Below are 57,671 nucleotides of genomic sequence, written 5' to 3' on the forward strand. Positions count from 1 at the left end.
GTTCGTCTTCAGCAAATCTTTCCAGGGAAAATCAGCGTTGCAGACTGCTTTGCCTATCCGACGATTGCGAGACTTTCCGGTTTTCTGGAGCAGCAAGGAGAAAAAGCATGGACGGATGCGGAACAGGAACGATATGAGCGTCAGGAGCAATACTGGCGTCTTTACTTGGCTGAATCGTTATCTTTTATTCCGTGGAATGAGGCGATGCGGACAGATGGAGGAGCCGAAGGGCAGGCTACGTTCACCTTCACCTTACCTGCGGACCTGCTGACCACGTTACAGAAAGCAGTTTGGAGTCAGGATTTTGCCCTAACAGACTTGTTACTAGCCGTTTATACGTATGTTTTGTCACAAATGACAGGTCAGTCCGAACTGGTATTGCTCATCGGTGAAGGACACCCATTACCACATAAACAGTTCATACACCATGGACAGTCCTCTTTCCTCGCATCACAACTGACAGGGGAGAGCTTGTATCCGCTACGTGTACGATTGACGGAAAATGATGATTTTAGCGTTCTGTGCCTAGAGGTTGCTGGTCATCGCCAAAAAGCGAAAGAGACCGACCTTTACCCGATCCCAGTTATGTTGCCAAATGGGACAGGAAACGCCAATCCGTCTGCTTTTCTCCCTTGTGTGTTTTTGAATCATACGCCGACGGAACATGAGGTGACCCGACAATTTGACTGGGTGCTTCATATGAATGTGCGCGCGGAGCAGGTACGGTTCCTATGCGAATATCAAGCTGGAAAACTGAGGAAGACTTGGGCGGAACAGATGATGAAGGCCTATGTCCACGTACTGCACAAGATTGCAGACCTACTATAAGGAGGATGGAACGATGAAAAAATTAGGATTTTTATTCCCGGGGCAAGGCTCTCAATATGTAGGCATGGGTCAAAGCTTATACGATGAATATTCAGTAGCAAGAGAAACCTTTGAAGAGGCCGAGGATGCGCTGGGGTTTGATCTAAAGATGCTTTGTTTCACAGGTTCCATGGATGAGCTGACTCTGACCGCTAATGCCCAGCCTGCCATTTTGACCGTGAGCATCGCAGCTTTTCGTGTACTGATGCAGGAATTGAAGCTTGCTCCATCTCTGGTAGCGGGTCACAGTCTGGGAGAATTCTCGGCATTGGTCAGTACAGGGGCGCTTGCTTTTTCGGATGCGGTGAAAATAGTACGTCAGCGGGGCATTCTGATGCAGGAAGCTGTTGCTCCAGGTACAGGGGCGATGCTGGCGGTAGTCGGGAGTCATGAGCGTGAGGTGGATGAGGTGTGCCAGCAAGCCTCGACAGCCGGCGTATCGGTCGGCATTGCGAATTATAATTCCTCTGAGCAGCTCGTCATTTCGGGTCATACTCCTGCACTGGAGAAGGCAGAAGAGGAACTGAATCGTAGAGGAATCAAGACGATTCGCCTCAAGGTGGGCTTTCCGTTCCATACGAATTTAATGCGGAGCGCTGCGGGCAAATTTCGGGAGGAGCTGGAGAGATATGATTATGGCCGTTTTCAATGGCCTGTGCTCTCTAATGTTACAGCGACACCCTATGCGGATCGTCGTTATATCCTATCTAACCTGACGTCCCAGATGGCACGGCCTGTGCAATGGCACAGAAGCGTTCAATACATGCTGAATCAGGGTGTGAATCATTTTATAGAAATCGGCCCCAAAACCGTATTAAGAAATTTAATGACAGGTATCACCTCTACGGCTCATTCCTTTGCTTTTGAGCATCCCTCCACTCTGGAATTGCTGCGGAATGCTGATATCGAGAGCAAACCAGATGGTTTGGGTCTGGTGACCTCCTGTATTGCGATTGCGGTTTCAACCCAGAACCGGAACTGGAATAACGATGAGTATGAGCAGGGTGTAGTCGTTCCATACAAAGAATTGCAAAACCTGCGCGAACAATTGATCACAACCGGAACAGAACCAACGTTGGAACAAATGCAGCAAGCTCTGGACAAGCTAAAGTCCATTTTTGCAACCAAATTAACACCAACGGAACTACGGGCTGAACGGTTTGAGCAGATTTTCAGCAATACGCATACACGCGAATTATTTCCCGCGTTTCAGGTCAGCTAATCGCAGCGAACACGAGGAACGGAAGGGAGTACGATGATGACAAAAACAGGATTCAATCTGGCGGCTCTTCAATTCAATGAACAGGATTTTCAGGACGCGGGTCCGATCGCGGTTAATGAGCTGCGAGATTCGGATATTGCAGTCATCGGGATTAGCTGTAAAATTGCCGAAAGTGAAAATGCGGCTCAGTTTTGGGATCTTCTGCGGGCGGGGCAGGACGCCATACGCCCTTTTCCTGCCCGACGAAAAAGGGAGCTGGAGAGCCTCTTCCAAGCCGGGCTGTTGAATGAACAAACGGCATTAAATGAAGGTGGATTTCTAGAAGAAATTGATAAGTTCGACTATCCCTTTTTTCAACTTTCTCCGGCTGAAGCGCGATTGATGGACCCAAACCAGCGACTGTTTTTGGAGTCTGCCTGGGCGGCGGTTGAAGATGCGGGGTACGGTGGTAAAAAGCTTTCTGGTAGTCGGACAGGAGTCTATGTCGGCTACAGCAGTGATTTTGGTGAGGAGTACAAGCGGTTTATAGCAGAAATGGCTCCTTCATCAGCTTCTTCAGCGATTCCAGGTAATATTCATTCCATGATTGCCAGTCGGATCGCCTATCTGCTGGATTTAAAAGGGCCCAGTCTGTTGGTGGATACCGCATGTTCTTCATCTTTGGTGGCCATTCACCTGGCCTGCCGGGATTTGCGGCACGGCGATTGCGATACGGCGATTGCCGGCGGGGTGAAGGTCACACTCGTACCTATAAAAGAGGGAAAGGGCGGGGGGCTGGGTGTAGGCTCCTCGGATGACCGGACGAGAACGTTCGATAGCGTTTCGGATGGCACAGGTGGAGGAGAAGGTGTAGCCGCTGTTCTGCTCAAACCCTTGAAGCGGGCCATTCAGGATCAGGACCATATTTATGCTGTCATTAAAGGCAGTGCTGTGAACAATGACGGGACTTCAGCCGGGATTACGGCTCCCAATTCGCTGGCAGGAGAGGATGTTATTGTACGGGCCTGGAAGGATGCTGGGATTGACCCGGATACCATTACATATATTGAAGCTCATGGGACAGGCACCAAGCTGGGTGATCCAGTGGAGATTGATGGTATACGGAGAGCCTTTCGGCAGTATACCGACCGGAATCAATTTTGTGCCATAGGCTCGATCAAAACCAATGTAGGTCACCTGGATAACAGTGCGGGAATCACGGGCTTTTTAAAGGCAGTGCTCGCTTTGGAGCATGCAGAAATTCCGGCGAGCCTACATTTTACCTACCCGAACCCGGATATTAGCTTTATTGATTCGCCTGTATATGTGAATGACAAGCTGCAGCCTTGGCCCAAGGAGGATTTTCCGCGACGCTGCGGAGTCAGTTCCTTCGGGCTCAGCGGTACGAACTGCCATGTCGTTCTGGAAGAGGCCCCGGTGTGGGCTGAAACGCAGGACGGGGGGCAATTGGAGCAGGAAACCCCGGAAACGGTTCAGCTTTTTACGTTATCCGCCAAAAATGAAACAGTGCTAGCAGCCTATGTGAAGCAATATCAGCAATACGTTACGCAACCTAAAGCCTACCCGTTGCGCGATCTTTGTTATACCGCTAATACCGGACGGGGGCAATATAGCTATCGTTTGGCGATTCTGTGCCGGGATTGGGATGATCTAGGAGCAAAGCTGACTCAAATTCAGACCTCAGGCTTCAGCGGACAAGCGCAACAAAAAGAGTTCATACCGGGTGTGTATTTTGGACGTCATAAGGTTGTATCTGCACAGAAGGAAAAAGAAGCAGGAGAACTTACGCTGGAGGAGTCCAGAAGACTGACAGCATCAGCCAAAGAGAAACTGACCCAGCTTTCATTCGAGTTCGATACGCTGGATTCCCTGTGCCGTATGTATGTTGAGGGAGCAGATGTGGAATGGGGGAGCTTGTATGAAGGCAAAGCGTGCCGCAGACGAAGCATTCCCACCTATCCTTTTGAGCCTAAGCGATGCTGGATAGAGGTAGAGGAGAAGGTAGAAGTCGTTTCTCAGGCTTCCCAAGTTCGAGATTTCACAGAGATGGAAACAACACATCCGCTTTTGGACTATTGTTTGGCAGAAACCGAGGATCAGGATATTTACCTGACCCGTTTCTCTGTTGGGCGTCATTGGGTACTAAGCGAGCATAAGATTATGGAAAACTGTATTGTACCAGGAACCACTTATCTGGAAATGGTTAGGGCAGGATTGGAAAAATACAAGCGTCCAGGCAAGGTGCTGGAGCTATATGATATCCAGTTTATTTCTCCACTCATCGTGGATGAAGGAGAAGATAGAGAAGTACACACCATTTTGCAACGGGAGGGTGAGACGTTTTCGTTTAAGGTATTAAGCCGGACGGGGGGACCCTCAGTTCAGCCGTGGGAGCAGAATTGGGTAAGGCATGCACAGGGGTGCGCGGTGTTTGTAAAGGCTGCCCATCCTGTTATGAGTCTGGGCGATATTCGGGCTGAATGCAACGATCAGGAAGTAGTAGTCGGTGAGAATCATGCCGAAGCTGCTGCTGCATTTTCATTCGGGCCGCGGTGGGAGACGCTACGGACGATTGCAATTGGAACAGATCAAGTGTTGGCTAAGCTGGAGCTGCCCGCAGCCTATCATATGGATGTAAGTCAATACGTGCTGCATCCCGCTTTGTTGGATGTGGCAGTTGGGGTAGCAAGCCAGAGTTTAGGAAATGGCCTGTTCCTGCCATTTTCATATCACAAGCTGCGCATTTACGACGCCCTTCCACGGCTTTGCTACAGCTATCTGCGCAAAAAAAGCAAGGTCAGGGAAAGTGGGGAAATTTTAACGGTAGATGTGCTCATTCTGGGTGCCGAAGGTCAGGTACTGGTAGAAATTGAAGATTATGCAGTCAAACGTGTACACGAGGCGGATCTTAAACGAACCCGCTATACAGAACATCATAAATATCATCAGATTGTATGGAAAAAGCAAGAACAAGCACCCTCCGAGTATGAAGAAGATGCAGTAACCCGGTCCGCAAATGATTCAGTGTTATCCACACCGCTGGAAACGATTTTATTATTCACAGATAACCGTCCGATCGGTGTAACGCTGCGTGGACAGTTGGTGCACGAAGGGTATGATGTGGTTGAAGTGAAGCGGGGAGTCACCTTTGCTAAAATGTCAGACCATGCTTACTTCTCTACTGGTTCCGAGGAAGATCATAGACGCTTGTTGACAGAGATGCGATGTCAGAATGCTAAGAAACTGATATACCTCTGGAACGGGCAGTCTATGGTTCAGCTATTTCATCTGGCTAAGGCAATCGCAGAGACCAAGTCAGCTGTTAAGGAACTGACAGTGATCGCTGAGCAGGCTTATAAAGTGAATGAATTGGAAAATGAATTAAAACCAGAACATGCGGGCTTGTTTGGGCTGGCCCGGGTCATCGGTCAGGAATACCCTGATTTGAGCTGCCGTTGCCTCGATATAGATACAAGCACCCAGCCTTCAGAACTCATTCATTCCCTACGGCACGATGATGATACATTTCTGGTCGCTTGGCGTAACGGCGAACGTTATGTAGAGCAGATTGAACCTGTGGATCTGACGGAAAGCGAAGCTGACCCGATTACGATCAGACCGCAGGGAACCTATGTCATAACTGGTGGTACTGGCGGGCTGGGATTGGCAATTGGTAAATGGCTTGCTTCTAAAGGTCAGGTCAGACTGGGATTGATAGGTCGCAAGCCCTTGCCACCCAAGGAGCAATGGGAGGCCATTGCAAACGCTGATTCGAACGGAAGCCGTGACGTAAGACAGAACTTAAAGCCAGATATGAATACAAGGATGCTGAATACGGTTACCGCCTTGCTGGAATTGGAGCAGCAGGGAGCGCAGGTAGAATATTATGCTATCGATGTAGCTGACGAGACCGCTATGAAGCAAGCCTTGAATGAACTTCGCCACAAGTATGGGGCTATTCACGGTATCATCCATGCTGCGGGTGTGGCTGGAGACGGTTTTATAGCTCTCAAGAGCCAGGACCGCTTTACCGAGGTACTGGCTCCGAAGGTAACAGGCACACATGTGCTTGACCGAATCACCGCTGCGGATACACTGGACTTTTTTATTCTTTTTTCATCTGTGACTTCACTGATGGGTGGACCAGGCCAAAGCGACTACACGGCGGCCAACGCCTATCTGGATGCCTTTGCCGAGTGGCGGAATCACTCCGGCCGACGTACGCTTGCCATCAACTGGGCTCCTTGGCAGGAAGTTGGGATGGCTTTTGAGCATGAGGTTGATTTCCAGGAGAGCTTATTTCAGGCTCTGTCCACACAAGAGGGACTGGCCGCTCTTGAACAATTATTGCTTCATCCCGTTCCGCGTGTCATTGTGGGTGGCTTGAATTACGCTCAGGTGGCCGCGCTGGATTCCGCTGCCATCCCTTTCGGATTTTCTCATGAAATGCGGACTATTCTGGACCGTCATCGTCGGCTTCTGCATGACCATACGGTCACGTCATCCGCTGCTGTGCGACGTCCTGTACAGCTGCGTGGTCGAACGGCAGGAGAATATAGCTCATCGGAAAAGGTAATCGCAAGCATATGGGCGGAAGTGTTGGGGCTTGATGAGCTGAACATCTATGACAGTTTTTATGAGTTGGGAGGAGACTCCCTGATTGCTAGTAAAATGGTGGGGCAGATGAATCAAAGCTTGTCCAAAAAAGTGGATATGAGCGATATCTTCAACTATATTACGGTCAGCGAATTAGCCCTGTATACGGATGGAGAAGCGAAGCAGCCTCTTAAGACGGAAACGGAGCTGCCTGCACCCCAATCAGCTGACAAAAATCTGATCATTCATCCGGTGGAACAACGTGAGGTGTACCCAGCTTCCTCGACGCAGCGTCGATTTTATATGATGCGTCAAATGGCAGGACATAGCACCTTGAATAATCTATGCAGTGCGATGACCATCACCGGTAATCTGGATCATCATCGGTTGGAGGAAGCCATATATGCGGTGATTCGTCGTCATAGCTCCTTGCGCACCGCTTTTGAGTTGCGGGATAACGAACTGGTACAGAGAGTGTACCCGGAGGTAGATTTTTCGCTGGAATATAGCGAAGGGGACGGGCGCGAGCTGGAAGCGTATGTGGATGAATTTATCCGTCCCTTTGACCTGAATCGTGCGCCGCTGTTAAAGGCGAAGCTGATCCGGCTGAAGGATGATTCCCACCTCTTTCTGTGCGATGTTGACCATATTGCAGCCGATGGAGCCTCAATTGGTATTTTATTAAGTGAAATGATACAGGGCTATTCTGGACAGGATCTACCGGAACTGCCTATGCAATATGCCGATTTTACATTGTGGCAAAATCAGCGTCTGGACAGTGCCGAAATGAAAAAGCAGGAGGCATACTGGCTGGACGTATTTAAGGGGACGCTACCTGTACTTGATTTGCCTACAGATGAGCCGCGGGCAGCACAAATGAGCAATGCCGGGGATGTCTATACATTTGATCTGAATGAGGAATTAACAGCTTTGGCTAAAAAAACAGCGGTACAGCATGGGGTTACGCTCTTTATGCTTCTGTACGCTGTCTATAGTACTTTATTGGCCAAATATGCGAATCAGGAAGATATCATTATTGGCATTCCAAGCGCAGGTCGTCAGTCGGAAGAGGTCCAGCGCATGATTGGGTTGTTCATCAATACGCTGGCCCTACGAACAGCGCCAGCTGAAGATAAGCCTTTCGCAGCATATTTGCAGGAGGTTAAGAAGCACGCGCTTGAAGCCTATAAGCATGAGGATTATCCCTTTGAAATGCTGCTGAATCAGCTTGACGTACCGAGAGACCGGAGCCGGAACCCACTTTTTGATGTTCAGTTTATTTCCCAGAACTTTAGGGGGGAGCCGATGAGCATCAATGGGCTTCGCTTTACTCCGTTGGAAGCTAAGATGGAGGCTGTCCAAGTCGATCTGACAGTCATATGGGTTGAAAATGAAGGCAAGCTGCGTTTTCACTTTGAGTATGCGACCCAACTATTTAAGGGAGAGACCATACGTCGACTTGCGAGTTATTACAAGAATCTTTTACAAGAAGTTTGTGCGGATGCTTCGCGGCCGATTGGCCTTATTTCCATGAATCAGGCGGAAGAACAGCAGCGAACCCTGTATGAGTGGAACGAAACCCGGGTGAATTACCCACAGGAAAAGCTGGTTCACCAGTGGTTTGAAGAGCAGGCCGAACAGCATCCTGAGCGGATTGCTGCCGTCTACGGAGAGCATTCGCTGACTTACAGCCAATTGAATATCAGAGCTAATCAGCTTGCCCGGCACTTGCTAACTTATCATTTGGTACCGGACCAAGCTGTCGGCATCCTGGTTCCCCGTTCGCTGGATATGCTGACCAGCATGCTTGCCGTACTCAAAGCAGGAGCAGCCTATGTCCCTATGGACCCTGAACATCCGACGGAGCGGGTGGCCTACATGTTGGAGGACAGCGGCGTGTCTCTGCTCCTAACATCTGCGGGTACCGTCAGCATTGACACGCTTCGCTTTACAGGGTCTGTCATGGATGTAAGTGATCCGGCTTTGTACAGCGGAGATGCTGATCATGTAGCTTTTGCACTTGCGGGCAAGGAGCCTCTGGCACCTCACCATTTGGCTTATATTTTGTACACGTCAGGATCATCCGGTAAGCCCAAAGGAGTCATGGTTGAGCATAGAAATGTAACGAATTACATCACGGCTTTCCAGCATGAGTTCCATCTAACGGCTGAGGACGTAGTGCTCCAGCAGGCAGCCATTACCTTTGATGCTTCCGTAGAGGAAATCTACCCTACATTGGCAGCAGGGGGAACGCTGGCTATGGTTTCACGGGATGATCTGAAGGACATCCAATTGCTGAACCAATTCATTCGCCAGCAACAAGTGACCGTGGTTAGCGCCTCGCCGTATATTTTAAATGAGCTGAATCAACTGCCCCCTTTCCCGCATATTCGCACTTATATTAGCGGGGGGGATGTGTTGAAAAGTGAATATGTCACCCAGTTGTTGCGCTCGGCAAAGGTCTACAATACGTACGGACCGACAGAAGCGACCGTCTGTGCTACCTATTATTGTGTGCCGGATATTCCAGCTGTTCATCCATTGCCTGTCGGACGACCTGTAGCCAATGCTGAGGTATACATCATGAATCGCAGTGGTACGGATGTTATGCCTATCGGGGTACCCGGTGAAATATGCATTTCAGGCTGGGGCGTTGCACGCGGCTATATGAACCGCCCCGAACTGACGCAGCAGCAGTTTGTAGCAAATCCGTGGATACCGGGTGAGCGGATGTACAAAACGGGTGATCTGGGCAGATACCTCGAAGATGGGCAAATTCAATTTTTAGGAAGAGTCGATCAGCAGGTTAAAGTGCGGGGTTACCGCATCGAGCCGGGCGAGATTGAAAAATCGTTGCTCCAGCACCCACATATACAGGATGGAGTTGTGTTGGTTCAGGAAGTCCAGCCTGGTATGCATGAGCTATGCGCCTATATCGTTACAGATCAGGAATTGTCGGTGGCAGAACTGAAGACCCATCTATCGGTAACCTTACCTGAATATATGATTCCGTCTTACTTTGTTCGAGTCGATGTGATCCCGTTAACACATCACGGAAAAATCGACCGTCATGCTTTACCGCAGGTTAATGAAAGTATCAAGGTCGGTACGGCCTATGTGCAGCCAGCTTCACCCCTGGAAGAGCGCCTGGTTGAGCTTTGGTCGGAAATTCTGCATCGGGAGCAGATTGGCACACAGGATGACTTCTTCCTGCTAGGTGGACAATCCTTGCTGGCAACCAAGCTGGTCTACCTTATTAACAAGGAATGGAATGTAAATCTGACATTACGCGACTTCTTCCGGGCAGGTACGGTTCAAGGGTTAGCGACATGGATAGAAGAAATTCAATCGGGCCGTGAACGTGGTGTATTAGTGGAACAGGGCGGATTAATCAAGCCCTTTAATCTCCGGCAAAAGCCATTGTTCCGCGTTCAGGTTATTCATCAGCCTGCCAACCGTCATTTGCTGTTCATTGATATGCATCATATTATTACGGACGGTCTTTCCCAAGAGATAATCGTCGAGGAATTTGCTCGTTTATACGGGGGCATGAACTTACCGGAATTGACGATCCAGTATAAAGACTATGCCGTGTGGCAGCGTGAGTTTTTGAACAGTGTGGAATTCCGTCAGCAGGAGCAGTTTTGGCTGGAGCTTTTTCAAGGGGAAATTGCAGAGCTGGAATTGCCTACGGATTATTCACGCCCCGATGTGAGAAGAGGTGAAGGGCAAGCTGTTCATTTTGAGCTGGATCGGGAATGGACGTGGAAGTTAAAACGCTTTGCCCTGCAACAAAATGTCACGGTATTTATGGTTCTATTGGCGGCCTATAACCTATTGCTGGCCAAAGCCAGTGGGCAGGAAGATATTATCGTCGGCATTCCGGTATCCGGCAGAACTCATGCGAGCCTGAGTCCTCTTGTCGGCATGTTCGTCAATACGTTGGCCCTTCGCAACACGCCGAAGAAGGACATAACAGTGCACGAATTTTTAATGCAGGTAAAGGAACGCTCTCTCCAGGCTTTTGAGCATCAGGACTATCCGTTTGAGCAACTGGTTGAGAAGTTGAATTTGGCTGGCAAAACAAGCCGCAATCCGCTGTTCGATACCATGTTTGCATTATTGAACGAGTCTTCCCGTACCATCGTAGAATTACCCGGCCTGAAACTGACTCCATGTGATGAAGCGGAGTATACAGGAGCACAATTCGATTTAACATTTACCGCAGCCATGACCGACGAGCATATCGAATGTATCTTTCAATACGATGTAGATCTCTTTACCGGGGAGACGGTGGAACGCTTGGGCCGGGAATTCCTTCAAATCTTACAAACTGTCCTTGTCAATCCACAGCAAAAGATTGGAGAGCTTCGGATAGAAGAGGTGGCTGTTGACCCGAATCAGCGGGTCAGAGGGGAAGTACTTGAGTCAGCAAGCGTCCATAAGGAAGAGGACTGGGTGAGTGAGCTTGCCGTAGCAGCTTCGGAATCGGTGAACGAGGCGGAATGGAAGACACTCGTCCATGATTTCAATCAGACAGACATGGATTCGGGGTCCGTAAAGCTGTTACATCAATATTTCGAGGATCAAGCAAGCCGAAACCCTGAGCAGATCGCTCTCATTTCCGGTCAACAGGAGATCAGCTACGGAGAAGTGAATCGACGGGCGAATCTGGTCGCACATAGCCTACTGGACTCCGGTACCCGGCCGGAGCAAGTAGTAGCTATTGTCATGGGACGCTCACTGGAAATGATTGTTGCTTTATTGGGCGTGTTAAAAGCAGGGGCGGCGTACCTCCCCATTCATCCAGCCGATCCAAAGGAACGGATTCGCTACATCCTGGCAGACGCTGAGGCCGATTGGATACTGACCCATCAGCAATGCCATGCCAACTGGATAGATGAAGGAATCCAGCAGGTCATCGACGTTGATTTACTGTGTCAGGATCAGCAAGAACGAGGCAATCCAGAGCTTGTCATCCAGCCTGATCATCTGGCTTATGTCATCTTCACCTCCGGCTCAACCGGGCAGCCCAAAGGGGTGATGGTGGAGCATCACGCCTTTAGTGCGCGAGTGGTATGGCTGGCACAACAGCTTGGTTTAAGGGAGCAGGACACGGTGCTGCAAAAAGCATCCTATACCTTTGATGGTTCCATCGTCGAGCTTTTCAGCTGGTTCATGGGCGGAGGAAGATTGGTGTTATTGGAGGCAGGTGCAGAAACGGATACCCGTCAAATGCTGGATACCATTCACAGGCATCAGGTTACAGTGGCTTTCTTCATTCCTACCGTGCTGCAAATGTTTTTGTCAGAGCTTTCAGTCGAGGATACGATCCAAGCAGCCACTTTGCGTTGGGTCATGTCGGGTGGCGAACAGATAGGCCAGGAGCAGGTGCGAAGTTTTAATCTGAAGTTCCCGGAAGCGAGATTACTTAATCTGTATGGGCCTACGGAAGCCAGTGTGTTTGCAACAGCCTATACGTGTACGTCTGTATCTTCCGAAGGTCCGATTCCGATCGGGCGGCCTGTGGGCAACACCCGGGCGTATATTTTAAATCAGGAGCTGGCGTTGGTTGGTTTGGGGCAGGTAGGAGAGCTTTGTCTGGGAGGGTGCCATCTGGCACGCGGGTATGTACATCTGGATGGACTTACGGCAGAGCGTTTTATCCCCAATCCTTTTGTACCAGGTGAACGAATCTATCGGACAGGCGATCTTGCCCGGATGCTGCCTAGCGGCGAGATTGTTTACTTGGGACGGTCGGATCAAATGGTGAAAATCGGGGGCTACCGGATTGAGACGGGTGAAATTGAAACAGCTCTCTTGCAAAATAACGACATTCAGCAGGCGGCTGTACTTGATTTGACAGATGAGCAGGGCAATAAGTATTTGTGCGCTTATCTGGTTGTGCAAACCGACTGTACAGTTCGAGAACTGCGGGCATTTTTGCTGGAACAATTGCCGGAATATATGATTCCTTTACGTTTTGTGAAGGTTGAGACGATGCCTCTAGGTTCAAGCGGAAAGCTGGACCGTAAGGCGTTAAATACCTTGGGGGTAGAGTTGCCTTCCGGCAAAGAACATACACCGCCCCGCAACGAAATGGAACAGCAACTGCTCCTGTTGTGGGCGGACATTTTCAAAACAGGCGCAGTAGGTATAGATGATCATTTCTTTGAGTTTGGCGGAGATTCATTGCTCGCTTACCAGTTCATTTTGCGTGTGCGTCAAATGTTGGCCATCGAGATTACTTTAAAGGAACTTTTTGCAGCTCCGACTATTCGACAACTTTCAGATCACATAAGCTCCAGAAGAGTTGAGTGTCATCACGAGGATGAAGCGACAGTCCGTTCCTTGATCCCTGCTGCGACTCCAAACGCCCATTATCCGGCCTCGTCTGCTCAAATGCGTCTATTTATGATGCACGAGCTGAATCCAGAGGATCTAAGCTACAATCTGCCGGGTGCCATGATGCTGGAAGGAGAACTGGACATGGCCAGACTTGAGGGAGCCTTCCAAGCGCTTATTCAGCGTCACGAAGCTTTTAGGACCACATTTGATGTGATCAACGGCGAGATTGTTCAGCTTATTCATGAATCTGTTCCGTTTGCCATTGAGTTTTTCAGAACAGAGGAAACCGAGATTAGCAACATACTTCGGGGCGATGGAAAGCTTATGAGAGAAGTCATCCCAGTTCAGCAGCATGCACTGTCATCAGTAAAAGTAGAGAAAAAAGAACGCCGACGGAGGGAGATTTAGCATCATGCATTATGAAGGATATGAAACATCTTCGGCGCAAAAACGGCTATATCTGATTCATGATCTTCTCGGACCTAACATCATCTATAACATGCCCAGCATTCGAATCATCAAAGGAGCGCTGGAGCCGGAGCGGCTGTATAGAGCATGGTGTAGACTGACAGAACGTCATGAGGGCTTGCGAACGTCCTTTACTCAAAAGGACGGTGAGGTTTTACAACTCGTTCATGAATCAATCGACGTATCGATTCCCTATAGAGAACGTTCGGATCAGAGTACGGATAAGCTTGTTAACGAGTTTATCCGTCCATTCAATCTGAACGAAGCCCCTCTATGGCGGGCTGAGCTTGTACCTTTGGTTGATGGGGAAATTCTGTTCCTGTTTGATATCCACCATATCATCGCGGATGCGGTGACCATCAACATTATATTTGAAGAGCTGATGGCTCTATATCAGGGGCAGGAGCTTGCTCCATTAGAGTTTCAGTATGTCGATTATACGATCTGGCAAAACGATCAATTAAGCGACATTCATATTCAGAAGCAAGGTGAATTTTGGCTGAACCAATTTACAGAGGATGTTCCTCTGCTGTCGCTGCCTACAGATGGAAAAGGCTTAAGGTCCGATTACAGCGGTGGGATCGTATCGTACTCGATTGAAGCTAACACGGCTCACTCCTTGCGTGCATTATGCTTGCAGCACAATGTTACGTTGTATATGGTTCTACTCGCCGCGTACAGCATCCTTCTGTCCAAATATGCCGGACAGGAGGATCTGGTCATCGGAACACCTGTCGCAGGAAGGACTCATTCCGAGTTTGAAGGGATTGTAGGCATGTTCGTGAACACGCTCGCCTTGCGCCAAAAACCGCAGAGAACCAAGCGGTTCTCTGATTTTCTGGAAGAAGTGGCAGACCGAACTTTTGCTGCGTTTGAGCATCAGGACTACCCCTTTGATATGCTGGTGGAGCAGGTCAATCCTGAACGAATCAGTGGTCGTAATCCCTTATTTGATGCTTGCTTTGTATTGGAAAATGTACCGCAGCCTGTCGTGCAGGCATCAGAGGTCACGTTTTCTCCTTATACTTTTGAACATAAAATCGCTAAATTTGATATCACCTTGTATGCATACGAGATGCATAAGGGTATTGGGCTGGAATTAGAATATCGCAAAGCGTTGTTTACGGAGGAAAGCGCCCGCCGTATGCTACGGCATTTTGCCAGAATTGTCGAAATCATTGGCGAACAACCCGATATTCGGATCGAAGACATTGATATGGTTACAGAAGAAGAGCGCACCGTTTTACTTCATACTTTCAATCAGACCCACAGCAAAAATGCACACGAAAAAAATTCGCATGGAGTAACCATCCATCGACTGTTCGAACAGCAAGTGATACGGACGCCTGACCATCCAGCCGTGAGGTGGAAAGAAAAGCAACTGACGTATAATGAATTAAATGAGCGTGCCAATCAATTGGCGCGGGTTTTACGGCAAAAGGGAGTTCAGGCAGAAGATGTCGTCGGTATTTTAGCTACGCCTGCGTTGGAGATGATTGTTGGTATTTTAGCTATTTTGAAGGCCGGGGCCGCTTATTTGCCGATTGATCCGCTCTACCCGGATGAACGGGTTCAATATCTTTTACAGGATAGTCAGGCGAAAATATGCCTTCTACCGACTGCCAGCACTAGGCGCTTCCCTGGGGTGGACATGTTATTGCTCACAGACCAGAGTCTCTATATGGGAGAACCCCGTAATCTGGAGGACAGCAATCAGGCGCACAATGTGATGTACATTATTTATACTTCAGGGTCTACAGGACAACCGAAGGGTGTAATGATTGAGCATCAATCCTTTGCCCGCCTAGTGTTAGAGCCGGGGCCGTTGGCTATTACGCAAGAGGATCGAATATTGCAGACGTGTTCCCTGGCCTTTGATGTGTCGGTTTTTGAACTGTGGGGAACGCTGCTGAGTGGGGCAACCTTGTATCTCATTGAAAAAGAAGAGCTTTTATCTGCCGACATACTCGGCAAGAGGATGGCACAGTATGAAATCACGATGGCATGGTTCACGGCTCCTTTGCTAAATCAGCTGATTGATGAGAAACCTTCCATCTTTACTGGACTTCGATTGATCATGACCGGGGGAGACGCCTTGTCTCCGCAGCATATGAAGCTCCTTCGCGCCGCCCAGCCGAATTTAACGATTGTCAATGCCTACGGTCCTTCGGAAAATACAATTTTTACGTCGTTCCATACGATTCAGGAGGACTATGACCATAACGTACCGATTGGCAAGCCTGTCGCCAATACACAGGTCTATATCCTGAGCGCGTCCAATCAACTTCAGCCCATTGGAGTGCCGGGTGAGCTGTGCATTGGAGGTGAAGGATTGGCGCGTGGCTATTTGGCTCGGGAGGAATTAACGGCAGCCAAATTTGTTTCTCATCCCTGGCTCCCAGAAGAGCGTATGTACCGTTCTGGAGATTGTGCCCGATGGCTGGCTGACGGAACGCTTGAATTTTTGGGTCGCATGGATCACCAGGTCAAAATTCGGGGCTTCCGTATTGAAACCGGCGAGATTGAGGCTCGGCTTGCACATATAGAGGGGATTCAGGAAGCAGTCGTTCTTGTTCGCCAACACAGCGACGGGATCAAATACCTCTGTGCTTACTTTGTTTCCGACGTAGAAATGTCACAGGCAGAAGTCCGGCTGGAGCTGGCTACGTATTTGCCGGATTATATGATTCCTGCCTGTCTGATCCGACTTCTGCGTTTGCCACTGAACGTGAATGGCAAAGTCGATCGGAACGCGTTGCCGGAGCCTGATCTTGAAGCACTGCGGGAGAATGAATATGTTCCTCCTTGCAATGAACTGGAACAGGAGCTGGTTCGCATCTGGTCGATGGTTCTGCCCACGAACCTGCCGACGGATCGCATTGGCGTAACGGACAATTTTTTCACCCTGGGAGGAAGCTCGCTCAAGGCTACCAAGCTGGTTTCGCTAGTTTTGCGTGAGTTGGGGATAGACCTACCGCTCACCAAATTATTTACTTTTCCTACCATCCGCCAACTGGCAAGTGCATTGCAGGGAAAGGAAAGAAGTGTGTTTCCAGCCAGAGCAGACACGCTTGTCCTCTTAAAGCCCGGCACATCGCAGGATAAGCACCTTTTTTTCATCCATGATGGAAGCTTGGATGTCAGTTGCTACATGGAATTGGTCAACGGACTTACAGCGACTTGGAATTATTGGGGCATAAAAATGGATGCTTCGATTCTTGCTGAACATAAAACAGCCGGGATGAAGGAAGCGGCACACCGATATGTGAATCAATTGAAAAGTATTCAGGAATCAGGTCCGTATTATGTTGCGGGGTGGAGTATGGGTGGAACGCTTGCTTTCGAAATAACCCGTCAATTGGAAGAACAAGAAGAACGTGTCGAACTTTTGGCCATTCTGGACACACTGCCACCTTTGAAGTATGGCAAGGAAGATCACTGGGACCACCATATTCGGGAACTGGAGAGGATAGAAGAAACGTTGGATTTATCGCTGTGGAAGCGAGCATTTCCAGCCAGTGTACTCCCCTTGCTACCTGAATTTAATGAGTTGGGACGGAGTGAATTATTAGAACGCTTTAAAAGTGTGAATCATTGGGTGAAAATGCAGCATGTCTACCAGCCCGATCGAGCGGTAAAGGCCCCTGTATGTTTGTTTATTTCAGAACATACCTGGGAATTAGGATATAAAGGATGGGAATTGTATTGTAAGGGGGAAATGTTCACGCATAAAGTGCCTGGCGATCATTTCTCTATCGTAAAAGGAGCCCAAGCCGTGTCTGTAAGTTTGGTGCTGAATACATTTTTGAGGTAAGATTATGCTCCTGCTTGGAGGTTGAAGACCCCGAGCAGGAGCATTTATTTGATATGATCGTGTAAGTTGGTTTGTAATATTAATTGACATGATGTATAAAAACATATCGTAATGTATGAAAAACCCCCTTGTCTGCTTCCAGATTTTATAGTAAAGTATCCAATAATCAACTTTGTTTGAGTATAATATTCACTGTTTGTGAGTATATATCACACTTTCACCACGACCTAACATACTCCTCTTTCTATTTATTACATCACATCTATTCATTACCCTATATCATCTCTTACACCACTAGATTATGAACACTTCTGTGCCAGTATTTTTCAATCAAAGCCTGTCCATAGAACCTCTATACCTTCCCTACTACACCTATTTGATGGACTCGGAACCTGGGACCACAGCTTGAGGACAAGCTTGTCATGTCAATTCAAAGAATTGGCATTCATCCGGTATCAACGAATTAACAATATATAAGGTGTGAAAGGGGTTTGCTGCATGAGCAAAAAGTATGCAAAACACAAAATCTGGACCGTTCTGCTGGTGCTTGCGCTAGGAGCTGTTTTGGCGCTTTCCGGTTGTGGGGGATCAGGTGAAGGAGCAAAGCCAGAGGCAGGGAAAACACCAAGCGGAGCAGGAGAGGGCGTGCAGGACACGCTTATTTATGGACGCGGCGGAGATTCCGTGGCGCTAGATCCTGCCATTGTGACTGAAAGCGAGTCGCTAAAAATCGGAATGCAAGTGTTCGACACACTGCTGGAATATAAGGAAAATACAACGGAGATCCAACCGGGGCTCGCAGAGAGCTGGGAAGTATCACCGGATGGACTGGTCTATACGTTCAAGCTGCGTCAGGGTGTAAAATTCCATGACGGAAGTGACTTTAACGCAGAAGCGGTTGTGTTTAACTTTGACCGCTGGGCTGATCCGAAAAGTCCATACAAATTTGAAGGTGACTCGTTTGACTATTATGATTCTATGTTCGGTCCTGAAGGAAGTAGGGTGATTAAGGAGGTTAAAGCGGTAGATGCGAACAGCGTCCAGTTTACACTAAACAAGCCGCAGGCGCCGTTTTTACAAAATATCGCTATGCCATCCTTTAGTATTTCAAGTCCCAAGGCTATTCAGGAGAAAAAGGCTGATTTCAAGAGTAATCCGGTCGGCACGGGTCCTTTTGTATTTAAGGAATGGAAACGGAATGATACCATCACGCTGGAGAAGAATCCAAACTATTGGAAAGAGGGGCAGCCGAAGCTGGCAAAGATCATTGTTCGTTCCATACCCGACAATACCGCGAGATTTAATGCTCTGCAAAACGGGGAAATTGACCTGATGGAGGATTTGAACCCGGATGATGCAAAGCAGTTAGACGGTAATAGCGAATTGGTGAAAATTGAACGTCCCTCCTTTAATGTGGCGTACATTGGCTTTAATTTAAAGAAAAAAACCTTCAATAATCCCAAGGTGCGGCAGGCACTGAATCACGCAGTGAACAAGCAGGCCATTATTGATGCATTGTTTGCAGGGCAGGCTAAGCCTGCGGTCAATCCGATGCCACCTACGCTATGGGGGTACAACGATAGTATTCAGGACTACGCCTATGATCTGGATAAGGCTAAATCTTTGCTGGCAGAAGCGGGCTTTCCTAACGGGCTTCCCGAGCCGTTAACCTTCTATGCAATGCCCGTATCTCGTCCTTATATGCCTGACGGCAAAAAGGTGGCAGAGGCCATTCAAGCCGATTTTGAAAAAATAGGCGTCAAAGTAAACATCCAATCCCCGGAATGGGCTACGTATCTGGATGATGTTAAGGCGGGGGAAAAGGATGATCTGTATATGCTGGGATGGAACGGGGACAATGGTGACCCGGATAATTTCCTTTATACATTGCTGGACAAGGATACGATTCCAGGCAATAACCGCAGTTTTTATGTGAATGAGGAACTTCATAAAATATTGGTGAAGGCTCAGGTTGAGGTCGATCAGAACAAGCGCGCGGAACTGTATAAACAAGCACAAGTGATTATTAAACAGGATGCGCCGTGGATTCCATTGGTTCACAGCACACCGCTGATGGCAGGTAAAGCGAACCTCAAGGGTTTTGTACCTTCTCCGGCAGGTATTGAAGCGTACGGAAATATTTATTTTGAATAGCCCAAACGCAAGCAGGCGGTGAATAGGATATGAACTCATATATTGTAAAAAGACTGGCTATATTGATTCCTGTATTACTGGGCATGACGCTCATCGTTTTTTCCATTATTCATGCCATTCCGGGAGATCCGGCGGAAACCATACTGGGAGATAAGGCTACGGAACAGTCCAAGCAGGCGCTACGTGAGCAATTGGGGCTGAATAAGCCGTGGTTACAGCAATATGGGACCTATTTAGGTGAGCTGGCACAAGGGGACTTGGGCGATTCCATTCGCACCAGGCAGCCGATTGCCCGGGAAATGGTCCCTTATCTGGCGGCTACGCTGGAGTTGACAGTAGCAAGCATGTTTTTTGCCGTTGTAGTCGGAATGAACGCCGGCATCGTGAGTGCCTGGAAGCGAAATTCCTGGTTTGACTATGTCAGCATGGTCATTGCCCTGGTCGGAGTATCGATGCCGATTTTTTGGCTAGGCTTGATGGAACAGTGGATCTTTGCAAATAAACTGCATTGGCTTCCTTCCATCGGACGCATGAATTCCCGTGATCCGGTGGAAGCTGTGACACATTTAGCCGTGATTGATGCGTTCATAGGTGGACGTATGGATCAGGTGTGGACCGTCATCAAGCATTTGATCCTGCCCAGTATCGCACTTGGAACGATTCCAATGGCGGTCATTGCGCGCATTACCCGTTCCAGCATGCTGGAGGTTATGGATGCGGACTATATCCGTACGGCTCGGGCGAAGGGGCTGGCATCTTTTCAAGTCGTGTACAAACATGCGCTTAAAAATGCTGCGATCCCCGTACTTACTGTCATCGGTCTTCAGACTGGCTCACTACTGGGAGGCGCGGTACTGACAGAAACCATTTTTGCCTGGCCTGGCATCGGACGGTACATTTTTGAAGCGATCAGCTCGCGTGACTATCCGGTTATTCAAAGCGGAATTCTGATCATAGCGTTCCTGTTCGTCATCATTAATCTGATTGTCGATTTGCTGTACGCGGTTCTCGACCGGCGTATCCGTTATCAGTAATCAAGTCGTCAATTGTTCAAGGGGGAGCTTGTCCGATGTCACAATTTTCAATGGAACCCAACAACATACCGACGACACGCAGCACATTGGCGCATTTGCCTGTCGTGACTGGCCCTTGGAGAGACGCATGGAGGGCTTTCCGTCACAATAAAATGGCGTTCGTCGGCCTGAGCATTATTATCTTCTTTGTTATCATTGCTTTGATCGCGCCGTGGATTGCTCCTTTTGACTATAAAGAGCAAAATTTGGTGAGCCGTTTGCAGCCTCCTTCTGCGGAGCATTGGTTCGGTACGGATGATCTCGGTCGAGATTTACTGACTCGCACGCTGTATGGAGCCAGAATTTCGTTGTGGGTCGGTTTCTTGTCCGTTATTGGTTCAATGATTGTAGGAACAGCCTTAGGTTTAATCGCAGGATTTTACGGAAAATGGGCAGATATGGTCATCTCACGGCTATTCGACATTTTACTGGCATTTCCGGGGATTTTACTGGCCATTGCTATTGTGGCCATTCTAGGACCTTCATTGGAAAATGCGTTGTATGCCATTGCCATTGTCAATGTGCCAACATATGGACGGTTGGTTCGCTCTAAGGTGCTGAGTGTCAAAACGGAGGAGTATATCACTTCTGCCAGAGCGCTTGGAGCCAACAATACACGAATCATCCTCCGTTATATTTTGCCTAACAGCCTGACACCGATCATCGTACAGGGAACGTTGGGGATCGGAACGGCCATCATTGAAGCGGCAGCGCTTGGATTTCTGGGCTTGGGTGCACAACCTCCTGAGCCAGAGTGGGGTAAAATGTTGTCCGATTCGCGGCAATATATCCAGAACGCGCCGTGGACAGTTATTTTTCCGGGGGTATCTATTATGCTGACCGTATTGGGCTTTAATCTGATGGGTGATGGGTTGCGGGATGTATTGGACCCGAGGGCGAAGCGTTAGAGCAAAAGTGGTGAGGTATATAAAGTTGAGTAAAGAGGTGTTTTCTGGCCTGAATCAAATGGCTGGTGAATACCTTTTTTATATGACATTAAGAGCTTTCCGTAGGATAGCTCACTTCGGAAGCACCATCCGACTGCGCAGTGACGCTAAAAGTAACTTTTACAGTTGAAAGTCATGTGAGCTTTCCTGAGGCGCAAAAAAAATGTATAATCACTCCAATTGAGTACGTAGGGAGTGGGCTTTATGACATGGCAGGACAAGAGAGAGCATCGGCAGTTTGCGGAACAGACACGAAGCGACGCTTCACGGGCCGCATATGAACGGGACTACTCCCGTTTGATCCATTCACCGACTTTCCGTCGGTTGCAGGGTAAATCACAGGTATTTGGCGCAGGCACGGGCGATTATTACCGTACACGACTGACGCATTCTTTGGAGGTAGCGCAAATTGCGCGTGAAGCATCACGAAGCTTGCTGCGCCGCCATCCCGAAGTAGAGCTGGAACAGGCAGATAACGCAGGACTGATCATTGACCCTGAGGTGGTGGAATGTGCGTCCATTGCACATGACTTTGGGCATCCGCCGTTCGGACACAAGGGAGAAGAGGTGCTGGACGGGATTTTGGATCAACTGATTGAAACAAAGGTAGAAAAGATATCCTCTGCCGGAGGCTTCACACCGGAGTCTAAGCGTGGACTGGAGGCCTATGCGCGCGAGCGGCGAATTTATGAGCATTTTGAAGGGAACGCACACAATTTCCGGCTGATTATGTTTTTGGAGAAGCGTGAGAACGTGGATGGTTTGAATTTGTCGGACGCTGTGTTACTGGGCATTAACAAATACCCGTACCCGGGGATTCTGAACAAAAAAGGGTTGTACCTGCATGAGTGGGAATACATACGTTCTATCCGCGAGGATTGGGGTATCCCTGATGGCAAAAAAACGTTGGAAGCCCAGCTTATGGACCTGTGCGACGATATTGCTTATTCTGCGCATGATCTGGAGGATGGGATTAAGGCTGGGAAAATCGAGGTACACGAACACTTCTTATATGATCCGTATTTAATTCGTCTGATTACGGAGAAAATCACCACGTTGGAGGATAGCTTTTGGCAAGGCTGGCAACTGGCTCAGATTGAGCAGAAGGTAGCGGCTGTGCTGAGCGAATTTTTGAAGGTGTGGAACGGCAAGATGCCGATGTGTGAACACGATTATTCCCGTACCCGCCGTGAAGTGAAGGCATACTGGGTCAGCCTGTTTGTCAGCAGCTTGGGTGTAATTGATGATGGAAATTGGAAAAAGGTGACCTTCGTACGGGATGGAAGCGAAGATTTGGATATGCTGCGCACTGTGAGTGTGTTGAAAAGTTTTGCTTGGGTTACGATGATCCGCGATCTGCGCGTACAGCGACTGCAAAAACGGAGTGAGTGGATGCTCAGACGGCTGTGGTTAGCTTTTCTAGACCCGGAAACGTCCAAATCTATTATTCCAAGCGACTGGCTTCAGCGCTATGAGCGCGACCAAGCCAAGGCGAAACCGATCTGGACATGGGAGCATATGGTCATAGACTATATTGCAGGCATGACCGATGCTTTTGCTGAAAAAATCTATAATGAGTTATACGGCCTGAAGGTGGGTTCCATTTATGATCTGGATTGACCTTTAAATTACCCCTATATAGTAGAAGGAACTGGTTTGTAATGGATAGCAGGAGGGAGGAATGTATCTATGCAATCTCAGTCTTTATCTATAAAAAGGTTGAATCTCGGTGTGCTCGATATGGTGCCGTTGCTGCCCGGTAACCGTCCGGAGCAGGCGGTTCAACGAGCTGGTGAACTAGCGAGACAGGCAGAAGCATGGGGATATACACGCTACTGGACCTCGGAGCACCATGATATGGAGGGGCTGGCTTCCTCCAGCCCGGAAGTGCTGCTGTCTCATATCGGAGCGGTGACGAAGACAATCAAACTGGGTGCGGGTGCTATTTTGCTCCCGCATTATAGTCCAGTCAAGGTCGCGGAATGGTTTCATTTGCTGGCCACTCTATATCCTGGCAGAGTCGAATTGGGCCTGGGGAGAGCACCTGGTGGGGGACCTCATGCTTCGATGGCACTGAGCGGTAATTTTCTTCAACATGTGACGGAGCTGCCGCAGACGATGGAAGCTCTATTGGCTTTGCTGGAAGGTACATACGAATATGAACAGGTGCCTGTGTTTGCCCGGCCGATGCCTGAACAGCCACCAGCAGTGTGGATGCTGGGTACAAACCGAAAAAGTGCCGAATATGCCGCCCAGTATTCAACGGGCTATGTATTCGGTCAGTTTATGAGTGAACAGCAAACGGAAGAAATGCTAAGCATTTACCGCTCCAGCTTTCAGCCATCCAACCGGATGGACAAGCCACGTACCATGGTTGCTGTAGGAGCAGTATGTGCCTTGACGGATGAGCTGGCGCAGCAATGGACTGGTCAGATTTCATTGGGCGACCCGGCAATGCGAGCCAGCTGGCTGGTGGGAACGCCGTCGGATATTGCCGAACGGTTACGCTGCTTGCAGATTAAATATGATAATGATGAGTTTCTGTTGGTCGCACCGATTCCCGATTATGAGCAGCGGCTTCACTCCTACCGTCTAGTAGCGGAGGCCGTAAATTCTAGCCTTGATTCCAAATGAAAAGAGATCTGACATGAATAAACAGAAAACGAATATCGATGAAATGAAACCAAGCTACGTCTATACCTATGCGTGTCATGAAACAGAGCGTGAGTTGTGTCTTTTGGAATTAAAATGCTTGTTCGGTCAGTCGCCCGTGCAGGACTCCATCCTATTGTCCCATCGGCGTCTGGAGCCGGGGACAAGCCCGTTTATTCATCTTCGGCTGGATGTAATGACAGATGCGGGAACGCTTGAAGAGCTATGCGAAGCAGCTTCTATGTTACAACTTGAGGAAGGAAAGACTTTCAAGGTGTTGTGCCTTAAAGAAGGTGACCATGAGGCTGACTATGACGAGCGGCGCGGGATCGAACGCCGAATGGGTGCACGCATTCAGGGGCAGGCGCAAATGAAGACACCGGATATCACCCTTGGTGTAATTCGAATAGGAGAACGTTGGCTACTGGGCACGTGTCAGTATAGCGACAGATCGTGGCAGGAGCGTCGTCAGAAGCCGCAAAACTATTCTACTGGACTACCCGTTCTGGTAGCCAGAGCGCTTGTGAATTTGGCAGCAACTGATCTAAGAGCAGCAAAGGGAGAGCCAGGCTCATTGAAACTGCTAGACCCGTGTTGTGGTATGGGCAATGTAATGATTGAGGCATTGAGTATGGGCAAGGATATTCGCGGTTGTGATATCAACCCGTTGGCGGTGCGTGGGGCACGAGTGAATTTGCGTCATTTTGGATATGGAGAAGATCTAGTGAAGCTCGGGGATATGAATATGCTCGAAGGCACATACGATGCAGCCATATTGGATATGCCCTATAACCTGTGCTCCGTGCTCCCGGCTGATGAACAAAAGAAGATGCTGCGCAGTCTGAGACGCTTGGCCGCGCGGGCAGTGGTCGTGAGCACGGAGCCGATGGAAACATTGTTATCCGACTCAGGTTGGACCCTTACGGAGCAATGCCGCATACATAAGCCAGGTATGAGTCGGGAAATCTGGATCTGTAAGTAGTGTGTTAATACTGAGTTTTGTAGTTAACCATATTCAGCGGTAGCTCCTGATCAGCGGCATAGGCATTCAAATTAGTAAGAAAAATATCTACCGCCCGTTCGGCATATCGGTCCGTATCGCCTGCAATATGCGGTGTGATCAAGACATGGTCCAGACTCCATAGCGGATGTGAAGCAGGTAGCGGTTCTTCCTCGAATACATCCAGTCCGGCAAAGGCAATATGCTCTTGCTCCAAAGAGCGTACAAGCGCATCCGTATGAACGGTGCCACCGCGGCCTACATTAATGAAGAAGGCTCCCTTACGCATAGCTGCAAATGCTTTTTCGTCAAAGAAGTGATGGGTTTCCTCGGTGAATGGCAATATATTTACCACGATATCCGCTGCTCCCAATGCTTCGTGTAGTTGTTCGTTAGTATACATGTGCTCTACATGGGGAGCTTCCTTGCCAGAACGACGGACTCCGATCACCCGCATGCCAAAAGCTTCTGCAATCCGCGCTGTTTCACGGCCAATTTCGCCAACGCCTGTAATTAACAGCGTTTTGCCACGTAATTCCGTCAGTTGGCCTTTCGGTGGCTGCCATGTTTTCTGACGTTGCAAGATAGCTGCTTGCTGTAAATAACGTGTATGCGATAGCAGCATTCCAAAAATCTGCTCTGTAATTGGAATTGCATGCACACCACTTGTATTCGTTAGTAAAATGCTACGCTTCTCTAATTCGGTAAGCGGTAGCTTATCAATCCCAGCCGACCAGGTTTGTATCCACTTCAGCCTGCTGTCTGGATGTAAGGCCTCCTCGGCAATATGCTTGGACCAGCCTAGAATAACCTCGGCCTCCCGGATTTGTTTAGACTCTAATTCTTGAGCTTTGCCAATAATCAACTCGTAGTCCGGAGCCGTTGCACGAACTTGTTTTTTTTGCTCTTCCGTAAGTTGATGTAAGCTTAAAATGTTTCCCATAGTTCATAGCCTCCTCGATTTTTGATTCCTTGGAGTTTCCAATATATTCTGGCGAACCATCCTTTCAAGAATAACAGATTGCCGAAAAAATTGCATAAGATGGGTAAAAACAAGCTCGCAGTGTCACTATATATAACAACAAATGGCTTTACCCTGATCAGGGACAATCCAAACAGCTACTTTTTGATAATATCCACAAATATCTATAGGAAAGGAGGTAAAAGTTGATGAAAGATGAATCGCAAAGACTTTTTACAGCTATTGCTCTCCCGAATGAGCATAAGAAGAAGTTACGTGATTGGGTGGAGCAGGATTTGAATGACCTGTCTTTTCGCAAATGGAGTGATTTCAGAGATTATCACGTGACACTTCAGTTTTTGGGTGATGTGGAGACTGCGGCTATACCAAAACTTGAGCAGGTTTTAGTTCAAGCTGCAGCTGAGCATAGCCCGTTCACGCTCGGCATTGGAGAAGCGGGCTTTTTTGGCCGTGAAGAATTTCCGCGTGTATTGTGGAGGGGAGTGACCGGGCAGCGTGAGTCACTGGATCAACTGTACCACTCCATAATCCAGGCTACCGAACCGCTGGGTTTTAAACCCGAGGAACGACCTTATCGACCTCATATCACCCTAGCACGTTCGTACACAGGAGAACAGCCTATTCCACCGTCTATTTGGCAGCCAAATGACCGATGCGACGAGCCGTGGGAAGTGGGAGAATTTGTTTTATATGCAACCCGAATGGGGCAAAAACCAATGTACCAAATAATTCAAACATTCCCATTAATGAGGTGAAACCCTTGATCTATCAGCGAATTTAGTGATATAGTGTTTCAGCGTTATTCAAAAGGCGCATTTTGGGTTACATATCTGAGGAATGTGCTTAAAGTTAACGGGAGGAACATTATGGAAATCGTTAAAGAACATCGTTGGTTTGCACCTCTTTTGAGTGTGCTGCTTGTTTGTATATTGGGGATAGGCCTCTACGCTGAGGTTCAGCAAACACAGAACAATCATAAAAATGCACCTATGCAATCTCTGAGCTGGTCAGGGAACTCTTCGGCTCCTTCATATGGCGACAGGATGGGGACCCATAACGGGTCAAACAGGACAAGCCCCATCTTTGTCGCTGCTCATGGGCAGCCAAGCTGGAAAGAAATCATGCCGACTCCGTTACCCGCTTCCCAGATGAAGCAGGCGGAACAAGCTCGGAATAACGTTGCTACAGGCAAGAAAAAGCCTGAGGTCCAGCATAGCAAGTCCGCAATCCTAACCCCTCCTACAACCATCTACTTTACGAAGACAAAAATGCTCACTCAGGATGACAAGGCGTTGTCTACCTGGAGCTATCCTGTCTCCGCTAAAGAACTGCTCCTGCTGCAAAAAATAGTGATGGCAGAAGCAGAAGGCGAACCGTACGAAGGCAAAGTGGCAGTTGCCAACGTTGTCTTAAACCGGCTGCGGTCAGCCCCATTTCCCGATACGATTCAGGCAGTGATTTATCAAAAAGCGCAATTTAGTCCGGTCGCGAACGGGCGTCTTCGTCGTGTTCAGCCCAACCAGGACAGCATCCGTGCGGTTACTGCTGCTTTGAACGGCCATAAAGCCGTGCCTGATAACACCTGTTTTTTCCTGTCGCTTACGTTGGCCCAGGACCTTACGGTTCATCATTCGCGTACCAAGGTGAAAACTATCGGTCATCATACCTTTTATAAATAAAGGCAGCCTTCTACAAATAACAGCCCTTTCTAAACAATAGGGTTCAGCTTTGTGAACGGATTTTGTGGTACAGGTGAAGCCAGTATGCAAAAGAGGTATAATGGGTAAAGGAAAGTAACCAAAGTAATGAAAGTGACAAAGGAGGCGTAGATGATATGAAAATCACATATTATGGACATTCAGTTGTACTGGTAGAGGCAGAGGGGAAACGGATTATTATTGATCCTTTTTTGACGGGAAATCCTAAAGCAACCGTACAGGCCGAGGATATTCAGGTGGATGCCGTACTGTTGACACACGGTCATGCCGATCATTTTGGAGATGCTGTTGAAATTGCCAAGCGCAATGATTGTCCAGTAATCGCGGTCGCGGAACTGGCCGAATATTGTTCATCCTTGGGGGCCAAAGCTCACGGTATGAATCTGGGTGGGGGTCACCACTTTGACGGTTTCCATGTGAAATTCACACTTGCGTTCCACAGCTCATCTTTGACGGTGGACGGAAAACCCATTTACATGGGAGAGCCTGCGGGGATTTTATTGACCATGGGAGGCCAAACCTTTTTTCATGCAGGGGATACTGGCCTGTTTGGCGACATGCGTCTCATTGGGGAAACTAACTCCATTGATGCTGCGGTATTGCCGATCGGAGATGGTTATACGATGGGACCGGAGGATGCACTGCTGGCAGCAAAATGGCTGCGTGCAAGCCGCGTAATACCGGTGCATTACAATACGTTCCCGGGTATTGAGCAGGACGGAGACGGCTTCTGTGATCGTCTGCACAAAGAAGGCATTGAAGGGAAAGCATTGAAGCCCGGCGAAAGTCTCGAATTTTAATACGGATATCTGATTTGCGGGTATGCACTTGATGGTCTATAAACTCATCAAATCTCCTTTGTCAGCCTTTTCTGTTCCTTAGAGGAATAGGGAAGGCTGTTTTTTTAAAAAGTGAATATTTATACATAAAAATGAGATATTTTTGCATTGATACGTTGAAGCTGTAATGTAAAAGATTTATTATCACAATCATAAAAACTTTGAATTGCTAACATGATAGGTCAATGATAAAATGATAGAACTAATTAGATTCATCAGTGGAATCGACGTATTTTTCAAGTCAAGCCATTGCATAATTATTGAAAAACATACGCATTCAGCGGACCGTACCGCCTTGAATACGTCACATGTTTTGTCCCCCATTCCTCGTAGTTGTTCTTTGAGTTACCTCTTGTTGCCACTGTCTTCTATTCGGCCGCCTGTATTTCAGGCCAGCATGACTTTATAACAGAAAGGTTGCGTTCCATGAGACAGACAGGTTTACCACCCAAACAGGGTCTATATGATCCCCAATTCGAAAAAGACGCCTGCGGCATGGGCTTTGTTGCCCACATCAAGGGAAAACCATCGCACGATATTGTAAGTCAGGCTTTGACCATGCTCGTGAATATGGAGCATCGGGGCGGTCAGGGAAGTGAACCAAACTCCGGTGACGGAGCAGGGATTATGATTCAGGTCCCTCATCTGTTTTTTCAAGAGGAAGCGGAGCGACTGGGTTTCAAATTGCCAAAGGCCGGACATTATGGCGTTGGTATGCTTTTTGTATCCAATGATCCCAAAGTTCGTGAGGTGCATGAGCAGAAGCTAAGAGATATCATCGTGGACGAAGGTCAAAATTGTTTGGGTTTTCGCGATGTTCCAACTTATGACGAAATGCTGGGGAAATCGGCAAAAGCAGCTAAACCGGGCGTGCGTCAGGTATTCATCGGTCGCAGTAGCGATCTGAAGGAAGAGCTGGACTTCGAACGGAAACTGTATGTCATTCGCAAACGTGCAGAGCTTGCTATTCGCTATAACCAAGAGGATGAGAACGGCGAGTCGTTCTATATTCCAAGTTTGTCATGTCGCAAGGTTGTATACAAAGGTATGCTGACAACCGAGCAGGTAGGCAAATTTTATCTGGATTTGCAGGATGAGCGGGTGACATCGGCGATCGCGCTGGTCCATTCCCGTTTTAGTACGAATACGTTCCCGAGCTGGGACCGTGCGCATCCTTATCGTTTTATGATTCACAACGGTGAAATTAATACTATGCGCGGCAACGTGAACTGGATGCATGCTCGCCAGGCGCAGTTTGAAAGCGAAGCGTTTGGTGGAGATATCAAGAAGGTAAAACCAGTTATTAACCCAGATGGCTCCGATACAGCCATGTTTGATAATACGCTGGAGTTTCTGTATCTGAGCGGACGTTCCCTTCCTCATGTAGCCATGATGATGGTGCCGGAGCCTTGGAACAAGCATGAAACCATGGACCCGAAGAAGCGAGCATTTTATGAATATCACAGCACCATGATGGAACCGTGGGACGGACCTGCTGCAATGGCGTTTACAGACGGTATCCAGATTGGGGCAATTCTCGACCGCAACGGTCTGCGTCCTGCACGTTATTATGTGACCAAGGACGATCTGATCGCACTGTCTTCAGAGGCGGGTGTATTGGATATTGCTCCTGAAAATGTGCTCTATAAGGATCGTCTCCGTCCGGGTCGTATGCTGTTGGTTGATACCCAAGAAGGCCGTATCGTTTCTGACGAAGAGTTAAAGGAACGTATCGCTTCCGAGGAACCTTATCAGCAATGGCTGGATGAGCACTTGGTTGATCTGGATGAGCTGCCGGAAGCACTAGAACAGCCAGAGCCTAAACATGAAAATGTAAATCAGCTTCAGCTCGCTTTTGGATATACGTTTGAAGAACTGCGCAAAATTCTGGAGCCGATGGCACTTACAGGTGCAGAACCGATTGGCTCAATGGGCTACGACGCACCATTGGCGGTGCTGTCTGATCGTCCGCAACGTTTGTACAATTACTTTAAACAAATGTTCGCCCAAGTCACGAACCCGCCGATTGACGCCATTCGTGAAGAGATTGTAACGTCAACCGCAACTACGATTGGGCCAGAGCGCAATTTACTGCATCCAGAACCGGAAAGCTGTCGTCAAATTCGTTTGGATTCACCGGTGTTGTCGAATGAGGAGTTTGCCAAAATTCGCCACGTACACCGTCCTGGCTTCAAATCAATGACAATTCCGATCTTCTTTGAAGCGAAGGAAGGTGCTGAGGGTTTACGCAAGGCGCTGGAAGGATTGTTTGAGGCGGCTGACCGTGTCATTGACAAAGGTCATAACATCCTGATTTTGTCCGACCGTGGAGTGGATGCGGAAAATGCAGCCATTCCGGCGTTGCTAGCTGTTTCCAGCCTGCATCACCATCTGATTAAGCAGGGTACACGTACACGTGTGAGCATTTTGCTGGAGTCCGGGGAGCCAAGGGATATTCACCATTATGCGGTGCTGCTTGGCTACGGTGTGAGCGCGGTTAATCCGTATCTGGCTTTTGAAACGCTGGATGTCATGATTCAGCAGGGCTTGCTGCGCGGCATCTCGCACGAAAAGGCAGTTAAAAATTATATTAAAGCGGCAACAAAGGGTGTCGTTAAAATATTGTCCAAAATGGGTATTTCCACGATTCAGTCGTACCGTGGAGCACAAATTTTTGAGGCCGTAGGTCTGAAGCAGGATTTTGTCGACCGTTATTTCACCTGGACACCTTCCCGCATTGGCGGTATCGGTCTGGAGGAAGTGACTACGGAAGCGCTGGTTCATCATAACCGTGCTTTCACCGACAAGGACGGCAACGACAAAGTGCTGGATTCGGGCGGCGACTATCAATGGCGTAACGACGGGGAAGAGCATTTGTTTAACCCGCAAACGGTGCATTTGCTCCAGCAGTCGGTTCGCTCTGGAGACTACAAGTTATACAAGAAATACGCCAAGCTGGTGCAGGGCGAAACGGAACAGCATTTAACGATCCGCTCCATGCTTCAGTTGAAGCCTACGGGTGAGCCTGTGCCGCTGGAAGAAGTGGAATCGGCTGCATCCATTATGCGTCGCTTCAAGACAGGAGCCATGTCCTTTGGCTCGATCAGTCAGGAAGCGCATGAAGATATGGCGATTGCAATGAATCGGATCGGTGGCAAGAGCAATACGGGTGAAGGTGGGGAGAACCCTGCACGTTTCATACCGGATGCCAATGGCGATTCTCGTCGCAGTTCGATTAAGCAGGTAGCGTCGGGCAGATTCGGTGTAACATCGAATTACTTGGTGAATGCCGACGAAATTCAGATCAAAATGGCGCAAGGCGCGAAGCCGGGCGAAGGTGGACAGCTGCCAGGGCGTAAGGTATACCCTTGGGTCGCTGAGGTACGTGGTTCTACGCCAGGAGTAGGTTTGATTTCACCACCGCCGCATCACGATATTTATTCTATCGAGGATTTGGCAGAGCTCATCTATGATCTCAAAAACGCTAATCCACGTGCTGACATTAACGTAAAACTGGTGTCAGAGGTAGGCGTAGGCACGATTGCTACAGGGGTAGCAAAAGGCCGTGCTGACATCATTCTGGTCAGCGGTTACGACGGTGGTACAGGCGCCTCCCCGCAAGGCTCCATCCGCCATGCGGGTATGCCTTGGGAGCTGGGTCTGGCGGAGACGCATCAGACGCTGATGTTAAACAACCTGCGCGACCGCGTGGTATTGGAGACAGACGGCAAGATGCTGTCTGGCCGCGATTTGGTAGTAGCTGCCCTGTTGGGCGCGGAAGAATATGGCTTCTCTACAGCGCCGCTCGTGGCGTTGGGCTGTATTATGATGCGGGTATGCCAAATGGATACATGTCCAGTTGGTGTGGCTACGCAGAATCCGGAGCTGCGCAAAAATTATATGGGCGATCCTGCCCATGTGGTGAATTTTATGCGTTTCATCGCAGAAGATGTCCGCGAAATTATGGCGGAATTGGGCTTCCGTACGATTCAGGAAATGATTGGACGTACGGATTGTCTGGATACCGTGAACGCCGATTCACACTGGAAGAAGAAGGGCGTAGATCTGAGCTTGCTGTTGCATGTTCCTGAGTTGGAAGAAGGTAGTGTACGTTACCGCGTACAACGCCAAAATCACGGTCTGGAAGAAACACTCGACATGCAGCAGCTCGTACCGATGGCTGCGGAAGCGCTGGAGAACGGAACGCCTGTTGAGGGTACCTTACCTATTACAAACGTGAATCGGGCGGTAGGAACGATTCTGGGCAGCGAGGTCACCCGTAAGTATGGAGCGGCGGGTCTGCCTGAGGATACGATTCGCTTTAACTTTATTGGATCGGCAGGTCAAAGCTTCGGGGCATTTATTCCGAAAGGCATCACGCTGAGTGTGGAAGGCGATAGCAATGACTATGTTGGTAAAGGGTTATCTGGCGGTAAGGTTATTGTGAAAAAGTCTCACAAAGCGACCTTTAAGGCAGAAGAGAACATTATTATCGGAAATACAGCCTTGTATGGAGCGACCAGCGGTGAAGCTTACATTAGCGGAATCGCAGGCGAGCGCTTTGCCGTTCGGAACTCCGGCGCACGAATTGTAGTTGAGGGCGTTGGGGATCATGGTTGCGAATATATGACGGGCGGACGTGTAGCGGTATTGGGTGGAACCGGACGGAATTTTGGAGCCGGAATGTCCGGAGGTATTGCATATGTCTATGACCCTGAGGGGACGTTCCTGAGCCGTTGTAATCTGGAAATGGTGTTGCTGGAAGGTGTGGAAGAACCTGCAGAAGCAGCGGATTTGCGCGGCTTGATTCAACGCCATGTTACTTACACGGGTAGTGAAGCGGGACAACGTATTTTGGATGATTGGCAGACTGCGATTCAGCAGTTTGTACGGGTGATTCCAAAGGATTACAAGCGTATGGTTGAACAGATCCAAAAAGAAGAGGCAACTGGTTTGAGCGGAGATGAAGCTCTGTTGGCAGCATTTGAAGCCAATATGCGTGAATTGGCGCGTGCCGGGGGCTAAAATGTAGACTACCAAATTTACTAAAAAAGGACTCGCTGAATACCGCTGTTATAATCACGGTGGTACCAGCAAGTCTTTTTTAAATTACTAAAAATGTGATTCATTTCCTTGACAAACGTCATAAATTCTGACATTACCCCCAAAATGTTTTCCTGAAACGGTAAATATGTTATAAAAAGTACCAAATTTTTTGGAATGTAACCGTTTACGTAAGAGTTTATGTCTTGTTATTTATTTTTGGATTGGTTATGATTTTTTTAGAGTACACAAACAAACCTAATATGCCCATCGTCCCTTCAAAACACAGAATAGGGTGACAGGATGAAGTTGAGGAAGTCAGCAGAAGACAAAATGATTTTTTTATACCGTTATGTATCACTATCTTTAACGTCACTTGTTTTTCTGTTCGAATCATCTAGGTTAATCGTGTGGCAGAAGCTATTACTGATTGGTTTTCTATTTTTATCCGTTACAGCATTTACTTGGATTTACCGTAAATACAGACTTCATGATATGGTATTGAAATGCAGCATTGCACTAGAAACAGCAGGGATCATTTTGTTGTTATTCCCAACCGGAGGGATGGATAGCCCGTTCAAATGGTATGTGATTACCCCCATGCTGGTGGCTTGTGCTCATCTGTCTATGAGATACAGTTGGACACTCCTCCTTTCTTATATCGGCTTGGTGCTTACATTTTGTTATATCTTTTTTACACCAGGTCAATATTTTTTGTGGGATCTTATATTGCAGAATATCAATTTGTTTCTGGTACTGATCGTAACTACGATGGCAATGCAGGTTATCGGCGTCATGAAGGACGAACTGAAGGTGGCTAAAGAACAAGCCAATGAGACGATGGATCATATCAAGTCGATTTACCACATCATGGAGACGACCAGCCACAATGAGGCTTTAAATCTCGGCCAGGTCATCTCAGACTATACTGTCAAGCTAACAAAGCAGAGCCGTGCATTTTTCTGGCTGGATAGTCAGGAGGAGGATGCACCGGAAAGCAGCCAGACAGGCTGGACGGTAGAGGAGGAGGAGCAGCTATTTGAGGAGCTGGGGAATTATCGGGAGGAATTCAGGGAAGAGCGTGAACCATTTTTCAGACATCTGCCAGAATGGGGCGATTTCCTCATGATCACAGTACCGATGACGACCCGTTTTGTAGCGACGATTGGCCTCAAGCTGGGCCCGGATCAAAGTCTGACAGGAAGACGCTGGCTCGTGCAACAACTGATATTCTTGGCTGAGCTGAGCGCTGTGTTCTTGGAGCGCTATGAGCTGGAGCGTATTGAAAATCAGCTGATTGTGACGAATGAGCAGAACCGGATTGCAAATGAAATGCATGACAATGTTTCTCAAAGTCTTTTTGGTATTGTGTACGCAACGCATTCTCTCCGGCAAACCTGGTGTCATCAGCCAAAGGAGCAGGTGGAGGAGCAAATTGATCTAATTCAGCAATCTGCCAACCAAGCGGTTAGAGAGCTGAAAGGGGCGATTCATAGTCTAAGCTCGAAAAAAAGCGGAGGCTCAACTTGGTTAGGGACGGTGAAAAGTCATCTGCATACACTCTCCAAGCTGAACCATGTACAAATTGATTTTGACATTCATGGTGATCATTATTCACTTCCGTATTTGTACCAAAAGGCTTTGTTCCGCATCATTTCCGAAGCGGCGGGGAACGCAATCCGTCATGGATTGGCCAAGCGAATTGATGTGAAGTTAAAATTGACGCCCCAAGTGATTAGACTGTCTATTCATGACGACGGAGTAGGGTTTGAGACGGCGAGAATGGTAGCAGGAGGTGAGGCGGTCAGTGCAGGCGGGGGCCTGGGCATGATGAATATGGAATATTTAGCTCAATCGATGGGAGGCGAATTTGATATTTCAAGTCGAATCGGAGAGGGAACACAGATCCGATTGTCCATTCCGGTAAATGCTTATGAATGAGGATTTTGCAAAATCCTCGAATAAAATGTGTGAACATTCTGCAATACAAAATCTGCGGTAACAATCGGATACATAGGGATTATGCAAATCCTGAACTGTAGACAGGAGGCCGAATCATGAAAATTGTCATTGTCGATGATCATCCTTTAGTACGGAAAGGACTCGCTGCGGTTATATCCATGCAGCCCAATGTTCAGTTTGCGGGAGAGGCCCAGAATCAACAGGAAGCACTTGTGGTGATCGAGGAAACGGATCCGGATTTGGTGCTGCTGGATTTGAAACTAGCTGATGAATCGGGGCTGGATATTATCAAGATAGCGCGCGGACGCGGTTTCAGAAGCAAATTTATTTTGCTGACCTCTTCTGCAACACGTGAAGATTTTCTGAAAGCAGAGGAAGCTTCCGTGGACGGTTATGTGCTTAAGGAAGCATTGCCTGAGGAATTAATTTACGCGATTCATCTTGTCAACAAAGGACGCAAATATTATGATCCGGCTATTCTCGAAAACAAGCTGCGTGAAGATGCGGGCAATCTGACCGACGACCTGACACCAAAGGAAAAGGAAGTGCTGGTCGAGCTGGGACAAGGAGCTTGCAATCGTGAAATTGCATCCCGGTTATTTATCAGTGAGTTCACAGTCAAAAAGCATGTCAGTCAGATCTTGGCCAAGCTGCGGCTGGCGGATCGTACGCAGGCAGCATTGTATGCCAATGCTATCGGTCTGGCAAAGTACGAGCCAACAAACATGGTATGATGCGCTGACTCTATAAGCTACGCTGCACTTTCATATGCGAGTGGAAAGAAAAGCCTCAAAATCACCAAGCTTTGTGATTTTGAGGCTTTTTTCGATTTCTTTTTCCATAATCGACAAAGCATGGTACAAAAGTATACCATGCCGTATCCGAAAGTATACATTTCCCTCCCCCCGTAGTGAGGGAGAAAGTGCCATTCGGTTCCATGTCGTTCACGCAACGGATTGTTACAATTAGATCATACTTAAAATAAGAAGAGAAAATGTGTAGGAGGGAGGATTTTTGTGGAGAAAACCATTTTGGATTATCTAGTCCTGATCAAAAGAAGATTGTGGCTGATCGCAATTTTTGTCATTCTCTCATGTGTAACAACATACTTTGTGAGCGACAATGTTGTGAAGCCAGTCTATTCCGCTTCAAGCCAACTGCTGGTTAATCATATTTCCGCCAAGCAGGGGAGCAACAATCTGAACGACGTCAACACAAGTCTTAATTTGGTGGAAAGCTACAAGCAAATTCTCACTTCACCTAAAATTATGGACGCTGTTGTAGCGGCTCATCCCGAGTTCGGTTTGACGCAGCAGAAGTTGGCAGAGAAGCTGCAGATTAAATCCTCGGATAAAAGTCAGGTTATCGGTTTGACGTTTGAGGCAGGGAGCTATCCACAGGCCGCAGCGGTTGTAAACGCGGTAACCCAGAAATTCGTACAGACAGTTCCGGGATTGATGGAATTGAATAATGTGAAAATTTTAAATGAAGCGGACCCTCAGGCCAATCCTGACCCGATTAATGGGAACCCGCTCATGAATATTGCGATTAGTTTTCTCGTATCGCTGATGATTGCATTGGGCACGATTGTGTTCCTGGAAAGCATTAACGGCACGCTGCGCTCGGAGAAAGAAGCGGACGCGGACATCGGCATTCCGGTAATCGCATCGATTCCAGTCATTCGCAAGAAGGACGTCGATGGAGCAGCCGGTAATTCCAAAGAACGGGTAGGGGAGCGTAAATATGCTGCGATTGAATGACATGTTGATTACAGAAAGTAATCCATCATCGTATATCTCGGAATCATTTCGATCCCTCCGTACATACATCCGGCAGCAGGTGATTGGGCAAAAGGACCGTGGCACGGTTCTATTGTTGACCTCGCCGGAAAGCGGAGCGGGTAAAACTACATTGCTCGCCAACATCGGAGTTTCCTTTGCACAAGAAGGCAAGAAGGTGGCTCTGGTAGATTGCAATCTGCATAAACCAGCGCTGCACGAGATATTCGGAATGGAGAATACCGGAGGTCTATCGGCTTATTTGCGCGGTGGGGCTTCTTCCAAGTCTATCGTTAGGCATGGTGGGCTGGAGCTATCGGTTGTTCCCGGTGGAGACACCCTGTACAACGCAGCAGATATGCTCGGTAGCGAACGTATGGCTGAGCTGCTGGAAGAGCTCAAACGTGAATATGACATCATTTTACTCGATTCGGCTCCGGCGCTGAATTATACGGATGCTCGCCTGATTGCAGGCTTGACGGATGGTGTGATTCTCGTTGCTAGACATGGTCGTACCAAACGGGAAGATCTACGCAAAACAAAGCAACTCATGGAGCAGGCCAGTGCGACGCTGGTTGGAATTGTGATGAATCAGGTGAAGTAAGCAACACCAAAATTCGATGAAGCAAGGAGAATGAGTGCGATGACGAAAAGAGTGAAAAAGGCCATTATTCCAGCAGCAGGGTTAGGTACGCGCTTCCTCCCTGCCACAAAAGCGATGCCTAAGGAAATGCTTCCGATTATCAACAAGCCTACGATTCAATATATCGTGGAAGAAGCGATTGCTTCGGGTATTGAGGACATTATTATCGTTACGGGTAAAGGCAAACGTGCCATTGAGGACCACTTTGACAACGCATTTGAGCTGGAATCCAAACTGCTCGAGGACGGTAAGCTGAAGCTTCTGGAGGAAGTACAGCGCTCTTCGGGAGTGGAAATCCACTACATTCGCCAAAAAGAACCCAAAGGTCTTGGACATGCGGTATGGTGCGCAAGACGCTTTATCGGGGACGAGCCGTTTGGTGTGCTGCTGGGCGATGATATCGTAACAGGTCAGAAACCTTGCCTGCGCCAGCTGATGGATCAGTATGAGGAAACTCAAAATTCGGTTATCGGTGTGCAGCGGGTACCGCAGGAATTTACGAACCGGTACGGCATCATTGAACCGGATCAGCAGGACGGACGCTTGTACCGAGTGAATAATTTTATAGAAAAACCGGCTCCAGGCACAGCGCCATCCGATTTGGCTATTATGGGTCGCTACGTGTTCTCGCCGAAAATTTTCAAATATCTTGATCTTCAGGAAAAAGGAGCTGGCGGCGAAATTCAGTTGACGGATGCGATCCAAAAGCTGAATCAGAGTGAGCGTGTGTACGCCTATGATTTTGAAGGCACACGTTATGACGTAGGTGAGCGTCTTGGATATATTTTAACCACACTTGAATTTGCACTTGCCAGCGATGATTTGAAGTATCCGGTTATAGAGGCCATGAATGAATGGTTGAAAAAGACCGAGAAAGCAACCACGGCAGGTTGAGAGGGGGTACGTCAGCATGAGCATGGAAAATTTACCGGAGGACGGCGAGGCTGTCATGTCAGGTAAAGCGTTTTACATGCCATACGGAAATACACAAATTCAGGATAAAACGTCCTACCTGGTCACAAAACGCCTCCTTGATATGCTGCTGTCGTTCGTGGGCTTGATCGTCTTGCTTCCGCTTTTTATAGTGGTAGGCGTTTTGATTAAGCTCGAAGACCCAAAGGGAAGTGTGTTTTTCAAGCAAACTCGGGTGGGCAAGAATGAGAAGTTATTCGATATGTATAAATTCCGTTCAATGGTGTCCAATGCAGAGGAACTGAAAAAGGACTTGATGGAGCTGAATGAAGTGAGCGGCGCCATGTTCAAAATTAAAAACGATCCTCGGATCACGAAAATTGGTAGTTTTCTGCGCAAGACGAGTATTGATGAGATTCCGCAGCTGTGGAACGTGTTGGTCGGCGACATGACCTTAGTCGGTCCGCGTCCGCCGTTGCCCAGCGAGGTCGAGCAATATTCCGATTATGATAAGCAACGCCTGATTGTAACACCGGGATGTACGGGTTACTGGCAGGTGAGCGCACGTAACAGTGTAGGCTTCGAAGAAATGGTGCAAATGGATTTGAAGTATATTCATGTTCGCAATACGTGGCTGGATTTGAAAATTATCATGAAAACAGGCGTTAAAATGCTGTTCTCCAAGGATGCTTACTGATGGATGCATTCAAGCGATGTCCCGCAGTGTCCGTCGTTATTTGCACCTATAACCGGGCGGACCTGCTGGAGAAAACGTTAATGTCCCTGCTGGAGCTGGAAGACCTTGCACTGGCTGAGATCATTGTGGTCGATAACCGATCCACCGATCATACAGCAGCGACGATCAAAAGGTTCACCGTCGCCCATGGTCAGAATATTCATCTCCGATATCATTATGAGCGCGAACAAGGACTGTCTGCTGCTCGTAATGCAGGCATTACGTTATCGAGAGCGGAAGTCATTGCTTTTCTCGATGATGATGCAATTCCGTGTGTTACATGGTTGCAAACGATTATGTCAGCATTCGGGAACAATCCTGAGCTGACGGCTATGGGTGGGAAAATCGACCCTATGTTTGAGACGGAACGACCGGGTTGGCTAACAGGCCCGCTTGAACTGCCTTACACGATTATTGATCTGGGCAAAGCCGTTCGTGAATATCCGTCGGGACTGAATCCATTTGGAGCGAATATGGCGATGCGCAAAACGGCTTTTGCTGCCGTTATGTTCCCTCTTCATCTAGGCAGAAAGGGAGATATCCTTCTATCAGGTGAAGAATCGTGGGTATTCGAGCAAATCCGTAAAAATGGTGGAACGATTATGTATCATCCACACATGTCTGTGGAACATTTTGTGCCGGCTTCACGGTTAACGAAAGAATGGATCATGAACCGCTACTATTGTCAGGGCATGTCTAACGCTGCTCAGGCCGTAGGTCTGCGCGGCAACGCGATGCTGATGGCGAAGACGGCAGCCAGAGTGTTATACATCACTGTGGATTCCCTGCTGGCACGTAGTGAGGGCAGGAAGCTGTTGAACCGGTGCAGGCTTGAAAGTATCCGTGGGACGCTGGATACATTGCGCAACCGGAAAAGCGAGTCAGCTGCGGGGTGAAAGATGGAACATGAGTAACTATCCTTGGACTACTAGAATAAACACCATACAGCATGTTTTTATTTTTCTACTGGGCGCTCTTGCTGTAGGAATTGCGGCTACCTATCAGCCGGCGGTCAGTATTGCGGCGGTATGTTTACTGCTCTTGCTGGCTGTTTCTATCCACCATCCGGAGCGCATCAGCTATGCTGTTTTGCTAAGTACAGCAGTCTCAGTCGATTCTCTGTATCAGGGTGGCGTGTTCGGTATTGAGATTTTGTCATTGTACAAATTGGGTATTTTGGCTTTGCTGGTGCCGTGCATGCTCGTGTATGGCATACGACTCAAGTTCAGCTATCCGGTCTGGGCATTGGTGATCATGCTGGGGATCACATTTGGATTTTCAGCATGGCTGCCTTTGTTAACAACCTCGATTGCCGTCAAGGCGTTCGTCGGTTTATCACTCCCTTTCTTTTTTTTACTGATTCAGTGGAAAAAGGATGTGGCAGAAAAGCATATCCGACTGATCAGTCTGTTGCCAATTATTAGTGTGGTCATTGGACTGGGTTTGCAGGTTTTAGGGCTGCATTCGTTTACGGATGTGGAATTTACGGGCGCAGTCAGAGTACAAGGAGCGAATATACCGCCGCATCTGGCAATGCTCTCCTTTCTCGGAATTGCCGTCTCTCTAATTGAGGTCAAGCGCAAACCCAAGCAAGCCGCTTTTTATTACACTGTGTTGGCACTGAACTTTCTGATTCTGATCGCTACCGGTACACGTGGACCGATTCTGGCATTGTTATTAATGTTTGCTGTATATCTGTTTGATATTGCCCGTCAGTACCTCAAGGGGAAAGTCAATTATTTGCTACCGCTGGCCGGATCGTTTTTGGTTGCTCTGGGGGCGGTGGCCCTGCAATGGAACAATTTAAAAAAACGCTCCTTCGAACGGGAGACCGATACAGGCATTGACCTGTCGGGACGCTCGGAGGCATGGGAATATTTTTTGAACAGAGTACATGATTACCCTTGGTCAGGGAGAGGTCTTGGCGCGGTAACGGTCGCGAACGACGGGACATTATTCAATGGCTTTGTTGTACCGCATAACGAGTATATACGCTTTTATTTTGACACGGGATATATCGGTTGCGGACTATTAATGCTTTCATTGCTGATCGTGTTCGCTCTCATTTACCGGTCGCTTGCCAAGTCTATCAAACCTTATTTTGCAAGCTTAATTGCAGGCTTTCTGATCTACTCGTTTTCAGATAATACGTTGTCGACGGTTCAGATGATTATTCCATTTTGCTGGTATTTGAACGCGTTATACCAGACATCTACTCAAACCGATTTTCGCAAAGAGAAGTGATACGATGAGCAGAGTGAACATGTTCGATGTCAACTTTGATAATTACGATTTTAATGATCTACTCGAATTTATAGATACTTCTATTGAACATCAGCGTCATTCCTACATTTTGACCTGTAATGTCGATCATGTGATCAAGCTTCGCAAGGATGATGAATTCCGCAAGGTGTATTCGGATGCTGGAGCTGTAGTGGCCGATGGGATGCCTATCATATGGGCGTCCAAGTTACTGAAAAAGCCCCTCAAACAAAAGGTGTCCGGGTCAGATTTGTTCACTCGGCTGGGAGAGGCTTTTGAGGATCGAGGCTATCGGTTATTTTTTCTGGGTGCAGCTGACGGTATTCCTGAGAAGGCTATGCTCAATCTCCAGGAATCTTATCCGAACATGAATGTGGTGGGCTGTTACTCTCCTTCTTATGGCTTTGAGAAAAACGAAGAGGAGAACAGGCACATTGTCCAATTGCTTCAAGAGGCTCGCCCGGACATCGTTTTTGTAGGTGTAGGCGCCCCTAAACAGGAAAAATGGATTTATAGATATTATGAGACTTACCGCGCTCCGATTTCGATTGGGGTGGGAGCGACCTTTGATTTCCTGTCAGGAAATGTGAAAAGAGCACCGGAGCTGATGCAGAAGACGGGATTTGAATGGTTCTGGAGGTTGTCTCAGGAGCCTAAACGATTGTGGAAAAGATATTTGATTGAGGATTCCCAATTTCTCGTTCTGCTGTTTAAGGAGATGTTCAAGCGGAAGCGGATGAAGGGAGGTCAGGGGTGAGAAACATGAGTCGGTTGGCAGATCAGCAGATTTCCGTTTGGCTAGGAAATCGGCGTGGAATCGGCATGATCGGCATGGGGTTGCTGGCTTGTATGTTGCCACTCGCCATCGGATTTGTCAGTGCCAAGATGACTCCCACCATGAGCCAGCAGGGAGCCATATTGCTGGCGCTCGTTTTTCCGGCCTTCCTGCTGGCGATCTTGCAATCCCGGCTACTGATTCCTTACACACTGGCAGTGTGGGCAGTAGGCCCGGAAATCCGCCGCATTGCGGATTGGTTGGAGGGAACGTATCACTCGGTTTCCTTGTTGAGCGTGGCACCACTGCTGGTAAGCAGTATGTTGATTATTCCTGTGTTGCGAGGCATTCATCAGGCGGAAAAACCCTTGACCCGAATTGCTGTATTTTTCGGCATAGAACTGGCCTACGGAAGTGTGGTCGGGTTATTCAAAAATGGTATTGTTTTTGCTTATGATTTAGCCAATTATGTGGTTCCTTTGATCCTATTGCCATATCTTGCGATTAAGCCCATGAAAGCGAAGGAGCTGGACCGACTGTTGTATTCATATGCCAACATTGCTGTTCTTGTGGCGATTTACGGCATTATCCAGTACTTGACGGTGCCTCCGTGGGATGCATTTTGGATGAATCATGTAGAAATGAATTCGATTGGTGTTCCAGAACCGCTTCAAATCAGAGTGTTTTCTTCTATGAACTCGCCCGGTCCCTGCGCTATTTTCCTGGCGATGGCACTTGTACCCATGCTAATGGAAAAACGGTGGCGTGGCACTTTGGGATGGATCGGAATCCTGCTGACGGTCGTTTGTCTCTTAATCACGCTGGTACGTTCAGCCTGGCTAATTGCATTCGTCATGTTGCTGGCTTACATTCTCAGTTCATCTTCCAAGGGAAAGTGGAAAACCTTGTTTCAACTAGCTATAGTTGGCCTTCTTCTCTACATCATTGTTCCAAAACTTCCAGGGGCAGAAGGTTTGGTGGCTCGCATGCAGACGCTGACGGATATTCAGCAGGATCATTCGTACAATGAACGTTTGGATTTACTGCATACGATGCTTCCGGCGATTGCTGGCAATCCGGTCGGGCAGGGGATCGGGAGTGTAGGAATCGGAACCAAGCTTGATAACGGCGGCGATCTCGGCGAACTTGGGATTATGGATAATGGATATATCGCCATTTTCCTCACCTTCGGTATTTTCGGGGCATTCTTTTTCTTCGGTGGTCTGTTCGTTATCATCAAGCGCCTTCTCGCCCGTATTGCCGCACGAGATGCCAGTCAGCCTTATATCAGACTGGCGTTGGCTACGTGGGCCGGAGCTGTAGCCAGTCTCATATCAGATAATGGTTTCCCCGGTATGCGCGGCTATCTGATCTGGATGATGATCGGAATAGGACTATGGGCAAAAGATGTCATCGCGGAAAGAAGGTAAAGGCTGTGCAAAACTTACAAGCATTATCCGCACCTGTCCGGACACTATGGTCCACGGTGATTCGGTTTGCCAAAAGCAAGGATAACAGCTCTGCAGCAGTAAAAACGATGATATTCAGTATGCTGATTCTCGTCGTGAATATGCTGACTGGTGTGCTAACGGCACGATTCCTGGGTCCTACTGGACGCGGGGAACAGACAGCGATGGTGAACTGGTCCCAATTTCTCGCCTTCTGCATGAGCTTCGGTGTCCCGTCTGCATTGATTTACAATGCGAAAAGGAAACCGGAGGAAACGGGCAAGCTGTATGGTCTGGCCTTGCTACTGGCTACCATGTTTGGGGGATTGGCGACACTCGTCGGAGTATTTTTAATTCCTTATTGGCTGCGCTCTTTTTCTTCATCGGTCATACTTTTCGCGCAGTGCTCCATGATGATGTGTCCGCTCATAGCGATTTCACAGATCAATAATGCATTGCTTCAAGTTCGCTCGGAATATAAGCAGTACAATTTATTTCGGTATCTGGTACCTCTAAGTACACTGCTGGGTCTGGCGATTCTGATCTTAACCGGAAATATGAATCCGTACACCTCGGCATTGGCCTATTTACTGCCAGGTTTGCCGATTTATATCGGTGTCACGATACGAATGATTCGGCTGTACAAACCAAAGGTAAAGAACAGCTGGACGCAATTTAAAAATCTCTTTACCTACGGTATGGGTTCATACGGAAATGATCTCATGGGGCAGGTTTCCACTTATATTGATCAGATTTTGATTGCGGGTCTGCTCAGACCCGCTGATCTCGGTTTATATGCAGTAGCGGTCAGCTTGGCCAGGATGGTGAATGTATTTTCTACCTCGATCATTGTCGTGCTGTTTCCCAAAGCCTCCGGTCTGAATAAGGAAGAGGCGGTGGCCATAACATTTCGGGCATTTCGAGTGACATCAACGGCAACCTTTCTGGCTGCAACGATGCTGATGCTGATTGCTCCGTTCGTATTTACATTGTTATATGGTCAAGAGTTTAAACAAGCGCTTACGGTATTCCGGTTCCTGGTGCTTGAGGTTGCTATCAGTGGAGGGACCATGGTGCTGGCACAACAATTTATGGCGTTGGGTAAGCCCAAACTGGTTACCATTCTACAGGGTGTCGGATTGGCGCTCGTCATTCCATTACTGTCCATACTCGTACCGAAATATGGATTGACGGGTGCAGGGATAGCAATGCTGTCTTCGGGGATTCTACGGTTCATTTTCATTTTATGTAATGTTAAATTCGTTCTAAAAATGAAGATTCCAAGACTGCTTATTTCCAAACAAGATTTTCAATGGCTCCGATCAACGATGTCACACTACATCCGGAAAAAGCCAGTTAACGGTTAGATAAAGAAGGAGGCACCCGCTAATGAACCACATGTCTAGCGTTCCCGCGGACAACCGGATATCCGTAGTTATTATCGCTCAGGATGATGGCACTCGAATCACAGCCGCCATTAAATCCTGCAAGCCCTTTGCGGACGATATCGTCGTCATTGACGGAGGGAGCAAGGACAATACGATTCAGGTAGCTGAATCCTTGGGCTGTCGGGTGTTTTCTAACCCGTGGCCCGGTTATGCCAAACAGCGCATGTTTGGTGTTGAAAAAGCGGAATTTGATTGGATATTCCTGATTGATACGGACGAAGTAGTGGATGCAGAGTTGCTTGGAGACTTATTGAAAGTAAAGGAAACGCTCCACGATCCGGCCAAAGCATATTCCGTATTTCGGATTGGAGATTTTCTCGGCAAATGGATGAACAAAGGGGAATACCTGGTTCGTTTGTACAATCGGCGTATTTATGGCATTACGAATAGTCTTGTTCATGAAATGCCGGATGTAGCCTCTTCGCAGATTGTCAATCTGGAGGGCGTGTTATGGCACTATGGCTTCCGCAGCATCAGTGATCATATGACCCGTTTTAACAAATATACAGATCTGGAAGCAGAGACGGCATTTAACAAAGGAAGATCCTTTCGGATTACCAGACTATTGTGGCGGCCTCCTGCCCGCTTTGTGCAGAAGTATTTTGTCCAAGGCTTATACCGCAAGGGATTGGCGGGTTTTGCCGTAGCAGTATTCTGGGTGATGTATGAGTTTCTCGTCTGCTTCAAGCATTATGAACTAACCAAGCGGCGAAAAAAGATAGAAATCGTGGATGACGGACATACCGAGCAGAAAGGAGAAACCAGCTATGTCGTACAATAACGGATTTCGTATTGCGGCAACGGGGCTTAGCTGGCCGTCCTTGCAGCCAGGAGGCCTCAACACATATTTCAAATCGATCTGTGAGCAGCTTACGCTAGAGCGCAATACGTTGGATGCTCTAATCTGTAGTGACGAGCAGCCGCAAGCGCCCGACCGTATTCGGATTCATACGATTGGCAGCAAGCAGCAATCCATCTGGAAGCGCCGGGAGCTAATGCAAAAATATGCAGCAGAGTTGTTTGACAAGCAACCGATGGATATATTGTATTCCCATTTTGCCCCCTATAGTGTCGGGCCGGCGCTGGAGGCGAAAAAAAGAGGAATCCCGGTAGTTACCACCTTTCACGGACCGTGGACGGAGGAAATGAAGATTGAGGGACAGGGCATCAAGCATTTTCTAAAAACGACGTTGGCTAAATCCATTGAAATGAAGGCCTACGGACTGGCGGATAAATTTATAGTGCTAAGCGAAACTTTTCGGGATATTTTACATGAGCACTATAAAGTTCCACTCAGCAAAATTCATATTATTCCTGGTGCGGCGAATGTAGAAAGGTTCCACCCAGCAGAGGATCAAGAAGCCGTGCGGAAGCGCCTGAATTTGCCGCAAAATGCGACGATTGTGCTAACCGTTCGTCGTCTTGTTAATCGAATGGGACTGCTACAGCTACTGGAAGCATGGAGACGAGTAACCGAGCGTCATCCTGATCATCTGTTGCTGATTGGAGGGAAGGGCCCCTTGATGGAGGAATTGGCCTCCAAGGTGGAGGAATACAATCTTCATAACCATGTAAAGCTGCTCGGTTATGTGTCGGATGAGGAACTTCCATTGTACCATCAAGCATCGAATTTGTTCGTTGTACCCACACAGGCACTGGAAGGTTTCGGTCTGATCACAGTGGAGGCGATGGCCTCGGGACTGCCGGTGCTGGCGACTCCTGTGGGTGGCAACAAGGAAATTTTAAGAGGATTCCATCCCGAGCTATTGTTTCAGGGAACGGATAGTGAAGCCATTGCTGAAGGGTTGCTGCGTGTGCTGGATCATCGTGAACTTCTACCGAATGCAAGGGAATGCCGGGACCATGTCCTGAGCAGATATACATGGGGACATGTAGCGGAGCAGGTGGAAGAGGTGTTCCGACAGGTCCTTGATAGAAAGGCGGCGGCGAAATGATGAGAGTAGCTTATATTGACCATACGGCAAGATGGAGCGGCGGCGAAGTCGCTTTGTATAACATACTGACGAATATCGGGGAACATATCGACCCGCTCGTTATTTTGGCAGAGGAGGGCGATTTGGCAGATCGGCTTCGGCAGCGTGATATTGATGTGCGCATCATTCCATTGGACGATTCGATTCGCAATCGGGGACGAAATGCCGTGAATCTAGGTGCGCCTGCAGCAGCTTTTCGTTTGCTGGCTTACGGTAGAAAACTTGCGCCCTTGCTGCGTGAGGAAAAGGTCGTGTGCGTTCACACGAACTCGCTCAAGTCTGCACTGTATGGTGCAGTAGCCGCCAAATCGGCGAAGCTGCCCTTGATCTGGCATATCCGTGACCACATCGGTCCGCCGTATCTGAAGCCGATTGTAGCCAAAGGGATTCGGCTGATGTCCCGCTTTTTGCCCAACGGAGTGATTGCCAATTCCAAGTCCACGCTGAGTGCGTTGGAGTTACCCCCGGACAAAAAGACGCTCGTCGTTTATTCCGCTTTTGCCAAAGCAATTACAGCACGTGACACGGCTGCGGATTTACGTGCTGATGACTCGTTTAACGTCGTATTGGTCGGCAGATTGGCGGAATGGAAGGGACAGCATATTTTACTGGAAGCGGCACGCTCCTTTTTACCGGATCAGCGCGTGAAATTCTGGCTGGCTGGAGATGCGTTGTTCGGAGAAGAGGAATACAAGCAACGATTAGAGTCCACGATGCGCGAATACGGGTTGGCTAACGTCAATTTGCTGGGACACGTCGATGACATTCAAGGCCTGATGCAGCGTTGTGATTTGCTGATTCATACTTCTATTACACCAGAACCATTCGGTCAGGTCATTATTGAAGGCATGGCTGCGGGTCTCCCAGTGATTGCTTCCAATGAGGGTGGCCCCAAGGAAACGGTGGTACCCCATGAAACCGGGCTGCTTATTGAACCGGGTGACCCGGCTAAGCTGGAAGAAGCCATCCGCTGGATGTTGGAGCATCCACAGGAACGTCAGCAGATGGGTGAGAGAGGGATGGAGCGGGTCAAGAAGCATTTTGTCATCGAGAACACAGTTAAGGATATAGTTCATTACTATAAGGGTTTGTTGGCAGGAGTCTGACCGACATTCGCGTTAAAGGATGATTCAGATGAAAATAGCGATAGCACACGATTACTTAATCCAAATGGGCGGAGCGGAAAGGGTAGTAGAGGTATTCCACGATATGTATCCGGAGGCTCCTATCTTCACAACGGTGTTCAGCGACGACCGCCTGTCGCGTAACTTGAAGGATGCGGATATTAGAGCCACTTGGCTACAAAACGTCCCAGGAGTGAAGGCCAACTTCAAAGGAGTGCTGCCGCTGTATCCCATCGCTATCCGTGATTTTGATTTCAGGGATTTCGACATTGTTTTAAGCTCCAGCAGCGCATTTATGAAAAGCATCCAGGTACCCAAACATACGTTTCACATTTGTTATTGTCACACACCGATGCGGTTTGCCTGGGATTACGATACATATATGGCCCGGCAGTCCAAATCCAACCTGCTCAAAAACATGCTAAAGCTGTACATGAACCGGTTGAAAACATGGGATGCCAAAACTTCTCGCAACGTAGACCAGTTTGTCGCCAACTCTTCGGTTGTTAAAAGAAGAATTTTGCACTATTACCAAAGGGATTCGGATGTCATTTTCCCACCTATTAATACATCCCGTTTTAAACGCGCTACAAACATCGGTGACTATTACCTGATCGTATCCCGATTGGTGTCCTACAAGCGCATCGATCTCGCGATCGAAGCATTCAAACGTAACGGTCTCAAGCTGCGCATTGTGGGTGAAGGTCCGGATCGTAAACGACTCGAAGGTATGGCTGCCCCGAACATTGAGTTCCTCGGCAGGCTTGAGGACGAAGAGGTTAACAAGCTGATGGCAGAATGCCGAGCGCTCGTTTTTCCGGGTGAAGAGGACTTCGGTATTACGCCTTTGGAGGCGAATGCGGCCGGACGGCCTGTCATCGCTTTTCAGGGCGGGGGAGCGCTGGATACGATTGTTCCTCATGTGAACGGCGTATTTTTCCGCAAGCATCAAGTAGAGGATGTGCTGGAGGCCGTCGCAAAGGTTGAGCAACATGCATGGAATGTGGACGATATCATTACCCATGCCCGCAAATTTGATGAAGATAACTTCAAGGATCAATTAAAAAAGTATGTAGAACAAGCCTATGTGAACTTTCTAAAAGGAGGATGAACGGAATGAAGCTGGCTGTAATCGGTACTGGATACGTTGGGCTCGTCTCGGGTGTGTGTTTTGCGCAAAAAGGTAATGAGGTGATTTGTGTCGATCTGGAGCAGCACAAAATCGACATGTTGAACCGGGCGGAATCTCCGATTTATGAACCGGGTATTGAGGAATTGATCGCGTTGAATCTGGAAGCCGGCCGTTTGGAGTTCACCTCGGATTTGGCCGATGCGGTACGCCGCTCGGATATCGTAATTTTGGCGGTAGGTACGCCTTCTCTGGCTAACGGCGAGGCGAATTTGTCGTACATTGAACAGGCGGCCGCTGATGTTGGGAAAGCCATGAACGGGTATAAGATTATTATGACCAAGAGCACTGTACCTGTCGGAACGAACGAAAAGATTAAGGACGTATTGGCTCGCCACACGAGTTTGTCTTTCGATATCGTCTCCGCGCCGGAGTTTCTGAGAGAAGGCTCAGCCATCAATGATACACTTCATCCGGATCGCATCATTATTGGTTTGGACAATACAGGATTGCGTGAAACCATGGTCACTCTGCATCAGGTGTTCACGGATAAAATCTATGTGACGGATATCCGTAGTGCTGAAATGATCAAATACGCGTCCAATGCGTTTCTGGCAACTAAAATTTCGTTCATTAACGAAATCGCTAATATTTGCGAAAAGGTTGGCGCCGATGTAACCTGTGTGGCTGACGGTATGGGGATGGACAAACGGATTGGCTCCTCTTTCCTACAAGCAGGGATCGGGTATGGTGGGTCTTGCTTTCCAAAAGACACAAATGCGCTTATCCAAATTGCGGGTAATGTAGACTATGAATTTAAGTTGTTGAAATCGGTGGTCGAGGTGAATACCGACCAGCGCTTTATGATTGTATCCAAGCTGCGCGAATCGCTGGGTCAACTGAACGGTGTGTCCATTGGTATTTGGGGCCTCGCCTTCAAGCCAAATACAGATGACATCCGTGAAGCTCCAGCACTGGAAATCGTAGAAACGCTCATTCAGTCAGGCGCTATTGTCAAACTGTATGATCCCATTGCGATGGATAAATTCAAGGAGCGCGTGGATCACCCGAATATTGTGTGGTGCTCATCCCCACAGCAAGCCGCTGAAGGTAGCGACGCTGTGTGCCTGTTGACCGATTGGGAAGAGTTCAAAAAAGTCGATCTCGTACAATTGGCCTCCATTCTGCACAAGCCGGTTCTCATCGACGGTCGTAACGTATTCGCTGAGGAACAGATTCAAGGCTCCGGGCTGGAATACTATTCCGTGGGTCGTCCGCGGATGAGTGGGTGGAATCGGGATAAGGTAGAAGTTTAAACGTGACAGATTAAAAAGTGACTGTGGCGGGTTGGAGGCGCTGCGCGTTCCATTCGATCTTCCGATCGCTGTTGCAGTGGGATTCTTTGGATTATATAAAAACATTCCAAGGTAAGAATCCCACTGCAAAGGCGAACGCTAGCGCTTCTCCAGATTCAAATGGACCGCTCCGCTGCTTTTCCCGCATAGAGTCACAGTTTTTAAACTCCCACCTTATGGTGGGGGAGAGTAGGAAGGGCGTATCGGAAGGAGCGGCACGGTTGATGCCGCTCCTTCCGATCAAAGCGCCAGGCGGATACGCCGCGCACACGTCTTTACAGGCTGACCGGACTTAATAATGTCCGGTCGTGCCTTTTGCACCACAAGGTATGATCGATATGATGCATTTTTTGAGTAGCGCAGGGATGGATTTGAAGCTGGAGAAGCGGAGCGTTCGCCTTTGGATCGGGATTCAAACCTATATACGATTTTATATAATCAAGTGAATCCCGGTCCAACAGCGATCGTAAGATCAAATCCAGCCCGTAGCGGGCTACTCAACTTTGCCCCATCCGATCATCCAACCAATATAGAGAGGAAGTGGAGAGTTATGAAGCTCGTACTTTTGTCTGGTGGTTCCGGTAAAAGATTATGGCCTTTGTCCAACGATTCCCGTTCCAAACAATTTTTGAAGGTACTGGAGAGCCCGGAGGGGACTTCGGAATCCATGGTACAGCGGGTATGGAGACAATTGGGAGACAACGGATTATCAGAATCCTCGTTTATTGCGACAGGGAGAGCACAGGTCGAAATGATCCAGAGTCAGGTCGGGCCGAATACGCGCATCATTGTTGAGCCGGAACGCAGAGACACCTTTCCTGCGATTGCGCTGACAGCGACTTATCTATATTCCATTGCTGGTGTTTCACCTGATGAAATTATAGCTATATTGCCTGTAGATCCTTATGTTGAGGATGCTTTCTTCGCTTCCGTAGCCCAGCTGGAACATACGCTTCAGGAGAGTGAAGGCAAGCTTGCTTTAATCGGGGTTGTCCCTTCCTATCCTTCAGAGAAATATGGTTACATTATTCCGAAAAACGATGCCACCCAAGGTAGCACAGGCTACCGCGAAGTGAGCCATTTTCAAGAGAAACCCGACCGGGAGCAGGCGGAGCGTCTGATTGAACGCAATGCTCTATGGAACTGCGGGGTTTTTGCATTCAAATTAAGTTATTTGCTGGATATCTTGGCATCCAAGGGTTTGCCGCTTAATTATGAAGAAATGCAAAAGCAATACGCATCTCTGGAAAAAATCAGCTTTGACTATGAAGTAGTCGAGAAGGAAAAGGACATCGTAGTTCTTCCGTATGATGGTTTTTGGAAGGATTTGGGTACCTGGAATACACTCACAGAAGAAATGTCTAATCAACAAGTGGGCAGAGGTGTAGTAACGGAGGATTGCGTCAATACGAGCCTTATTAACGAGTTAGACATTCCTGTGGCGATCATTGGAACGAATGATCTGATTGTAGCCGCTAGCCCGGATGGCATTCTTGTGACCAATAAGGCAGAAAGTCCTCGCATTAAGGAAGTGCTCAAGGCTCACGATCAGCGTCCAATGTATGAAGAACGTCGTTGGGGGCAGTATCGGGTTGTGGATTATGTCAAGTATGACGAGGGTAACGAGGTATTGACCAAACGAATCCGCGTACGGAAAGGCAAAAATATCAGCTACCAGCTTCATTTCAAACGAAGTGAAATCTGGACCATTATTAGCGGTGAAGCGGAAATTATTTTGAATGAGAAGCTGCACAAAGTGAAGGCTGGTGATGTAGTTCGCATTCCTGAAGGGACGAAGCATAGCATTTTGGCTGTGACCGATGTGGATTTTATTGAGGTGCAGACTGGCTCTGAATTGGTTGAAGAGGATATTGTCCGCTTTTGTATGGATTGGAATGAAATTTCCCGTCACCAATTTATCTCCTAATTATTTTCGTGAAAACGAAAAAAGACGAATTCATGAAAATTCATAACCCAAACTGTCGAAATTGGGCGAAAACCTGTAAATTCATGAACATGACCTATTAAATTTTGGTAAAAAAAAGTCGATACTTAGGGTAAGAAGGAATCCAAACTCCTTCCAACGATAAACGCAGCCCTGTCGAAAGGCAGGTACGCAAAGCTAAAGGGCCTTCCACAAGGATGGCAGCCTGGCTACCGAAAGGAAGAGCGAAAGTGAGATTCAATTTTATTCCTCTGTATCGACTGATACGTCGTGTACTCCCCGTTGTTATGCTTTTTTCATTGTTGCCCGTCGGTTTTGTTGATTCTCTGTCTGTAGCGAATGCCGCTTCATTACAACCTGTTAATTCGGACGCTTCTACTCAGGCCCGTGAACTATACAATTATTTACTCAACATCTCAGGGAAAAAAATAGTCACCGGTCAGCATGATTATTTGGAAAGTCCAGATGAATTAAGTAACAAGGTCCAAAAAATCAGTCAGGCATATGTAGGTGTACACGGCTATGAGATGGGAGCTATCTCTGGTCAATCTGACGCTACCGAAGCAGCACAACGTAAAAATGTCGTCGATAGTGCTATCCGTTGGAGCAGATCCGGTGGTATTGTGACGATGACTTTTCATGAAGCGCTACCGGGTAGGCCACTGACTTGGGCCAATGTACAGGCGAAAGTAAGTCAGGCAGAGTTCAACAAATACGTGACTCCAGGTACTGCGCAGTATAACCTCCTCATTGCCGATCTGGATAAGGTCGCTGTATCGTTAAAGCAGCTTCGTGATGCAGGGGTTCCGGTTTTGTGGAGACCTTACCACGAAATGAATGGTGACTGGTTCTGGTGGGGAAACAAAACTAATTTCAATCAGCTATGGAATATCATGTACGACCGTTTTACAAACACACATCAATTGAACAATCTGCTGTGGGTATGGAGTCCGAATGCGCCCAATTCGTATACTGTCCCATATACCCCGAAATACCCGGGGGATGACAAAGTGGACATTTTGGCAGTAGACATTTACAACAATGATTTTAAGCAAAGTCATTACGAAGGTCTGCTCGGGCTGGCACGGAATAAGCCGATTGCCATTGGGGAGCACGGTGAGATGCCTAGTTCTGAGGTATTGCAGGCTCAACCTAAATGGGTATATTCCATGACTTGGGGCAAGATGCTGACTGAGAATAACACAACAAATCAAATTCAGGATTATATGAATGATTCGAAGAGTTTGACGCGGGATGATGTGAAAAATGGGCTGGCAGCAATCGAACAACCTGGGACAGACGTACCGACCTTACCGGACGAGGGACAAAGTGAGCCTATCCCGGCTCCGACTCCTCCTTCCGTTCCTGATGTGGTATATGTGAACGGGCTGCAGGGCGAATATTTTAACAATATGAATTTGAGCGGAAGTCCTTCTTTGATCCGTACAGATAGCAAGCTGGACTATAACTGGCGTGCCAATGCAGCTGATCCAAAGGTGAATGCCGATCAGTTCTCGGTTCGCTGGACGGGTAAAATCAAACCGCAATATAGCGAGACCTATACGTTCACAACGATATCCGATGATGGTATCCGTGTATGGGTAGACGGCAAGTTGGTTATTGACAGCTGGTTCAAACAAAGCTGGACAGAGCGTAAAGGTAGTATTACTTTGGAAGCAGGCAAAATGGTAGATTTAAAAGTGGAATACTATGATGAAAAAGGCGACGCGATGGCACGTCTAATGTGGGAAAGTCAGCATGAAGCGAAAGCGGTGATTCCCGGAAACGCTTTGTTTCTTCCTTGATTGATACTCTTTCCCGGTCAAAAAATTTGAGGAGAGAGGGTGGATCATATGATAAAAAAATGGTTATCCCATAGGTATACAGTAGTTTTATCTGGACTACTAGCGGTCGTAGCTATAGCGATGATCGCTTGGTTTATATACACGCCTTCAAGAAGCGCAGAATTGCAGACGGATAAAGTAGCGGCTGCCAGTCCAGTATGGAAGCTGGGTCAGAGGGATGACTCTTCAGCGGAATTCAAAGGTGTGGTCGGTAGGGAAAATATCGATATTTCTGCAGCAGCTGCCTCTACCGAATCGTCTGCTAAAGGCGCATTGTCAGCATTTGCGGAAGCAGAGAGAAGTACAACAGTTCCGGTATTGCTCAGCAGTGGAGATATTCCTCCCGGTTTGAATGCGTCCACGAACCCTGAACTGACACTCCAGTATAAGCTGAATCAGATTCCTCCCAATGGTATGATATTCCGTGTTCGGATTTTGGATGCGGGCAAAGCAGTCCCGCAAATGGCTGTATTTTCAAATCATCAGCTGTCCGGTATTATTCAGATTGCCGGGGTATCTGGTACTGGGAGTGCTTATAATTTCAAAAACAACTACGATTTGTATATACCCAAAGAGCAATTGCAAAGCGGTGTTAACGTACTCAAGCTAAAGACAGCGCGCTGCCTATACTGCTCCTCTGCAGAAGATAAAAATGTGTGGTGGACTTGGGATGACTTGAGCTTGGAGACGTTAGCTTCACCTGCGACCGAACCGGTACACGGTAAATATATACTGACCGGAACAAATGTGAACAATAAAGAATTTTATTATGATCAGGGTGCAGTTAAGCATTTACCATACGTTCTCAAGTGGCTGGGCATTGCTTATAGTGGCAACGTCATGAGGGTCACCTGTGCCAGTAATGTGGGCAAGGCCTGTACAGACGTAGATGATTACTATCAAACGTTAAAGCAGTATAATATGCAATCGTCTGCTTTGTATTTATATACAGGTGATATTAAGCTGCAAAAAGATGGTTCTCTACCAGAGACGGCCAAGCAAAAGTTGCGCGATTATGTAAAAAAATACGGTTCTTATCTTCAATATTATGAAGTAGATAACGAACCTGGATTATTTAATCGCTCCAAGGCGGTAAATCTGGCTGTGGCCAAGTGGTTGAATACAGAAGGCAAGCAATTGGCACCGCATCTCAAAACCGTAGCACCGGGCTGGGCCTACTGGCCAACGTACTCTACTAAGGCGTGCAAAAATCAAACCGGAGGTACGCAAAAATGCGGTGACCCAGATGGATGGGAACGGGACCCGACGCAACGTAAACAGCTGGAGGAAGTCACCGACCTGACCAATGGACACGCCTATGGTGAATCGTACAATGAAGAGGGCGGGGGCAGCTTCGTCCAAAATTTAAAAACCTTCGGCGGTTCGAGCAATGGACTGGCGAAGAAGATGCTGAACACAGAGTTCGGTACCAATGATACGCATCGAGACAATCCAGATTACGGGGCTAGTCAGCCACAAGCAGCTGCATTCGACCGGATTATGCGTTCGCAAATTGGGTTTGCCGATATGTTTATCCAGCACGCTGCTTTTTATAAAGATTATACGCTGTTTAAAACAGGCTTCGATCTGCAAAGTCATAACCCGGCCAACACAGAAATTTATCCGTTCGGGCAAGGGCAGGACACCCGCGTTAAGATCATGAGACGCTTGAGCTTAGCCTATGCCACCCATGGAAAACCGCTGACTTATACAGTGCTGAATCCAGAGGATACCAAGGATAAGATGGTGTATGTTCGTGCGGTGGATACGTCCAAGCTTAAACCGCTGGCAGGAAGCGGTGCTACTTCAGACAAATTGCTGGTGAATCTAGTGAATTTCGAAGCTACCACGCAGACAGTTCGTGTACGGGTAACGATGCCGAAAGCCGGTTTGTACACGGGTGAACGTTTTGGAGCGGGTTCTACTTACAGTCAGGCACAACGTTCCATATCAGGGCTCAAGGCTTCTCCTGCTCTTGATTTTGAAGAAAAGCTGGGTCCTGGCGAAGCGGTACAATATATTTTGGAATTAAAAAGTACAGATCAAACCGCAGCTTCAGCTCCAACAGGGGTGAAGGCTGCCTCTGTTCAGGATGGGGCAGTAAAGATTAATTGGCTTCAGGCAGAAGGCGTATCTTCCTATGATGTGCTGCGTGCTGACGGGACCGACGGGGCCTATCAGGTGATCGCCTCGCAAGTAGCGGGAAGCACGTATACAGACCGCACAGTAAAAGCCGGAGGCCACTATGTCTACAAAGTTCGGGCGACCGGAGGCACTCAGGTTTCCCAGGCAGCCGAGGTCGCTTAATATTAGATCGGAATGTATATAGGACCTTAGATAACGAATACCTAACATCATTTCGAATTAAAACAAAAAAGAACCTATCAGGAGAAAATAGGACCTGACAGGTTCTTTTTTGTTGGAAAATCGTTCTGATTTGCCAATACTTTACGTATAATGAAGAAAAAAATAAGAAAATCCTTTTATATTCTCGTCATAAGACGACAACATTGCAGGTATGTATTCATATATAATAGTTTTGTTCATGACTATACATACATGGTTTGTGGGAAATCTCTTTCCGGTGACCAAG

General features: G+C 48.1%; 34 protein-coding genes and 1 riboswitch (1 of these 35 cut by a window edge). Of the genes, 33 read left to right on the forward strand and 1 reads right to left on the reverse strand.

Annotation, left to right across the window (positions count from 1 at the left end; all coding sequences use genetic code 11):
- The 10 genes from KAI36_RS05850 to KAI36_RS05895 all read left to right on the forward strand — a co-directional run.
- Window positions 1-828: the end of a non-ribosomal peptide synthetase gene (locus KAI36_RS05850; RefSeq protein ID WP_220027232.1), read on the forward strand. It extends 6,303 nt beyond the left edge of the window; only the last 828 of its 7,131 coding nucleotides appear in the window; its start codon lies beyond the left edge, outside the window; its stop codon occupies window positions 826-828.
- Window positions 829-841: 13 nt separating this feature from the next.
- On the forward strand, window positions 842-2,089 hold the full coding sequence (gene fabD, locus KAI36_RS05855; protein WP_220027233.1) for an ACP S-malonyltransferase: 1,248 nt from the start codon (window positions 842-844) through the stop codon (window positions 2,087-2,089).
- 33 nt (window positions 2,090-2,122) lie between these two features.
- Entirely contained in the window at window positions 2,123-13,441 is an 11,319-nt protein-coding gene (locus KAI36_RS05860) for a hybrid non-ribosomal peptide synthetase/type I polyketide synthase (RefSeq protein ID WP_258382257.1), read from the forward strand.
- Between the two features lie 4 nt (window positions 13,442-13,445).
- Complete coding sequence (locus KAI36_RS05865) at window positions 13,446-17,315, forward strand: non-ribosomal peptide synthetase (protein WP_220027234.1); 3,870 nt, start codon at window positions 13,446-13,448, stop codon at window positions 17,313-17,315.
- A gap of 498 nt (window positions 17,316-17,813) precedes the next feature.
- Entirely contained in the window at window positions 17,814-19,469 is a 1,656-nt protein-coding gene (locus KAI36_RS05870; protein ID WP_220027235.1) for an ABC transporter substrate-binding protein, read from the forward strand.
- A gap of 29 nt (window positions 19,470-19,498) precedes the next feature.
- Window positions 19,499-20,503 carry an ABC transporter permease gene (locus tag KAI36_RS05875; RefSeq protein WP_071639850.1) on the forward strand — a complete coding sequence of 335 codons (1,005 nt, stop codon included), beginning with the start codon at window positions 19,499-19,501 and terminating at the stop codon, window positions 20,501-20,503.
- A gap of 35 nt (window positions 20,504-20,538) precedes the next feature.
- Window positions 20,539-21,450 carry a nickel transporter permease gene (nikC, locus tag KAI36_RS05880; RefSeq protein WP_023987407.1) on the forward strand — a complete coding sequence of 304 codons (912 nt, stop codon included), beginning with the start codon at window positions 20,539-20,541 and terminating at the stop codon, window positions 21,448-21,450.
- Between the two features lie 243 nt (window positions 21,451-21,693).
- On the forward strand, window positions 21,694-23,109 hold the full coding sequence (locus tag KAI36_RS05885; RefSeq protein WP_220027236.1) for a deoxyguanosinetriphosphate triphosphohydrolase family protein: 1,416 nt from the start codon (window positions 21,694-21,696) through the stop codon (window positions 23,107-23,109).
- Between the two features lie 69 nt (window positions 23,110-23,178).
- Complete coding sequence (locus tag KAI36_RS05890) at window positions 23,179-24,123, forward strand: MsnO8 family LLM class oxidoreductase (protein ID WP_220027237.1); 945 nt, start codon at window positions 23,179-23,181, stop codon at window positions 24,121-24,123.
- Between the two features lie 13 nt (window positions 24,124-24,136).
- Window positions 24,137-25,123: a TRM11 family SAM-dependent methyltransferase gene (locus KAI36_RS05895; RefSeq protein ID WP_220027238.1), complete on the forward strand. Its 987-nt coding sequence runs from the start codon at window positions 24,137-24,139 to the stop codon at window positions 25,121-25,123.
- Window positions 25,124-25,127: 4 nt separating this feature from the next.
- On the opposite strand, the gene KAI36_RS05900 is transcribed toward KAI36_RS05895, so the two are convergent.
- The gene (locus KAI36_RS05900) at window positions 25,128-26,084 is read right to left on the reverse strand and encodes a D-2-hydroxyacid dehydrogenase (protein WP_220027239.1); all 957 of its coding nucleotides are present in this window, start codon (window positions 26,082-26,084) and stop codon (window positions 25,128-25,130) included.
- Window positions 26,085-26,311: 227 nt separating this feature from the next.
- Between KAI36_RS05900 and thpR the strand changes: the two genes are divergently transcribed.
- The 23 genes from thpR (at window position 26,312) to KAI36_RS06015 (ending at window position 57,385) form a co-directional block, all read left to right on the forward strand.
- The gene (thpR, locus tag KAI36_RS05905) at window positions 26,312-26,878 is read left to right on the forward strand and encodes an RNA 2',3'-cyclic phosphodiesterase (protein WP_220027240.1); all 567 of its coding nucleotides are present in this window, start codon (window positions 26,312-26,314) and stop codon (window positions 26,876-26,878) included.
- A gap of 111 nt (window positions 26,879-26,989) precedes the next feature.
- A complete protein-coding gene (locus tag KAI36_RS05910) occupies window positions 26,990-27,802 on the forward strand; it encodes a cell wall hydrolase (RefSeq protein ID WP_220027241.1) in 813 nt (270 codons plus the stop codon).
- Window positions 27,803-27,957: 155 nt separating this feature from the next.
- Window positions 27,958-28,641: a metal-dependent hydrolase gene (locus tag KAI36_RS05915; protein ID WP_104496511.1), complete on the forward strand. Its 684-nt coding sequence runs from the start codon at window positions 27,958-27,960 to the stop codon at window positions 28,639-28,641.
- A 465-nt stretch (window positions 28,642-29,106) separates the two neighbouring features.
- The gene (gene gltB, locus KAI36_RS05920; RefSeq protein ID WP_068938671.1) at window positions 29,107-33,705 is read left to right on the forward strand and encodes a glutamate synthase large subunit; all 4,599 of its coding nucleotides are present in this window, start codon (window positions 29,107-29,109) and stop codon (window positions 33,703-33,705) included.
- Window positions 33,706-34,026: 321 nt separating this feature from the next.
- Window positions 34,027-35,664 (forward strand): sensor histidine kinase, encoded by a 1,638-nt coding sequence (locus KAI36_RS05925; RefSeq protein ID WP_028543112.1) that lies wholly within the window; start codon window positions 34,027-34,029, stop codon window positions 35,662-35,664.
- 116 nt (window positions 35,665-35,780) lie between these two features.
- On the forward strand, window positions 35,781-36,419 hold the full coding sequence (locus KAI36_RS05930; RefSeq protein ID WP_029516189.1) for a response regulator: 639 nt from the start codon (window positions 35,781-35,783) through the stop codon (window positions 36,417-36,419).
- A gap of 282 nt (window positions 36,420-36,701) precedes the next feature.
- A complete protein-coding gene (locus KAI36_RS05935) occupies window positions 36,702-37,445 on the forward strand; it encodes a YveK family protein (RefSeq protein ID WP_023987416.1) in 744 nt (247 codons plus the stop codon).
- Entirely contained in the window at window positions 37,429-38,067 is a 639-nt protein-coding gene (locus KAI36_RS05940; RefSeq protein WP_220027242.1) for a CpsD/CapB family tyrosine-protein kinase, read from the forward strand. The genes KAI36_RS05935 and KAI36_RS05940 overlap by 17 nt, the downstream gene beginning before the upstream one ends.
- Window positions 38,068-38,106: 39 nt before the next feature.
- Window positions 38,107-39,000: a UTP--glucose-1-phosphate uridylyltransferase GalU gene (gene galU / locus KAI36_RS05945; protein WP_220027243.1), complete on the forward strand. Its 894-nt coding sequence runs from the start codon at window positions 38,107-38,109 to the stop codon at window positions 38,998-39,000.
- Between the two features lie 16 nt (window positions 39,001-39,016).
- Window positions 39,017-39,715, forward strand: coding sequence for a sugar transferase (locus KAI36_RS05950; protein WP_220027244.1), 699 nt, complete (start codon window positions 39,017-39,019; stop codon window positions 39,713-39,715).
- Entirely contained in the window at window positions 39,715-40,650 is a 936-nt protein-coding gene (locus KAI36_RS05955) for a glycosyltransferase (RefSeq protein ID WP_104496508.1), read from the forward strand. The genes KAI36_RS05950 and KAI36_RS05955 overlap by 1 nt, the downstream gene beginning before the upstream one ends.
- 10 nt (window positions 40,651-40,660) lie before the next feature.
- Window positions 40,661-41,998, forward strand: coding sequence for an O-antigen ligase family protein (locus tag KAI36_RS05960; protein ID WP_220027245.1), 1,338 nt, complete (start codon window positions 40,661-40,663; stop codon window positions 41,996-41,998).
- A 4-nt stretch (window positions 41,999-42,002) separates the two neighbouring features.
- Window positions 42,003-42,773 carry a WecB/TagA/CpsF family glycosyltransferase gene (locus KAI36_RS05965; protein ID WP_013309155.1) on the forward strand — a complete coding sequence of 257 codons (771 nt, stop codon included), beginning with the start codon at window positions 42,003-42,005 and terminating at the stop codon, window positions 42,771-42,773.
- Window positions 42,774-42,778: 5 nt separating this feature from the next.
- Window positions 42,779-44,221 (forward strand): O-antigen ligase family protein, encoded by a 1,443-nt coding sequence (locus tag KAI36_RS05970; protein ID WP_220027246.1) that lies wholly within the window; start codon window positions 42,779-42,781, stop codon window positions 44,219-44,221.
- A 5-nt stretch (window positions 44,222-44,226) separates the two neighbouring features.
- The gene (locus KAI36_RS05975) at window positions 44,227-45,606 is read left to right on the forward strand and encodes a lipopolysaccharide biosynthesis protein (RefSeq protein ID WP_025720498.1); all 1,380 of its coding nucleotides are present in this window, start codon (window positions 44,227-44,229) and stop codon (window positions 45,604-45,606) included.
- A 22-nt stretch (window positions 45,607-45,628) separates the two neighbouring features.
- Window positions 45,629-46,468, forward strand: a complete 840-nt coding sequence (locus tag KAI36_RS05980) for a glycosyltransferase family 2 protein (RefSeq protein WP_023987421.1) — start codon at window positions 45,629-45,631, stop codon at window positions 46,466-46,468.
- Window positions 46,455-47,642 carry a glycosyltransferase family 4 protein gene (locus KAI36_RS05985; RefSeq protein ID WP_220027247.1) on the forward strand — a complete coding sequence of 396 codons (1,188 nt, stop codon included), beginning with the start codon at window positions 46,455-46,457 and terminating at the stop codon, window positions 47,640-47,642. The genes KAI36_RS05980 and KAI36_RS05985 overlap by 14 nt, the downstream gene beginning before the upstream one ends.
- Window positions 47,639-48,787 (forward strand): glycosyltransferase family 4 protein, encoded by a 1,149-nt coding sequence (locus KAI36_RS05990; RefSeq protein ID WP_071639862.1) that lies wholly within the window; start codon window positions 47,639-47,641, stop codon window positions 48,785-48,787. Before KAI36_RS05985 ends, KAI36_RS05990 begins: the two co-directional genes overlap by 4 nt.
- Before the next feature lie 28 nt (window positions 48,788-48,815).
- Window positions 48,816-49,916 (forward strand): glycosyltransferase, encoded by a 1,101-nt coding sequence (locus KAI36_RS05995; RefSeq protein WP_025720491.1) that lies wholly within the window; start codon window positions 48,816-48,818, stop codon window positions 49,914-49,916.
- A gap of 5 nt (window positions 49,917-49,921) precedes the next feature.
- Window positions 49,922-51,250 (forward strand): UDP-glucose dehydrogenase family protein, encoded by a 1,329-nt coding sequence (locus KAI36_RS06000; RefSeq protein ID WP_071639863.1) that lies wholly within the window; start codon window positions 49,922-49,924, stop codon window positions 51,248-51,250.
- A 589-nt stretch (window positions 51,251-51,839) separates the two neighbouring features.
- Window positions 51,840-53,216 (forward strand): sugar phosphate nucleotidyltransferase, encoded by a 1,377-nt coding sequence (locus tag KAI36_RS06005; protein ID WP_025720487.1) that lies wholly within the window; start codon window positions 51,840-51,842, stop codon window positions 53,214-53,216.
- A gap of 154 nt (window positions 53,217-53,370) precedes the next feature.
- Window positions 53,371-53,451, forward strand: a riboswitch (cyclic di-GMP riboswitch).
- A 13-nt stretch (window positions 53,452-53,464) separates the two neighbouring features.
- Window positions 53,465-55,039 carry a glycosyl hydrolase gene (locus tag KAI36_RS06010; RefSeq protein ID WP_220027248.1) on the forward strand — a complete coding sequence of 525 codons (1,575 nt, stop codon included), beginning with the start codon at window positions 53,465-53,467 and terminating at the stop codon, window positions 55,037-55,039.
- 48 nt (window positions 55,040-55,087) lie between these two features.
- Window positions 55,088-57,385 (forward strand): PD-(D/E)XK nuclease family protein, encoded by a 2,298-nt coding sequence (locus KAI36_RS06015; RefSeq protein ID WP_220027249.1) that lies wholly within the window; start codon window positions 55,088-55,090, stop codon window positions 57,383-57,385.
- Window positions 57,386-57,671: the final 286 nt, after the last annotated feature.

This window comes from Paenibacillus sp. S02 (genome assembly GCF_019454065.1).
GTDB classification, from domain to species: Bacteria; Bacillota; Bacilli; order Paenibacillales; family Paenibacillaceae; genus Paenibacillus; species Paenibacillus polymyxa_B.

Excerpts from the sequence above, each read along its gene's own strand:
- KAI36_RS05890 (WP_220027237.1), top strand. The coding sequence starts at position 23,179 with ATGCAATCTCAGTCTTTATCTATAAAAAGGTTGAATCTCGGTGTGCTC.
- KAI36_RS06005 (WP_025720487.1), top strand. The coding sequence starts at position 51,840 with ATGAAGCTCGTACTTTTGTCTGGTGGTTCCGGTAAAAGATTATGGCCT.
- galU (WP_220027243.1), top strand. The coding sequence starts at position 38,107 with ATGACGAAAAGAGTGAAAAAGGCCATTATTCCAGCAGCAGGGTTAGGT.
- thpR (WP_220027240.1), top strand. The coding sequence starts at position 26,312 with ATGAAAGATGAATCGCAAAGACTTTTTACAGCTATTGCTCTCCCGAAT.
- KAI36_RS05980 (WP_023987421.1), top strand. The coding sequence starts at position 45,629 with ATGAACCACATGTCTAGCGTTCCCGCGGACAACCGGATATCCGTAGTT.
- KAI36_RS05865 (WP_220027234.1), top strand. The coding sequence starts at position 13,446 with ATGCATTATGAAGGATATGAAACATCTTCGGCGCAAAAACGGCTATAT.
- KAI36_RS05925 (WP_028543112.1), top strand. The coding sequence starts at position 34,027 with ATGAAGTTGAGGAAGTCAGCAGAAGACAAAATGATTTTTTTATACCGT.
- KAI36_RS05915 (WP_104496511.1), top strand. The coding sequence starts at position 27,958 with ATGAAAATCACATATTATGGACATTCAGTTGTACTGGTAGAGGCAGAG.
- KAI36_RS05885 (WP_220027236.1), top strand. The coding sequence starts at position 21,694 with ATGACATGGCAGGACAAGAGAGAGCATCGGCAGTTTGCGGAACAGACA.
- KAI36_RS05955 (WP_104496508.1), top strand. The coding sequence starts at position 39,715 with ATGGATGCATTCAAGCGATGTCCCGCAGTGTCCGTCGTTATTTGCACC.
- gltB (WP_068938671.1), top strand. The coding sequence starts at position 29,107 with ATGAGACAGACAGGTTTACCACCCAAACAGGGTCTATATGATCCCCAA.
- KAI36_RS05985 (WP_220027247.1), top strand. The coding sequence starts at position 46,455 with ATGTCGTACAATAACGGATTTCGTATTGCGGCAACGGGGCTTAGCTGG.
- nikC (WP_023987407.1), top strand. The coding sequence starts at position 20,539 with ATGTCACAATTTTCAATGGAACCCAACAACATACCGACGACACGCAGC.
- KAI36_RS05990 (WP_071639862.1), top strand. The coding sequence starts at position 47,639 with ATGATGAGAGTAGCTTATATTGACCATACGGCAAGATGGAGCGGCGGC.
- KAI36_RS06000 (WP_071639863.1), top strand. The coding sequence starts at position 49,922 with ATGAAGCTGGCTGTAATCGGTACTGGATACGTTGGGCTCGTCTCGGGT.
- KAI36_RS05965 (WP_013309155.1), top strand. The coding sequence starts at position 42,003 with ATGAGCAGAGTGAACATGTTCGATGTCAACTTTGATAATTACGATTTT.
- KAI36_RS05995 (WP_025720491.1), top strand. The coding sequence starts at position 48,816 with ATGAAAATAGCGATAGCACACGATTACTTAATCCAAATGGGCGGAGCG.
- KAI36_RS05930 (WP_029516189.1), top strand. The coding sequence starts at position 35,781 with ATGAAAATTGTCATTGTCGATGATCATCCTTTAGTACGGAAAGGACTC.
- KAI36_RS05950 (WP_220027244.1), top strand. The coding sequence starts at position 39,017 with ATGAGCATGGAAAATTTACCGGAGGACGGCGAGGCTGTCATGTCAGGT.
- KAI36_RS05940 (WP_220027242.1), top strand. The coding sequence starts at position 37,429 with ATGCTGCGATTGAATGACATGTTGATTACAGAAAGTAATCCATCATCG.
- KAI36_RS06015 (WP_220027249.1), top strand. The coding sequence starts at position 55,088 with ATGATAAAAAAATGGTTATCCCATAGGTATACAGTAGTTTTATCTGGA.
- KAI36_RS05910 (WP_220027241.1), top strand. The coding sequence starts at position 26,990 with ATGGAAATCGTTAAAGAACATCGTTGGTTTGCACCTCTTTTGAGTGTG.
- KAI36_RS05970 (WP_220027246.1), top strand. The coding sequence starts at position 42,779 with ATGAGTCGGTTGGCAGATCAGCAGATTTCCGTTTGGCTAGGAAATCGG.
- KAI36_RS05895 (WP_220027238.1), top strand. The coding sequence starts at position 24,137 with ATGAATAAACAGAAAACGAATATCGATGAAATGAAACCAAGCTACGTC.
- KAI36_RS05860 (WP_258382257.1), top strand. The coding sequence starts at position 2,123 with ATGATGACAAAAACAGGATTCAATCTGGCGGCTCTTCAATTCAATGAA.
- KAI36_RS05960 (WP_220027245.1), top strand. The coding sequence starts at position 40,661 with ATGAGTAACTATCCTTGGACTACTAGAATAAACACCATACAGCATGTT.
- KAI36_RS05875 (WP_071639850.1), top strand. The coding sequence starts at position 19,499 with ATGAACTCATATATTGTAAAAAGACTGGCTATATTGATTCCTGTATTA.
- KAI36_RS05900 (WP_220027239.1), bottom strand. The coding sequence starts at position 26,084 with ATGGGAAACATTTTAAGCTTACATCAACTTACGGAAGAGCAAAAAAAA.
- KAI36_RS05870 (WP_220027235.1), top strand. The coding sequence starts at position 17,814 with ATGAGCAAAAAGTATGCAAAACACAAAATCTGGACCGTTCTGCTGGTG.
- fabD (WP_220027233.1), top strand. The coding sequence starts at position 842 with ATGAAAAAATTAGGATTTTTATTCCCGGGGCAAGGCTCTCAATATGTA.